General features: G+C 51.4%; 60 protein-coding genes, 1 rRNA gene and 1 riboswitch (2 of these 62 cut by a window edge). Of the genes, 57 read left to right on the forward strand and 4 right to left on the reverse strand.

Going from position 1 to position 57,450, the window contains the following annotated elements; translation table 11 throughout:
• Positions 1–18 (forward strand): 5S ribosomal RNA (gene rrf / locus NST84_RS00075) (it extends 99 nt beyond the left edge of the window).
• Between the two features lie 434 nt (positions 19–452).
• Positions 453–698, forward strand: coding sequence for a hypothetical protein (locus NST84_RS00080; RefSeq protein ID WP_342563686.1), 246 nt, complete (start codon positions 453–455; stop codon positions 696–698).
• Positions 699–803: 105 nt separating this feature from the next.
• On the opposite strand, the gene NST84_RS00085 is transcribed toward NST84_RS00080, so the two are convergent.
• Positions 804–1,328, reverse strand: a complete 525-nt coding sequence (locus tag NST84_RS00085) for a hypothetical protein (RefSeq protein WP_342563687.1) — start codon at positions 1,326–1,328, stop codon at positions 804–806.
• A 208-nt stretch (positions 1,329–1,536) separates the two neighbouring features.
• Here NST84_RS00085 and NST84_RS00090 point away from each other — a divergent pair, with 208 nt between their 5' ends.
• The 10 genes from NST84_RS00090 to rsmI all read left to right on the forward strand — a co-directional run bounded on the left by NST84_RS00090 (position 1,537) and on the right by rsmI (position 9,322).
• On the forward strand, positions 1,537–1,722 hold the full coding sequence (locus NST84_RS00090) for a sigma factor G inhibitor Gin (protein ID WP_342563688.1): 186 nt from the start codon (positions 1,537–1,539) through the stop codon (positions 1,720–1,722).
• A gap of 218 nt (positions 1,723–1,940) precedes the next feature.
• A complete protein-coding gene (locus NST84_RS00095) occupies positions 1,941–3,722 on the forward strand; it encodes an aminotransferase class I/II-fold pyridoxal phosphate-dependent enzyme (RefSeq protein ID WP_342563689.1) in 1,782 nt (593 codons plus the stop codon).
• Positions 3,723–4,364, forward strand: coding sequence for a dTMP kinase (gene tmk, locus NST84_RS00100; RefSeq protein ID WP_342563690.1), 642 nt, complete (start codon positions 3,723–3,725; stop codon positions 4,362–4,364).
• Between the two features lie 75 nt (positions 4,365–4,439).
• Positions 4,440–4,769: a cyclic-di-AMP receptor gene (locus NST84_RS00105; RefSeq protein ID WP_042171809.1), complete on the forward strand. Its 330-nt coding sequence runs from the start codon at positions 4,440–4,442 to the stop codon at positions 4,767–4,769.
• A 24-nt stretch (positions 4,770–4,793) separates the two neighbouring features.
• On the forward strand, positions 4,794–5,237 hold the full coding sequence (locus NST84_RS00110) for a YaaR family protein (RefSeq protein ID WP_342563691.1): 444 nt from the start codon (positions 4,794–4,796) through the stop codon (positions 5,235–5,237).
• 18 nt (positions 5,238–5,255) lie between these two features.
• Complete coding sequence (holB, locus tag NST84_RS00115) at positions 5,256–6,230, forward strand: DNA polymerase III subunit delta' (protein WP_342563692.1); 975 nt, start codon at positions 5,256–5,258, stop codon at positions 6,228–6,230.
• A 143-nt stretch (positions 6,231–6,373) separates the two neighbouring features.
• Positions 6,374–7,174, forward strand: a complete 801-nt coding sequence (locus NST84_RS00120) for a stage 0 sporulation family protein (RefSeq protein WP_039868836.1) — start codon at positions 6,374–6,376, stop codon at positions 7,172–7,174.
• 30 nt (positions 7,175–7,204) lie between these two features.
• Positions 7,205–7,570 (forward strand): DNA replication initiation control protein YabA, encoded by a 366-nt coding sequence (locus NST84_RS00125; RefSeq protein WP_342563693.1) that lies wholly within the window; start codon positions 7,205–7,207, stop codon positions 7,568–7,570.
• 67 nt (positions 7,571–7,637) lie between these two features.
• Positions 7,638–8,414: a tRNA1(Val) (adenine(37)-N6)-methyltransferase gene (locus NST84_RS00130; protein ID WP_342563694.1), complete on the forward strand. Its 777-nt coding sequence runs from the start codon at positions 7,638–7,640 to the stop codon at positions 8,412–8,414.
• On the forward strand, positions 8,411–9,322 hold the full coding sequence (gene rsmI, locus NST84_RS00135; RefSeq protein ID WP_342563695.1) for a 16S rRNA (cytidine(1402)-2'-O)-methyltransferase: 912 nt from the start codon (positions 8,411–8,413) through the stop codon (positions 9,320–9,322). The genes NST84_RS00130 and rsmI overlap by 4 nt, the downstream gene beginning before the upstream one ends.
• Before the next feature lie 681 nt (positions 9,323–10,003).
• On the opposite strand, the gene NST84_RS00140 is transcribed toward rsmI, so the two are convergent.
• Positions 10,004–10,258 (reverse strand): AbrB/MazE/SpoVT family DNA-binding domain-containing protein, encoded by a 255-nt coding sequence (locus tag NST84_RS00140; RefSeq protein ID WP_019914502.1) that lies wholly within the window; start codon positions 10,256–10,258, stop codon positions 10,004–10,006.
• A gap of 307 nt (positions 10,259–10,565) precedes the next feature.
• Here NST84_RS00140 and NST84_RS00145 point away from each other — a divergent pair, with 307 nt between their 5' ends.
• From NST84_RS00145 to NST84_RS00205, 13 genes are all read left to right on the forward strand, one after another.
• Positions 10,566–11,849 (forward strand): HD domain-containing protein, encoded by a 1,284-nt coding sequence (locus NST84_RS00145; protein WP_342563696.1) that lies wholly within the window; start codon positions 10,566–10,568, stop codon positions 11,847–11,849.
• Between the two features lie 54 nt (positions 11,850–11,903).
• Positions 11,904–12,674 (forward strand): TatD family hydrolase, encoded by a 771-nt coding sequence (locus tag NST84_RS00150; RefSeq protein ID WP_342563697.1) that lies wholly within the window; start codon positions 11,904–11,906, stop codon positions 12,672–12,674.
• A gap of 198 nt (positions 12,675–12,872) precedes the next feature.
• Positions 12,873–13,102, forward strand: a riboswitch (cyclic di-AMP (ydaO/yuaA leader).
• A gap of 291 nt (positions 13,103–13,393) precedes the next feature.
• Positions 13,394–14,560, forward strand: a complete 1,167-nt coding sequence (locus NST84_RS00155) for a G5 domain-containing protein (protein ID WP_342563698.1) — start codon at positions 13,394–13,396, stop codon at positions 14,558–14,560.
• A 150-nt stretch (positions 14,561–14,710) separates the two neighbouring features.
• Complete coding sequence (gene rnmV / locus NST84_RS00160) at positions 14,711–15,262, forward strand: ribonuclease M5 (protein ID WP_342563699.1); 552 nt, start codon at positions 14,711–14,713, stop codon at positions 15,260–15,262.
• Positions 15,259–16,143 carry a 16S rRNA (adenine(1518)-N(6)/adenine(1519)-N(6))-dimethyltransferase RsmA gene (gene rsmA / locus NST84_RS00165; RefSeq protein ID WP_342563700.1) on the forward strand — a complete coding sequence of 295 codons (885 nt, stop codon included), beginning with the start codon at positions 15,259–15,261 and terminating at the stop codon, positions 16,141–16,143. The genes rnmV and rsmA overlap by 4 nt, the downstream gene beginning before the upstream one ends.
• Positions 16,144–16,239: 96 nt before the next feature.
• The gene (yabG, locus tag NST84_RS00170) at positions 16,240–17,151 is read left to right on the forward strand and encodes a sporulation peptidase YabG (protein WP_342563701.1); all 912 of its coding nucleotides are present in this window, start codon (positions 16,240–16,242) and stop codon (positions 17,149–17,151) included.
• A gap of 268 nt (positions 17,152–17,419) precedes the next feature.
• Positions 17,420–17,695, forward strand: coding sequence for a Veg family protein (locus NST84_RS00175; RefSeq protein ID WP_342563702.1), 276 nt, complete (start codon positions 17,420–17,422; stop codon positions 17,693–17,695).
• 148 nt (positions 17,696–17,843) lie between these two features.
• A complete protein-coding gene (locus tag NST84_RS00180; RefSeq protein WP_342563703.1) occupies positions 17,844–18,026 on the forward strand; it encodes a small, acid-soluble spore protein, alpha/beta type in 183 nt (60 codons plus the stop codon).
• 165 nt (positions 18,027–18,191) lie between these two features.
• Positions 18,192–19,046 carry a 4-(cytidine 5'-diphospho)-2-C-methyl-D-erythritol kinase gene (ispE, locus tag NST84_RS00185; RefSeq protein WP_342563704.1) on the forward strand — a complete coding sequence of 285 codons (855 nt, stop codon included), beginning with the start codon at positions 18,192–18,194 and terminating at the stop codon, positions 19,044–19,046.
• A 116-nt stretch (positions 19,047–19,162) separates the two neighbouring features.
• The gene (gene purR / locus NST84_RS00190) at positions 19,163–20,008 is read left to right on the forward strand and encodes a pur operon repressor (RefSeq protein WP_342563705.1); all 846 of its coding nucleotides are present in this window, start codon (positions 19,163–19,165) and stop codon (positions 20,006–20,008) included.
• 192 nt (positions 20,009–20,200) lie between these two features.
• Positions 20,201–20,488, forward strand: a complete 288-nt coding sequence (spoVG, locus tag NST84_RS00195) for a septation regulator SpoVG (RefSeq protein WP_020425826.1) — start codon at positions 20,201–20,203, stop codon at positions 20,486–20,488.
• Positions 20,489–20,659: 171 nt separating this feature from the next.
• A complete protein-coding gene (gene glmU / locus NST84_RS00200; protein ID WP_342563706.1) occupies positions 20,660–22,051 on the forward strand; it encodes a bifunctional UDP-N-acetylglucosamine diphosphorylase/glucosamine-1-phosphate N-acetyltransferase GlmU in 1,392 nt (463 codons plus the stop codon).
• A gap of 96 nt (positions 22,052–22,147) precedes the next feature.
• Positions 22,148–23,101 carry a ribose-phosphate diphosphokinase gene (locus NST84_RS00205; protein ID WP_036678796.1) on the forward strand — a complete coding sequence of 318 codons (954 nt, stop codon included), beginning with the start codon at positions 22,148–22,150 and terminating at the stop codon, positions 23,099–23,101.
• 88 nt (positions 23,102–23,189) lie between these two features.
• Here NST84_RS00205 and NST84_RS00210 read toward each other — a convergent pair whose 3' ends face one another.
• Positions 23,190–23,390 (reverse strand): hypothetical protein, encoded by a 201-nt coding sequence (locus NST84_RS00210; protein WP_068728914.1) that lies wholly within the window; start codon positions 23,388–23,390, stop codon positions 23,190–23,192.
• 93 nt (positions 23,391–23,483) lie between these two features.
• On the opposite strand from NST84_RS00210, the gene pth reads away from it, so the two are divergent.
• The 7 genes from pth (at position 23,484) to mazG (ending at position 33,337) form a co-directional block, all read left to right on the forward strand.
• On the forward strand, positions 23,484–24,044 hold the full coding sequence (gene pth, locus NST84_RS00215; RefSeq protein ID WP_342563707.1) for an aminoacyl-tRNA hydrolase: 561 nt from the start codon (positions 23,484–23,486) through the stop codon (positions 24,042–24,044).
• Between the two features lie 93 nt (positions 24,045–24,137).
• The gene (locus NST84_RS00220) at positions 24,138–24,368 is read left to right on the forward strand and encodes an anti-sigma-F factor Fin family protein (RefSeq protein WP_342563708.1); all 231 of its coding nucleotides are present in this window, start codon (positions 24,138–24,140) and stop codon (positions 24,366–24,368) included.
• Positions 24,369–24,504: 136 nt separating this feature from the next.
• Entirely contained in the window at positions 24,505–28,029 is a 3,525-nt protein-coding gene (gene mfd, locus NST84_RS00225; RefSeq protein WP_342563709.1) for a transcription-repair coupling factor, read from the forward strand.
• Positions 28,016–29,077, forward strand: coding sequence for a peptidylprolyl isomerase (locus tag NST84_RS00230; RefSeq protein WP_342563710.1), 1,062 nt, complete (start codon positions 28,016–28,018; stop codon positions 29,075–29,077). Before mfd ends, NST84_RS00230 begins: the two co-directional genes overlap by 14 nt.
• Positions 29,078–29,365: 288 nt before the next feature.
• Positions 29,366–29,908: a stage V sporulation protein T gene (gene spoVT, locus NST84_RS00235; RefSeq protein WP_342563711.1), complete on the forward strand. Its 543-nt coding sequence runs from the start codon at positions 29,366–29,368 to the stop codon at positions 29,906–29,908.
• Positions 29,909–30,046: 138 nt separating this feature from the next.
• The gene (locus tag NST84_RS00240) at positions 30,047–31,714 is read left to right on the forward strand and encodes a polysaccharide biosynthesis protein (RefSeq protein ID WP_342563712.1); all 1,668 of its coding nucleotides are present in this window, start codon (positions 30,047–30,049) and stop codon (positions 31,712–31,714) included.
• Between the two features lie 126 nt (positions 31,715–31,840).
• The gene (gene mazG / locus NST84_RS00245; protein ID WP_342563713.1) at positions 31,841–33,337 is read left to right on the forward strand and encodes a nucleoside triphosphate pyrophosphohydrolase; all 1,497 of its coding nucleotides are present in this window, start codon (positions 31,841–31,843) and stop codon (positions 33,335–33,337) included.
• Positions 33,338–33,445: 108 nt separating this feature from the next.
• Here the strand turns inward: mazG and NST84_RS00250 are convergent, their stop codons facing one another.
• Complete coding sequence (locus tag NST84_RS00250; protein ID WP_342563714.1) at positions 33,446–33,589, reverse strand: hypothetical protein; 144 nt, start codon at positions 33,587–33,589, stop codon at positions 33,446–33,448.
• Between the two features lie 34 nt (positions 33,590–33,623).
• Here NST84_RS00250 and NST84_RS00255 point away from each other — a divergent pair, with 34 nt between their 5' ends.
• The 25 genes from NST84_RS00255 to folK form a co-directional block, all read left to right on the forward strand.
• Positions 33,624–33,896, forward strand: a complete 273-nt coding sequence (locus NST84_RS00255; RefSeq protein ID WP_039868883.1) for an HU family DNA-binding protein — start codon at positions 33,624–33,626, stop codon at positions 33,894–33,896.
• Positions 33,896–34,174 (forward strand): RNA-binding S4 domain-containing protein, encoded by a 279-nt coding sequence (locus NST84_RS00260; RefSeq protein WP_042171862.1) that lies wholly within the window; start codon positions 33,896–33,898, stop codon positions 34,172–34,174. The genes NST84_RS00255 and NST84_RS00260 overlap by 1 nt, the downstream gene beginning before the upstream one ends.
• 135 nt (positions 34,175–34,309) lie before the next feature.
• On the forward strand, positions 34,310–34,594 hold the full coding sequence (gene yabP / locus NST84_RS00265) for a sporulation protein YabP (protein WP_221803634.1): 285 nt from the start codon (positions 34,310–34,312) through the stop codon (positions 34,592–34,594).
• Positions 34,591–35,154 (forward strand): spore cortex biosynthesis protein YabQ, encoded by a 564-nt coding sequence (yabQ, locus tag NST84_RS00270; RefSeq protein ID WP_342563715.1) that lies wholly within the window; start codon positions 34,591–34,593, stop codon positions 35,152–35,154. The genes yabP and yabQ overlap by 4 nt, the downstream gene beginning before the upstream one ends.
• Positions 35,155–35,176: 22 nt before the next feature.
• A complete protein-coding gene (locus NST84_RS00275) occupies positions 35,177–35,512 on the forward strand; it encodes a septum formation initiator family protein (RefSeq protein WP_342563716.1) in 336 nt (111 codons plus the stop codon).
• A gap of 124 nt (positions 35,513–35,636) precedes the next feature.
• The gene (locus NST84_RS00280) at positions 35,637–36,140 is read left to right on the forward strand and encodes a S1 domain-containing RNA-binding protein (RefSeq protein ID WP_342563717.1); all 504 of its coding nucleotides are present in this window, start codon (positions 35,637–35,639) and stop codon (positions 36,138–36,140) included.
• Positions 36,141–36,556: 416 nt separating this feature from the next.
• Positions 36,557–39,067 carry a stage II sporulation protein E gene (spoIIE, locus tag NST84_RS00285; protein ID WP_342563718.1) on the forward strand — a complete coding sequence of 837 codons (2,511 nt, stop codon included), beginning with the start codon at positions 36,557–36,559 and terminating at the stop codon, positions 39,065–39,067.
• A 217-nt stretch (positions 39,068–39,284) separates the two neighbouring features.
• Positions 39,285–40,031: a vWA domain-containing protein gene (locus tag NST84_RS00290; protein WP_342563719.1), complete on the forward strand. Its 747-nt coding sequence runs from the start codon at positions 39,285–39,287 to the stop codon at positions 40,029–40,031.
• Positions 40,021–40,959 carry a serine/threonine protein kinase gene (locus NST84_RS00295; protein WP_342563720.1) on the forward strand — a complete coding sequence of 313 codons (939 nt, stop codon included), beginning with the start codon at positions 40,021–40,023 and terminating at the stop codon, positions 40,957–40,959. The genes NST84_RS00290 and NST84_RS00295 overlap by 11 nt, the downstream gene beginning before the upstream one ends.
• Positions 40,960–41,033: 74 nt before the next feature.
• Positions 41,034–42,476, forward strand: coding sequence for a tRNA lysidine(34) synthetase TilS (tilS, locus tag NST84_RS00300; protein WP_342566304.1), 1,443 nt, complete (start codon positions 41,034–41,036; stop codon positions 42,474–42,476).
• A 45-nt stretch (positions 42,477–42,521) separates the two neighbouring features.
• On the forward strand, positions 42,522–43,061 hold the full coding sequence (gene hpt, locus NST84_RS00305) for a hypoxanthine phosphoribosyltransferase (RefSeq protein ID WP_039868902.1): 540 nt from the start codon (positions 42,522–42,524) through the stop codon (positions 43,059–43,061).
• Positions 43,062–43,171: 110 nt separating this feature from the next.
• Positions 43,172–45,226, forward strand: coding sequence for an ATP-dependent zinc metalloprotease FtsH (ftsH, locus tag NST84_RS00310; RefSeq protein WP_342563721.1), 2,055 nt, complete (start codon positions 43,172–43,174; stop codon positions 45,224–45,226).
• Positions 45,227–45,482: 256 nt separating this feature from the next.
• Positions 45,483–46,421: a quinolinate synthase NadA gene (gene nadA, locus NST84_RS00315; protein ID WP_342563722.1), complete on the forward strand. Its 939-nt coding sequence runs from the start codon at positions 45,483–45,485 to the stop codon at positions 46,419–46,421.
• Between the two features lie 39 nt (positions 46,422–46,460).
• Entirely contained in the window at positions 46,461–48,077 is a 1,617-nt protein-coding gene (gene nadB / locus NST84_RS00320) for an L-aspartate oxidase (protein ID WP_342563723.1), read from the forward strand.
• Positions 48,067–48,942: a carboxylating nicotinate-nucleotide diphosphorylase gene (gene nadC, locus NST84_RS00325; RefSeq protein WP_342563724.1), complete on the forward strand. Its 876-nt coding sequence runs from the start codon at positions 48,067–48,069 to the stop codon at positions 48,940–48,942. The genes nadB and nadC overlap by 11 nt, the downstream gene beginning before the upstream one ends.
• The gene (locus tag NST84_RS00330; protein WP_342563725.1) at positions 48,939–49,706 is read left to right on the forward strand and encodes a type III pantothenate kinase; all 768 of its coding nucleotides are present in this window, start codon (positions 48,939–48,941) and stop codon (positions 49,704–49,706) included. Before nadC ends, NST84_RS00330 begins: the two co-directional genes overlap by 4 nt.
• Before the next feature lie 47 nt (positions 49,707–49,753).
• Positions 49,754–50,638, forward strand: coding sequence for an Hsp33 family molecular chaperone HslO (gene hslO / locus NST84_RS00335; protein ID WP_342563726.1), 885 nt, complete (start codon positions 49,754–49,756; stop codon positions 50,636–50,638).
• Between the two features lie 9 nt (positions 50,639–50,647).
• Positions 50,648–51,592, forward strand: coding sequence for a peptidylprolyl isomerase (locus NST84_RS00340; RefSeq protein ID WP_342563727.1), 945 nt, complete (start codon positions 50,648–50,650; stop codon positions 51,590–51,592).
• Between the two features lie 195 nt (positions 51,593–51,787).
• Entirely contained in the window at positions 51,788–52,726 is a 939-nt protein-coding gene (gene cysK, locus NST84_RS00345; protein ID WP_342563728.1) for a cysteine synthase A, read from the forward strand.
• A 251-nt stretch (positions 52,727–52,977) separates the two neighbouring features.
• Positions 52,978–54,609, forward strand: a complete 1,632-nt coding sequence (locus NST84_RS00350; RefSeq protein WP_342563729.1) for an anthranilate synthase component I family protein — start codon at positions 52,978–52,980, stop codon at positions 54,607–54,609.
• Positions 54,606–55,187, forward strand: coding sequence for an aminodeoxychorismate/anthranilate synthase component II (gene pabA / locus NST84_RS00355; protein WP_342563730.1), 582 nt, complete (start codon positions 54,606–54,608; stop codon positions 55,185–55,187). The genes NST84_RS00350 and pabA overlap by 4 nt, the downstream gene beginning before the upstream one ends.
• Entirely contained in the window at positions 55,184–56,065 is an 882-nt protein-coding gene (gene pabC, locus NST84_RS00360) for an aminodeoxychorismate lyase (protein ID WP_342563731.1), read from the forward strand. The genes pabA and pabC overlap by 4 nt, the downstream gene beginning before the upstream one ends.
• Positions 56,062–56,919: a dihydropteroate synthase gene (folP, locus tag NST84_RS00365; RefSeq protein WP_342563732.1), complete on the forward strand. Its 858-nt coding sequence runs from the start codon at positions 56,062–56,064 to the stop codon at positions 56,917–56,919. Before pabC ends, folP begins: the two co-directional genes overlap by 4 nt.
• Before the next feature lie 49 nt (positions 56,920–56,968).
• A complete protein-coding gene (gene folB / locus NST84_RS00370; protein WP_342566305.1) occupies positions 56,969–57,331 on the forward strand; it encodes a dihydroneopterin aldolase in 363 nt (120 codons plus the stop codon).
• A gap of 9 nt (positions 57,332–57,340) precedes the next feature.
• Positions 57,341–57,450, forward strand: partial view of a 2-amino-4-hydroxy-6-hydroxymethyldihydropteridine diphosphokinase gene (folK, locus tag NST84_RS00375; RefSeq protein ID WP_342563733.1) — the start only. Its footprint extends 442 nt past the window's final position; only the first 110 of its 552 coding nucleotides appear in the window; it begins with the start codon at positions 57,341–57,343; the stop codon falls past the right edge of the window.

Genomic DNA, 57,450 nt, shown 5'->3' on the forward strand with positions numbered 1-57,450 from the left:
AGTAGGACGCCGCCAAGCACACGAAGTCATTGTTGAGCAATCGACAATGACTTTTTTTGTTGTTTTACTAGACAAAAGAAGCAAGGATAAAGAGAATATTTTGTAATGAAACGCTTTCAATTGAGTGACATTTTTGTTACCGACGATATGGTCTATCCAAGTATAATAGTAATGTGCAAATATTAAGCATTGCCCTTAATACGAATGAACTACTGATAAATTCTAACGTAGAATTTTCCTGTGTCTTTTGATGCATGGCGGTTGTAAGGAGGATTTAAGGTATGAAGTTGAACCGGCACTTATGGATATTATTCATTGTTTGTATATTGAGTGTTGCGATGATTGGTTGTAGCTCTAAAGAGCCTAACTGGGATAGCTTTGAAGGAGCTTTAAATGAAAAGAGTTTTCCTGTACCCAAGGAGGCAAGCTCTCCAGACCGGACGACTACAAATGTGGCTATGGACTATGTACGATACTCTTTATCCGGGCTTAGGGAGAAGGAGGGTCTGCCTGATCCATATCTGGAGGCAATAGAGGCCTGGGGCTGGAAGGAACAAAAGGGGGATGAGGATTCCGGTAATTCCCGGGTCTTTCAAAGGGAAGGTCTGATTGTACATCTAACTGTACATGACGGTTATTTTATAGTCATGATTCCCAAGGAAAAAAAGGTAGCCATTAAAGGGCTTAAGAGCAAATAGATAAACGCCGTCCATATTGGACGGCGTTTATTATCTTTTGACAGGTCAATGGCATTTAAGCATGCTCCACTCTGCCGGTGATGTGGTATGTATGGCTGTTTGGAATTACTGAGCATAATAGGAGGCATCTGCAGGGCTGAATTTAAGCATCCCGCTTTTATCGCTGCGGCGAAGCATTAACAGGGTGTATAGGCGGGGCAGAAGCAGCCAGAAATGGCAGACTGCCAGCGAAGCTGTAAAGGCAGCAGGTACCCATACAATAAAGAGCGCAGTAACCGAAAGTCCAATCCATAAGTTGTGCAGCTGTACCTTACGGAAGATATCATAGCTTATATACTGCTCGGGCATATATCCTAACCAGGGGAGGCGGAGGGAAATCTTCCAGCGTTTTGCGATTGGGTGGCCGGTAATAAGCAGGACCGAGCGTGAAATGACATACTGGATCCATAAGATAACAGGGGCAGCAATCAGCATATACAGAAAGCTCCACCAGGAGAGGAATACAGTCTCCAGTACCAGAAATACCAGAGGAAGCAGGTAATATATGCGCAGCTTTGTAATTGTCAGATTTATTTTTTTGATAAGCTTGTATTGATAGAATGTTGCTGCGCCTTTGGTGTTGGATTCCATAGCGAAATTTCAGGCCTCCTCGTAGATACTCATGTTAATAATATCGGATGAATCAGGCATTTTGTTAAATCTGGGCAGCTAATCACCGTTTGGTTTATCACAGAATATATATATTTTGGGCAGGGCAGGATAGGAAAAAACTATGAAAAGGTTTAAAATGATAGAAGGTGTAACATACTGTTCTTAAAAGAGTCAAGGTGGGATGGTAATGGAACAGCAAATCGAACATTCCTGCATTATTTGCGGGCAGCTGAAGCAGGAAGGGATTGTAATTGTCTCGCATTTTATATGTGAGGATTGCGAGAGCGAGATGGTGCGTACCGATGCTGAGGATATCAAGTACCGTTTTTTCATTGGCCGGATGAAAAAAATCGGACTGCAAAAGAACGCATAGACCGGACGGTATAGCTTACAACAACGGCGTAAAAAGAGCGGGCGGTGAAGTTGTGTCGCAGTGGCTGTATATCAGGCAAATCGTATAACGGCTTCCCCGTTCTGTATTGGTGCGGAGGAGCCGTTTTGTTGTGCAGCAGAGGGTTTTCTACGGTTTTATAGGCGTTTGGCCGCATTTGCGTTAAAATAGAGGTAACCCCCAGGGAAGGATATATAAACATGGACAAGTTACAGCCTGGCAGGGCGCCTATATATGAAATGCTGGAACAATATAGACTTAAGGGTAATATATCTTATCACGTGCCCGGCCACAAGAATGGCAACGCTTATAGCACCAGTGGAGGGGCAGGCTATCTTGGTGAAATGATGAGGTACGATGTTACTGAAATTACCGGGACTGATGATCTTCATCATCCTGAGGGTGTTATTCAGGAGGCGCAGGAGCTGGCAGCGGATTGCTTTGGGGCGGAGGAGAGCTTTTTGCTGGTTGGCGGCAGTACAGCCGGTAATCTGGCACTCATTCTGACCGTGTGTCCTGAACCGGGAATGACGCTGATTCTGCAGCGTAATGTCCACAAGTCGGTGGTACACGGGCTGATGCTGGCCGGTGTGAATGCTGTTTTTGTGGAGCCGCAGCTGGATGATGACAGCGGGCTTGCGGTGGCACCGGCGGCTGAGGCGGTTCAGGCTGCTCTCGCAGCCTACCCCGAAGCCGCCGCTGTGCTGGTGACCATGCCGAATTACTACGGCATGGGAACAGACCTGGCACCCCTCGCGCGCATCTGCCATGACCACAGCGTTCCGCTGCTGGTCGACGAGGCGCACGGGGCGCATTACGGGCAGCACCCGGCGCTGCCGGCCGGGGCGCTGGCCTGCGGCGCGGACGGCGTGGTGCAGTCCACGCACAAGATGCTGCCGGCACTGACCATGGGTGCCATGCTGCATGTACAGGGGCCGCGCCTTGACCGCACGCTGCTGCGGCAGCGGCTGGCCATGGTCCAGAGCTCCAGCCCATCGTATCCGCTGATGGCTTCGCTCGATCTGGCCCGGCGGCTGGTGCACACCGGGCGCGCCGGGGCCTTCACGGCAGGGCTTGCCGCCGTGGACGTGCTAAAGCGCGGCCTGGCGGAGCTGCCGCGCTTTAAGCTGCTGCAGCCTGCGGCGCAGCAGCAGACCCCCGGCGGCGCGGGCACAGCCGCCGGAGCAGGCACGCCGCCAGCCAGCGGGGCGGCGTACACGACCCAGGACCCCTTTAAGGCGGTCATTTATGACGCCGCCGGGGTCCTGGGGGGCTTCGAGCTGCAGCGCAGGCTCGAAGAGAAGGGCATCGTGCCGGAGATGAGCGACGACCGGCACGTAGTGCTGGCCTTCAGCCTCGGCTCGAAGGCTGAGGAGGCCGCCGCGCTGCTGGATGTGCTGCGCGGCATAGCTGCCGGGGCACCCGCGGCAGCCCCGCTTGGTCTTGAACAGGCAGAAGCGAAGCCAGCCCAACCCGGCGCTGACCTGGCAAAGGACAAGCCAGCCTTACCAGGTATTGATCTGGCAAAGGACAAGCCAGCCTTACCAGGTATTGATCTGACAGAAGCGAAGCCAGCCCAACCCGGCGCTGACCTGGCAGAAGCCTCACCCATTCATAATCAGGCTGAACCTCCTGTAGATGCCCGCTTCTATACAGCATCTGCTCAGCCGCCGGATATTTCCACGTGGAACATTTTCACGGGTCCGATTTTTTCACAGCCGGTAAGGTTTAGTCTAAAGCCTGTATCAGCAGCAGAAACCGAAAGTATACCTCTCGAATATAGTGTAGGGAGGACAGCGGCGGAGATGGTGATTCCTTATCCGCCTGGAATTCCGCTTTTGTATCCGGGAGAGGTAATAAATGAAGCAGTATACAGGAGGCTGGAGGTGCTCAGAGCGGGCGGAGCCAAGTTTCAGGCCTGCAGTGATCCGGCATTACAGTATATTGCGGTTTACAACAATCAGAAGGGCGGAGAAGTATAAGTGGGACGTGAAGGCTTTTTCATTACTTTGGAGGGAGGCGATGGAGCGGGGAAAACTACGGTACTGGGCAGAGTAGCGGCTTATCTGCAGAATCATTCCATGCCATATATCATTACGAGGGAGCCTGGGGGCATTGAGATTGCCGAAAAGATCCGCTCTATCATCCTCGATCCTGCCCATACAGCGATGGATTCGCGGACGGAAGCGCTGCTGTATGCGGCGGCAAGAAGCCAGCATTTGGCGGAGGTGGTCGAGCCCGCACTCCAGCAGGGACTTACTGTACTTTGTGACCGTTTTGTCGACAGCAGCCTCGTTTATCAGGGGTATGCCAGAGGACTTGGTATCGGAAATGTGCAGAGTATAAATGATTTTGCTACAGGCGGCTTGAAGCCGGACCTTACCTTTTATCTTGATGTAGATCCGGAAGTGGGATTAGCAAGAATTGCTGCCAACCAGGACCGTGAGGTTAACCGGCTTGATCTGGAGAATTTGGCCTTCCACCAGAAGGTTCGCGAGGGCTATCAGCAGGTGGTGCAGTCCGATCCGGAGCGTGTCGTTGTACTTGATGCGAACCGTCCGGTTCATCTGGTCGAGCAGGATATCGTCCGTACGCTGAAAGAGCGTATATTAAAGGATTTTTAAGATAAGTGTCAAATAGTACTGTATGTATACTGCTGCAAAAACAAGTTTTGACCAAACCTTTAGGAGGAATGCGAGATGAATCTAATCATTGCAATTATCCAGGATAAAGACAGCAACCGGCTGTCCAGCGAACTCGTCAAAGCCAATTTCCGCGCCACCAAGCTGGCCAGTACCGGCGGGTTTCTGCGGGCAGGAAATACAACATTCCTGATTGGGGTAGACGACTCCCAGGTAGATGCGGTACTCGGTGTAATCCGCAATAGCTGCAAGGTGCGCGAACAGCTCGTCACTCCGGTCACTCCAATGAGCGGAACAACGGATTCTTATCTGCCGCTACCAGTGGAAGTACAGGTGGGCGGGGCTACTGTGTTTGTCCTTCCGGTCGATCGTTTTGAGCATTATTGAGCATAATAAGGGCGGTAGATACCTTTGAAAATCAATCCGGGCTACAGGCCCCTGAAAAGTGAGATGCCAAATGCTGATGCAGAGCGCAGACCTGTTCAGCAGAAAAGCTTTAATGACGTGTTTCAGCAGCAGGGAGAGCAGAAGACTCTGGATGAGCTGAACCGCCAAATTAAGGATATTCAGCAGCAGGGTGACCGGCTGGCCAAATCCATGACGGTGCGTGAGCTCGCTATATATAAAAATATGATCAAGCGGTTTCTGGAAGAGACGGCGCGGCGCGGTGTCATTCTTAAAGAAACCAAAGGCTGGGACCGGCGGGGCCGGGGGAAACGCTACAAGCTGCTGGAAGAAATCGATGCGGCCCTGCTTAATCTTGCAGATGAACTGCTGGAAAGCGAGCAGGGCCGGGTTGATCTGCTTGGACGGGTCGGAGAGATCCGCGGAATGCTGATTAATCTGTCTTTTTAAAAGAAGTTGGAGGAATTTATGCCTTTTCATGATATATTAGGCCAGGACGATGCAAAGCGCCTGCTTCAAAACGCGCTCCGTAAGGATGCCGTCAGTCATGCCTACCTGTTCACCGGCTCTGCCGGCAGCGGGCAGATGAAGACGGCGCTGATGTTTGCCCAGGCCATATTTTGTACCAAGCTTAAGGACGATGCCTGCGGGGAATGCCTGGAGTGCCGCAAGGTGGAGCATGGAAACCATCCTGATCTTACGCTGCTGAAGCCTGACGGGGCAAGCATTAAGATCGATCAGATCCGTGAACTGCAGCGCGTGTTCTCTTACCGTTCAGAAGGAGTTAACCCGAAGGTTTATATTATAGAAGGAGCAGACAAAATGACGGTGCAAGCCGCCAACAGCCTGCTTAAATTTCTGGAAGAGCCTCCTGCACCGGCAGTGGGCATTCTAATTTCCGATAATAGCAGTTCCCTGCTGCCGACGATACAGTCCAGAACCCAGCGTATTCCGTTCAGCCCGCTGCATCCGGATATCATGCTTCAGGCTTTGGCCGATGAAGGAGTTCCGGTAGCGCTGGCAAGGTGTGCGGTTTCGCTCACTTCCGGACTTGATGGCTGCAGGGAACTTTTGGCACAGAATTGGTTTGCAGAAATGAGAAATCTAGTGTTACAATTAGCAAAGGAGTCTATGGGCAAAGGCAGCACTGCAGTGGCAACTGCCGGGCAGAAGCTGACCAAGACCGGGCTCGGGGAACATTTGGATACTCTGTTCAGCATGTTCCACCTTTGGTTTAAAGATATGCTCTACTTCCTGTACCGCAGACACGAAAGTATCGTTTTCATAGATCAGTTAGACTTTATTTCCAGACATGCCCGCGAGCGGAGCACTGAGCAGTGGGTTGCTTATATGGAATCCGCAGCGGAGAGTAAGCGCAAGCTCCGTTCCAATGCCAACAGTGCTCTCTGTCTGGAGCAGTTTCTAATCCGACTGGAAGGCTAAAGACTTAGTTATAATATAATCCTCCGGATCAACGCTTCAGCCTGGAAGTAAAGGTTTAACGGATGAGGAAGGACAAGCATAGATCACCAGGGAGCGGATTTGCTTAATGGGTTCCTTTTACCGGCAAACAAGGGGGTTAATTTTTGTACAGCGTAGTAGGCGTCCGCTTTAAAAAAGCGGGTAAAATATATTATTTCGATCCGCTGGATTTTCCGATTGAACGTGATCAATGCGTTATTGTGGAGACGGCACGCGGGGTTGAATACGGTAAGGTTGTCGTTGGCAAAAAAGAGGTGCAGGAAGCCGATGTTGTATTGCCTCTCAAAAAGGTCATGCGGATCGCCGGTGAAACCGACGCCCGTGTGGTGGAAGAGAACAAGGGTGCAGCAAAGGATGCTTTTAACACCTGTTTAAATAAAATCCGCGATCATGGCCTGAAAATGAAGCTGGTGGATGTAGAGTTCACATTTGACCGCAATAAGATTATTTTTTATTTTACTGCTGAAGGACGCGTCGACTTCCGTGAATTGGTTAAGGATCTGGCAAGTATCTTCCGGACCCGGATCGAGCTGCGGCAGATTGGTGTACGTGATGAAGCGAAAATGCTGGGCGGACTGGGGCCTTGCGGGCGGGTATTATGCTGCTCCTCCTGGCTGGGTGATTTTGAACCGGTATCGATTAAGATGGCCAAGGATCAGAATCTTTCGCTGAACCCGACGAAGATTTCCGGTTTATGTGGAAGGCTGATGTGCTGCCTGAAGTTTGAGCATGATAATTACGAAAGCACGAAGGAAGAAATGCCGGCAGTAGGCAAGCTTGTCGTAACCTCACTGGGAGAAGGCAAGGTAGTAGGAATTAATGCCGGAAGCCGTACGGTTCATGTACAGCTGTTCGAAGTGGGCAAAGTTAAGGAACTTCCAATGGATGATGTTGTCGTCAAGTAAACCATATAAGGTTACTTTCGGGGTGGAAACTTGGAGAAGATAAATATATTTGCACACATGCAGGAGATGGAAGCGCAGATGGAAACGATGCGCGCTTCTCTCGGAGATTGGAAACAGACGGTTAAGGAATTGATGGAAGCCAATCAAAGGCTCAGTCTGGAAAATGAACAGCTCCGCAAGATACTGAAAAGGGAAGCACCTTTGGATCCGGCCGTGGACACAGCTGAAGCAGAAGCACTACTGGCTGCTGCTGAAGGAGCAGAGGAGGTCGTCGGGGAAGGTTATGATAACCTGGCCCGGTTGTACCATGAAGGCTTTCACATCTGCAATGTCTATTTCGGGCATTTGCGCACAGAGGGTGACTGTCTGTTCTGTCTTTCTTTTCTTAATAAATGAGGATATCCAGCCGTAGGGGATTTACGCCTACGGTTTTTTTTGAATTTAGACACTTTAGGAGATAATGATGACAAATTCCTTTAATAAACAATCTGTTCCCTTGCATTCTTCGGAACGGATCGATGATCTACTGACTCACGACCTGCAGATTATTCAAAGTGATGAGGTATTCAGCTTTTCGATGGATGCTGTATTGCTGGCCAGGTTTGCGGGTATTCCGCCAAGGGGAAGAGTACTGGATCTGTGCACTGGTAACGGTGTTATTCCTATACTAATGACTACACGGACCAATGCTTCTATAGAAGGAATTGAAATTCAGCCCCGGCTGGCGGATATGGCCCGGCGCAGTGTAGCTATGAACGGCCTGCAGGAGCGGGTAACGATTCATGAAGGGGATTTACGTGAACTGCATAACATAGCCGGTTATGGTGTTTATGATGCTATAACGGTCAACCCGCCGTATATGCCGCTTAACGGAAGCGATCTCAAGCTAAATACGCATCAGGCGATGGCCCGGCATGAGATCGGCTGTACACTGGAGGAGGTCATTCAGGCCTGCGTCCGGCTGGTACGTACCGGCGGCAAAGTCAGCATGGTGCATAAACCGCAGCGGCTGGTGGACATCATCAGTTTAATGAGACAAAACAGACTGGAGCCCAAGCTGATCCGTTTTGTTCACCCGCGCGCCCATTTGGAGGCCAATATGGTATTAATTGAAGCGGCACGCGACGGCAAGCCTGAGGTGCGTTTACAACCGCCGCTCATCGTATATAATGATGACAATCAATATTGTCCGGAAATCATGGACATCTATTATGGAAACAAAAAGGATAACAGCCAATGACCATACAATGCCAGAGCAGTTTTCAAAAAAATTCGGAAGCCGGTACTGCTGCGCCTGAAGGAAGCGGATGCCTCTATCTGGTGGCTACACCAATCGGAAATTTGGAGGACATGACCTACCGTGCAGTACGTACGCTTCAGGAATGCGATATTATTGCCGCCGAGGATACGAGACAGACGCGCAAGCTGCTGAGTCATTTTGAAATAACACCCTCTATGCTGTTCAGTTATCATGAGCATAACAAGGCAGCCAGCGGCCCTGAATTAATACGCTATATAATAGAAGGTAAAAATCTGGCACTAGTCAGCGACGCCGGCCTGCCGGCCATATCCGACCCCGGTGCAGACCTGGTTGCACTTGCTGTCAGCCATGGAATTCCGGTCATTCCGATTCCGGGAGCTAACGCTGCGTTGTCAGCTTTAATTGCCTCCGGCCTGCCGACCGCAAGCTTTACCTTCATTGGATTCCTTCCGCGTGAGCGCAAAGATATCCGCACCGTATTAACCGGCCTGCGTACAGAGCAGAGTACTTTGCTCTTCTACGAATCCCCGCACCGGGTAGCCAAGACGCTGGCTCACCTGCAGGAGGCTTTCGGCAACCGCCGTGTCGTCCTGGCCCGCGAGCTGACCAAGCGCTATGAGGAATTTCTGCGCGGTACAATCGAGGAGTGCATCACCTGGCTGTCAGAGCATCCGCCGCTTGGCGAATATGTCATCGTGGTGGAGGGAGAAAGCAAAGAGGAAGCAGAACTAGCCGAATCCTTATGGTGGCGTGAGCTTAGTATAGAGCAGCATGTTGCCCACTACGAAACATCCGGCCTGACCCGTAAGGATGCCATGAAAAAAGCAGCCTCTGACCGCGGTCTGGCTAAACGGGATATTTATAATGCCTTGCTGGAGCAGGAGTGAGAGGGAGCAGAGCGTAAGAGTCCAGTTTAATGCTCTTCTATAATGAAGCTACAAAACTCCAAATATGCTGCTGTGATCAGATTAATTACAGAAATAATTGTATTTTGTACATCTATTCGGCACAAATAGTTCCTTTTATTAGATATAAATGTAATTTATACATTTATAATTAAGGGAATTACTCAATGGTGAGGTTTATTATGGATATAAGTGTATAAAATGCATTTAAAAATATTTACCATTCTATATGGGATAATTTAACTGTTTAGACTACAGCTATTCCACCACAGTAAGCGATTCCCGCAGGGAGAACGCGTGTCTCCTCATCCGTATCACGAGAGCGCCCTGCGCAGCCCTAATAGGCAAATTGCCTATCAGGGAGTCACTCGCATAACAAGGCCCTGAGGGCTTGCCCGAAAGAGGGCCGGGGCCCTTTGGGGCCCTCCCTGTCAGGGAGGGTTTGGGAGGGTAGGAAAAAAATTAACTTTTTTATTCTGGTTTAATCATCTTGGCTTAAAGTTTTAGATGAAGTCAAAATAAAGGGGGATAACGGGGGAAGCCCCCGCCAGGAAGCCCCCGTCATAAACGAAAAAAAATACCTCCCGCATTTACGGGAGGCCAAGGAGATATAAAAAGGTTAGAATTAACAATTGGATTAGTTCTTATTATAACCGATTTGATTTAATTTGTCACAGGGGTAGGGATAGCAGAAATGCATTCGTGACAAACAATTTTTCCTTTGAAGTAAGTAACGTTCTCAGCATTGCCGCAGAAAATGCACGCAGGCTCGTACTTTTTCAGCATGATCCGCTCACCGTCCACGTAAATTTCGAGCGCATCTTTTTCTCCAATGCCCAGAGTACGGCGCAATTCGATCGGAATAACAACCCGTCCAAGCTCGTCTACTTTTCTTACAATTCCTGTTGATTTCATCATTGCAATCTTGCTCCTCTCAAAGTTCCAAAGCGTCATTATTCGACATTGTTCACCGTTTTATGATATTTATAATACCAACCATTCCCAAAACAGTCAACCTTTTTTGAAACTAATTTTAGGGAATATTTTAAAGAAAACTTTTATAACCCCTGCGGTTATCCCGGTTTCACGGAAAAGTGCATAAAAATGGAGTGTCGATTTATGGACGGCTCAAATACCATAATTCGACAAACTATGACATAGTTCTTTATTATAGACGTAATACCAATGAATTACTAATAAAAATTAAGCTAAAGGAGCTGATTCCATGAAACAACTGTTGTCAGAGGAGAAGGTTTTTAAGGACCCGGTTCATAATTATGTCCACGTACAGGAAACCATTATCTGGCGGTTGATTAATACGAAGGAGTTTCAGCGTCTGCGGCGGATCCGCCAGCTCGGCACCTCCTACCTCACTTTCCATGGTGCAGAGCACAGCCGGTTCTCGCACTCGCTGGGGGTATATGAAATTACGCGGCGGATTATTTCGCAATTTGAACGGAGCGGTTATAAGGACTGGATGCCTGAAGAGAATCTGCTGACCCTATGTGCAGCTCTGCTGCATGATGTGGGGCATGGACCGTTCTCCCATTCCATAGAAGAAGCTTTTGAAATGAACCATGAGGACTGGACTTGCCGGATCATTCTGGAGGATACAGAGATTACCGCAATTCTGCGTGAGGTAGCTGAGGATTTTCCCGAGAAGGTCGCTTCTGTCATCTCCAAAACTTATGAGCACGAAATTGTAGTAAATCTGGTGTCGGGACCGCTTGATGCGGACCGGATGGATTATCTGCTCCGTGATGCCCACTATACCGGAGTTAACTACGGTACTATTGATATCGACCGGATCCTCAGAATGCTCCGCCCTTATAATGGCAGGGTTGTGGTCAAAGAATCAGGCATGCATGCTATAGAAGATTATCTGATGTCCCGGTACCAGATGTACTGGCAGGTTTATTTCCATCCGGTGACACGGAGCTCGGAAATTATTTTGCGGCAGATTTTCCGCAGGGCTAAGGAGCTTTTTGAGAGCGGGTACGCATTCGGGTTCATGATTGAGCCTTTAAAGGATTTGTTCAGGGGTGAGGTAACGGTCCAGCAGTATCTACTAATGGATGAAGCTATGATTCAGACGGTCTTTATGCAGTGGACACTGGAGCAGGATGAGCTGCTGAGCGACTTGTGCTGCCGGTTTATACACCGTAAACTGTATAAATATGTAGAGATCGAGAACCTGGACGCGGAGAGAATTGACGAAATCCGCCGCAGCTTTGCCGCAGCCGGGCTGAATGCAGAATACGACCTTGAAATTGATTTTCCGACAGATCTTCCCTATGATGTATTCCGTCCGGGAGATGCTTTCGACAGTAAACAGATTCTGCTGCTGGACCGCCATGACAGGCTGAAGGAAATCTCCGAGGTTTCCGATATTGTACGCTCTATCAGCGGAATTCACCGCGGCAGATACCACTTGTATTTCCCGCAGGACAAGCTGAATAAGGCACTTGCGCAGCTGCCAACGTCAGTGGCCGAGATTTTTGCAAAATAATACAAAAAAAGTTGGCATTCATCATAGAAATGAAGAAAGAAAGGAAGCTGCACTATGCGACTATTTGACACACATACCCATCTGGATGCTCCACAATTTGATGAAGACCGCGAGGAAGTGATCTCCCGGGCAAGGGAGGCCGGAGTAACAAAGATGATCAATATCGGTTTTAACCGGGAAACCATCCCCACAACCATGAAGCTGGCCGAGACCTATGATTATATTTATGCAGCTGTCGGCTGGCATCCGGTTGATGCTATTGACATGATGGAGGGGGATCTGGAATGGATCGCTTCGCTGTGCAGTCATCCGAAGGTGGTTGCCATCGGGGAAATCGGTCTGGATTATTACTGGGATACTTCTCCGAAAGAGGTACAGCATAAAGTACTCCGCAAGCAGATCGGGCTGGCCCGGGAGCTGAACATGCCAATCTGTATTCATAACCGTGATGCCCATGAGGACGTAGTAAGGATTTTGCGGGAAGAGAAGGCAAATGAAGTGGGCGGGGTTATGCACTCTTTCTCAGGCAGCTGGGAAACGGCAAAAATGTGTCTCGACCTGGACTTTCATCTGGGCTTCGGCGGGCCAATCACATTCAAGAACGCCAGGGTGCCCAAAGAGGTGCTGGCGAAGACGCCGCTGGACCGCCTGCTGATCGAAACAGACTCCCCCTATCTGACTCCACACCCCTTCAGAGGCAAGCGGAATGAGAGCAGTTATGTTAAATTAGTTGCAGAAGCAGCGGCGGAAATAAAAGGGATTGATTTACAGGAATTAGCGGAAATTACGTATGCGAACGCACTGGTACGATTTGGGATTGTCTGAAATCGGGAGGAAAACCGGTGAAAAAAGAAGTATAACCGATATATTAAATCATTTTAATCTTAAAATGGACGAATATTACAATATTTTAATCATTTTTTTGCGTAAACGTGGTTGAACCGTCCTTTACAACATGCATCAAAACAGGATATCATCTTTTCAGTGCAGTGAGCTGTTGTTACTGTGACAGTCACTGATTCATGGATCGTCTCGCTGAGTCTCCGTATGGAGAACGGGGGAACCAATATTGCACTGCCGCATGGGCGTACATAGAGTACAACACAAGATGTGCCGCAGACATTATTTGATTTCTTCACGTGGTCTTTGGGGTGAATTTGAGGGCAACCGCCGTGAGCGGGTGACCTGAGATAGGGCGTCTCTCTTATGCCCGAACCCGACAGCTAACCCCGTAAGCGCAAGTAAGAGAGGAAACCTCGTGCATAAACATTCCCGCGTATTCTAACACCCGGAGAAGCCACGAAAGAGTCCTCTATAGAACTCTTTTTGGCTTTTTTTGTTATGAATAATGCGGCTGTCCCCAGCATACTGTTATATAACAGGTTGTGGGAGTTCTTATGCCGGGCAGGCGATCCATGAGCAGGAAACGCTGAAGTTATGCGGGCGTATCCTGTTGCAATCTCAAACCTAGTTTCGTCAGATATGATTCAGTCAACTTTGATATACTATTTGGACGACGGGGCTATGTAAGGAGGATGGAGAGAATGGGCGTATTCCAACCAGAAGTATCCCATGATTCGCAATCATCCAGCAGGTCTTTCGCATTACGGTTAAAGCAGGTGAATCCTCGCGTACTTTCACTTGCAGGTGCGGTATCGATTGTTATCGCGCTGTTAATTCTGCTGTACGTACACGGCCAAGGCAATAAAGTAATTAACTTAGTAATAGACGGAGAAGTGCGTACGCTTGAAACGCGTGAATCGCTGCTCAGCGACGTGCTGGCTAAGGAACAGATTAGCCTTACAGCGCATGACCAAGTATCCATAGGCCTTAGCGATGAAATACAGGACGGCGACCGTGTTACGATTACCCGTGCGCAGAAGCTTACGCTTACTGCAGACGGCGCAACTAAGACGCTGTACACCACCGAGGAATCGCTCGGGGATGCCATATCCAAGCTGGGCTACAGTCTGGATGGCGACGACAAGATTTTCCCTTCGCTAGATACCGCAGTTACATCTGACATGAAAGTCAAGATTGTCCGTATTACCAAACAAACGGTACAGCAGACAGTAAGCTTGCCTTTCAAAGTCATCAAAACCGCAGATCCTTCCCTGTATAAGGGAGACGTAAGAGTTGCACAGGCAGGCAAGCCGGGCGCCATCATCCAGCATTACCAGAAGATCTATCAGGATGGTGAACTGGTCTCCAAGACCATGATCGGCAAGGAAGTGCAGACTGTGACCAAAGACAAGATTATTGCCGTTGGTACCAAGAAGCTTCCGACACCTGTTGTTGCTGCAGCAACAACCCCAACCCAAACCAAAACAACTACCTCCAGCTCTGCTAAAAAAGTAGCAGCAACAACGAACGTCGCGCATAAGGCAGGCGTAGACTTTGAGTACAAGAGAATGATCAAGAATGTTTCGATGACGGCTTACTCTTCAGAAGAGCCCGGTATTGGAACCAAGACGGCTTCTGGAACACGCGTAACTGAAGGCCGTACCATTGCTGTAGATCCGGATGTAATACCTATCGGCTGGTGGGTGTACATTGAGGGATTGGGATTCCGCCGTGCAGAGGATACAGGCGGTGCCATTAAAGGCAACAAGATCGATGTCTACTACGATTCACTAAGCCACGCCCGTAATTTCGGACGGAAGTCCCGGACGGTATACGTCATTGGACCAGTGAAGCCGGAGCTGAATTAAGGCCACGTCTTTTGCAAATTAGCGGTTTATAAGATATAGTGGGGATAGCACTTTATGAACGGGCTAGCTCATCACTTATACATTCTTTAGCCAAAAAGAAGAGGAGCGAATCCTCTTCTTTTTGTGTTGTAAGGGAAGGAGCATATATATATGATCAAGGAATTAATTGTAGTGGAAGGCAAAAGCGATACGGTTGCCGTTAAACGGGCGGTGGAGGCCGATACGATAGAGACGGGCGGTTCAGCAGTGGACCGCAAGGTAATTGCCAAGATTGCGCTGGCAATGGAACGCAGAGGGGTAATCATCCTTACCGATCCCGACCATGCCGGTGAACGGATACGCAAGATTGTCTCGTCCAAGGTGCCGGGCTGCAAGCATGCCTTTATTCCTGAGAAGGATGCAACCCGCAAAGGCGACATTGGCGTGGAAAATGCATCGCCGGAAGCGATCCGGCATGCGCTGGCCAATGTGCATACCTCTTTTGAGGGAGCGCCTGCGCTAATCGGGCTGGACGAGCTTATGGCCGCAGGAATGCTGGTGCATCCCAGAGCGGCTGAGCGGAGAATGGCGCTTGGCAATGCGCTTGGCATCGGCTACTGCAATGGCAAGCAGTTGTACAAGCGGTTGGCGGTGTTTGGGATTACCCGGGAGGAGTTTCAGGCAGCCCTCGCGCAAATTGAACAGGGAGGCATTACGATATGAGCGGACATGATCACATCTCGTCCCCGACACGGACGAAGGAAATTATCCAGCGGTACGGATTTTCGTTTAAAAAAAGCCTGGGGCAGAACTTTCTGATTGACCAGAACATACTCGATAAAATCGTCGAGGCGGCCGGACTGACCGCCTCCTCAGGAGCGCTTGAGATCGGACCGGGAATCGGGGCGCTAACGGAACGGCTTGCCCTGGAGGCAGGCGCTGTCACAGCGGTGGAAATTGACCGCAGGCTGATCCCGATCCTCCGTGATGTACTGGCGGACTATCCGCATGTTAAGGTACGCAATGATGATGTACTCAAGGTTAATCTGCAGGAGCTGTTTGCTGAGGATTTCGCCGCGGTTGACAAGGTAAGTGTTGTAGCTAACCTGCCTTATTATGTGACTACACCGATTCTCATGAAGCTGCTGGAAGAGAAGCTGCCGCTTGATAATATCGTTGTCATGATTCAGAAGGAGGTTGCTGAGCGTATGGCGGCCTCCCCGGGCGGCAAGGAGTACGGCAGCCTGAGCATAGCAGTCCAATACTACAGCGAGCCGGAGCTGGTCTGCATTGTGCCGCGCACAGTGTTTATCCCCCAGCCTAATGTTGAATCTGCGGTCATCCGCCTGAAGGTGCGTGAGCAGCCTCCGGTTGAGGTAGCTGATGAGAAGCATTTCTTTGAGGTGGTCCAGGCTGCCTTTACACAGCGCCGCAAGACTATCGCCAACAATTTGAAAGCCCGTTTTTTCCCTGGCGAAGGGCGTGAACGCCTGGAGGCGCTGCTTGCTGAAGCCGGCATTGAGCCTGTGCGCCGCGGGGAGACGCTGAGCATCGCTGAATATGCGCGGCTGAGCGCGGTATTGCTGGCTGCCGGAGTTAAATAGCAAGGTGAACGGATAAAGTCTCATAAACGAAAATAGGCCGGTTTATGAACCAACCGGGGCCTTTGCCCATACGATGAGGGTAGAGGTGGTGTTGTAATGAATTTAGGAGACTTGGTCGTTCGTAAATCATATGGCGGAGATGTGACTTTCCGGGTAGAAAATATAGTACAGAATGCAGCGGTCATCAAAGGCACAGATTTTCGTCTGCTAGCAGATTCCCCCTTGGAGGATCTGATTCAGGTGCCGCCTACTCGTATCACAGAACGCGGCCAGCAGGCTCAGATTAAAGCTACAGAGTCACTGAGCAAGCTGCGCAGGGACCGGCAGGAACAGAGCCAGCGCAGCGGGGAGACCGCTGCCGGTGCCGCTGCCTGGCCCCAGTCGCCGAAGGAGACAGCCTATTTTGAGGTGCCTGGGAAGGTGCTGCATCTGGACGGAGATCAGCTGTACCTGCGGAAAAGCCTGAATCTTTATGAACAGCTGCGGATTCCGGCTGAAGGGCATCATGTGCATGAATCCAAGATGGCTGAAACGCTTTACCGGCTGCTGCCGCGGGTCCGGCCGGATATTGTGGTTATCACCGGTCATGACGGCGTGCTCAAGCAATCGCATACTTATGATCTTTACAGTCTGAACAGCTACAAAAACTCGCAGAACTTTGTAGCGGCTATTCAGGCTGCCCGGGAGTATGAACGTAATTTTGATGCCCTGACGATTGTGGCGGGAGCATGCCAGTCCCACTTTGAGGCGCTGCTCGGCACAGGAGCCAACTTTGCCAGCTCTCCGGGGAGAATACTGATCCACGCGCTTGATCCGGTTTATATTGCGGCTAAGGCTGCTTTTACCTCGGTCCGTGAGACAGTGAACCTGGGAGATGTGCTGAATCATACTATTAGCGGCAGCAAGGGAATGGGCGGCATTGAGACGCGGGGCAGCTTCAGAATCGGCATGCCGCGGCTGCAGAATCTGTCTACGCTGAAGGTCACGCCTTCAGTCATGCAGCAGTGATTTGCAAAAAGGGAAGAATGATCGGAACCAGTACGGGGAAGGATAAGCCTGAGGCTATCCTTCTTCTTTTTTTATGTCCATAAAAGAAAGATTCCTCTTCAAGTCTAAAACTATTATTGCTTATAACAGTTAAATTATATCAGCACCTTATTCTCTCAAAAAAATTCCTTTGACAACTATTTTGGCATCATTTATAATTAATTATTTGTTTTGACAAAGTTTGTGAAAAGTTGTATAATGGGACAAGGAAAGAGGTGGTCGTCAGGCAATGGCTAATAACGCGCTGTTGGAAATTAAACGCAGTCTCGAAGCTCATGTCGGTCATAAGATTACGTTGCGGGCTAACGGTGGCCGCCGTAAGACCGTTGAACGCACCGGTGTCCTGGAAGAAACGTACCCTTCTGTTTTTATTGTCAAACTGGATCAGGATCAGCAGACCTTTAAGCGCGTATCCTATAGCTATGCTGACATCCTCACTGAATCGGTGGAAATCACCGTCTGTGAAGATGATGGACAGATGCAAATTGTGTATATTAAGGCTTAACGCATTACAGAACAGTCCCTTTGCGGGGCTGTTTTTGTTTGAGGCACTAAAGTAATAGTCCGGGGATTCGGGAATGAGCAGCGCACTGCAGCAGCATACTATAAGGGCAATCTGCTTATTATCCGATATTGTAAGGGAGGACTTACTGATGAGCCGCAGAAGACGGGGTATGATGTCTGAGGAACTGAAGACGGAGCTGGCCAAGGAGCTTGGCTTCTACGACACGGTCGAAAAGGATGGCTGGGGCGGAATCCGGGCCAAGGACGCCGGCAATATGGTGAAGCGCGCGATCCAGCTTGCCGAGCAGGCCGCCCGTAAATCCGATATTTAATCAGCAGCCTGTTTATGTGATCCGGGAAGGGGGAACTGCCTGTACGGCGGGCCCTCTTTTTGGCTTATCGCAAAGGTGAGGACTTTTGATCATGGACTTCATAACAAGTTTCTCATATAATATGTTAAGTTGTTTTACGGGAAAAGTTGAGGGTGGGTGAACGCCTTGAAAATGTATGAGAAAGCACCGGCCAAAATCAATTTGATGCTGGATGTGCTTCGCAAGCGTGCTGACGGGTTTCATGAAGTTGAAATGATTATGACAATGGTTGATCTGGCGGACCGTCTGGAGTTCTCGGAGCTGAAGCGTGATTCCATTATCATCTCTAGCCAGGCCGGATATATACCGCTTGATGAGAAGAACCTCGCCTTTCAGGCAGCAAGGCTTATTAAAGACCGCTACAATGTGAGAAGCGGAGTACATATCCATCTGGACAAAAGAATTCCTGTCGCTGCCGGCCTTGCCGGCGGCAGCAGTGATGCCGCGGCTACGCTGCGCGGCCTGAACCGGCTCTGGCGCCTGAACATCCCGGCGCAGGAGCTGCGGGAGCTTGGCGCAGAGCTTGGCTCAGACGTCCCGTTCTGCGTCACAGGCGGTACGGCTCTGGCCACCGGACGGGGGGAGAAGCTGACGCCGATCCCAAACCCGCCGCAGTGCTGGGTGATTCTGGCCAAGCCTCCGATCAATGTCTCCACAGCCGAAGTATACGGACGCGTGCGGGCTAATCAGATCGAAGTCCATCCTTCGGCCTCACAGATGCAGGCGGCTATTGAAGCCGGGGACTTTGGAGCAGTATGCACAGGGCTGGGCAATGTGCTGGAGGATGTAACCCTGAAGCTGCATCCGGAGGTTCAGCAGCTTAAGGAAGCCATGGTGAAGCTCGGGGCTGACGGGGTGCTGATGTCCGGCAGCGGGCCGACGGTATTTGGACTGGTTTCGAAGCAGTCCAAGGTTGCAAGAATTTATAACGGGTTGCGCGGCTTCTGCAAGGAAGTATACGCTGTACGCTCACTGACTTAACGCTTGGAGAAACGGAACCTTTTCCCAAAAGGGCAGCAGGTCCGTTTTTTCTTGTGTAATTCCGTACAAAAATGATATTATTTTTAATAATATTCGGTTTTGGCGAGGAGTATTCTGTGAAAAAACTTAAAAGAAGCCAACGTTTGGTTGACATGACCCAATTTTTGCTAGAAAAACCGCATGATCTGCTGCCGTTATCCACCTTTGCGGACCGGTATGGTGCGGCGAAGTCATCCATCAGTGAGGACCTGGCTATTATAAAAGAGGTATTTGAAGGAGAGGGAATGGGCGAGCTGCAGACGCTGGCCGGCGCAGCCGGCGGGGTACGCTACATTCCGCGCATGCCGACAGATATGGCGATGTCTTTTGTTAACCGCCTGTGCGGGGAGCTTGAGCAGAGTGACCGGATTCTTCCCGGCGGTTATCTTTATATGTCCGACCTGCTGGGTCTTCCTTCCGTAATGGAGCAGGCAGGCAAAATTATTGCTACCGCCTTTTACGGCGTAGAAATCGATGTCGTGATGACGGTAGAGACCAAAGGAATTCCACTCGCTTATGCTACAGCTGCACAGCTCGGCCTGCCTGTTGTGCTGGTCCGCCGTGACCATCAGGTAACGGAAGGCTCGGCGGTAAGCATTAACTATGTGTCAGGCTCACACAAGAGCATTCATACGATGTCTCTGTCGAGAAGGGCACTGCGCGAGAAATCCCGGGTGCTGATTGTGGATGATTTCATGAAGGCGGGCGGCACCGTACGCGGTATGGTCGACCTGCTCGGCGAATTCAATGCTGAGGTTGCCGGGGTCGGTGTGCTGGTCGAGTCAGGTGCGGTGGAGACGGAAGAACGGCTGCTGCATGACTATGTATCGCTGGTGAAGCTGACCGAGGTGGACTCCCGGGAGCGGAAAATTTCCGCGACTCCCGGGAACTATTTTTCCTCCTGGCAAGACAGAAACACCTGATTTAGCAAATTGCAGTATAGTGTCGAAATCATGAGGAATGATTAGAAAATAGCACGAAATGTGTCGAAAACAATGGTATCGCAAAAATAATCTTCTTTAGTAGTCATTTTTTGGAATCAAAAAGAAGGAATTCGCTTTGCTGTGTGGAATTATACACCAAGTCTCTGATGGAAAAAGGTGGTGAACACACACATGCAAATTACGGATGTCAGACTCCGCCGCGTCAATTCTGAGGGGAGAATGAAGGCAATCGCATCCATTACCATCGATAACGAGTTTGTTGTTCATGACATACGCGTCATCGACGGTAATAACGGGATGTTCGTTGCAATGCCCAGCAAGCGTACGCCGGACGGTGAATTCCGCGATATCGCACACCCGATCTCTTCGGGAACACGCGAGAAGATTCAATCTGCGGTTCTGGCCGAGTACGATCGCGCCGCTACGGAAGAAGAGGAAGTTATCGAAGAGGGAGCTTAGCATTCAGCTGCTGTCTCTGAGGAACGCCTGCCTGTAAGGGGTGGCGTAAGGTCAAGCCGTTTTCAATTGGGGTTCGAAGAAAAGGGAACCATGGCAGCATGGTTCTCTTTTCTTTTTGCCCGGAATGAGATATATTCAGTAGTGAGCTCAAGAAGTAGGAGGTTGGCATTCTTGAAAAGAATGGCTGTTGTACTTGCTGCAGGTCAAGGCAAGCGCATGAAATCTAAATTATATAAGGTACTGCACCCCGTCTGCGGCAAGCCGATGGTTGGGCATGTGCTTGACACCGTAAAGGCGACCGGATGTGAACGCAATATTGTAGTAGTCGGACATGGCGCAGAGGCAGTGAAGGCTTATCTGGGCCAGAATGCGGAATATGTGCTGCAGGAAACCCAGCTGGGGACCGGGCACGCCGTGAAGCAGGCCAAGGAACTTCTTGGCGGTGAAGAAGGCACGACGATTGTCATTTGCGGAGATACTCCGCTGATCACGCCTGAGACGCTGGAAGGACTAATGGCGCTGCATGAAGGACAACAGGCGGCAGCATCAATATTGACTGCTGTAATGGACCAGCCTGCCGGTTACGGACGGATTATCCGCGGTGAAGACGGCGGTGTACTGAAGATTGTTGAACAGAAGGACTGCACGGCGGAAGAGGCGACTGTAAAAGAAATTAATACAGGCACTTACTGCTTCAATAATGCTAAGCTGTTCGCTGCGCTGGAACAGGTGACGAACAACAATAATCAGCAGGAATATTATTTAACCGATTGTATCGGCATACTCCGGGCACAGGGGGATATCGTTCTGGGATATCAGGCTCATGATGCTGCGGAGTCTATTGGCGTTAACGACCGGCTGGCACTGTCTGAAGTAGAAGGACACATGCGCCAGCGGATTAACAAGACACATATGCTTAACGGGGTTACGATTATTGATCCGGCCTCGACCTATATCGGAGCGGATGTTGTGATTGGCGCGGATACCATTCTGCACCCTTCCACACTGCTCAAAGGCAAGACTGTAATCGGTGAGAACTGTGTGATCGGACCCTCAAGCGATATTGAGGATTCTGAAATCAAAGATGGCGCTTCGGTTAAGCATTCTGTGCTGAGCCAGGCTACTGTCGGAGCGCGCGCATCAGTCGGACCTTTCGCTTATCTGCGGCCGGGCGCGGTGCTTGGTGAAGAAGTGAAGATCGGGGATTTTGTTGAAGTTAAGAATGCGACAATCGGCGACGGCTCCAAAGTATCGCACTTAAGCTATATCGGGGACGCCTCTGTCGGCAAGAACGTCAATGTCGGATGCGGGGCTATTACCGTTAACTACGACGGGTATAATAAAGCAAAGACCACCATTGAGGATGACGCCTTTATCGGCAGCAATGTTAATCTGATTGCTCCGGTAACCGTAGGCAAAGGGGCTTTTGTTGTAGCAGGGTCGACAATTACACGCTCTGTTTCGGAGAATGATCTGGCTGTGGCCAGAGCAAGACAAGAGAACAAGCCGGGTTACGCAGACAAGATCCGCGCCCGTGCCAAAGCCAAGAAAGAAAAGTCCTAGTCCATCGTAAGGGCCAAAGCCAAAGCGCCGGACGAAGCACAAGAATCGTCCGGCGCTGCTTGGAAGTTAAATTCCGTCACGGAGGGTTTATATTTTATGACTTATTGCGATTCCAAATTAAAGATCTTTACTTGTAACTCCAATCCTAAGCTGGCCAGCCAGATTGCTGACTATATCGGCATTCCGATGGGGGAGTCACACACTACAAGCTTCAGTGACGGAGAGATCCAGGTTAAGCTTTCGGAAAGTGTCCGGGGCTGCCACGTCTACATTGTCCAGTCCACCTGCGGTCCGGTCAATGATAACCTGATGGAGCTGCTCGTAATGGTGGATGCACTCAAACGCGCTTCAGCCAAGAGCATCAACGTAGTTATTCCTTACTACGGCTATGCGCGTCAGGACCGCAAAGCACGTTCCCGTGATCCGATTACGGCCAAGCTGGTAGCGAACCTGATTGAGAAAGCAGGAGCGCACCGTGTGATTACCATGGACCTTCATGCTATGCAGATTCAGGGCTTCTTCGATATTCCGGTGGATCATCTGCTGGGTGTTCCGATTCTGGCTCAGTATTTCCGCTCTAAACAGATTGAGAATCCGGTTGTTGTATCACCGGACCATGGCGGTGTAGTACGGGCAAGAAAGCTTGCTGACTTCTTGAACGCTCCGCTGGCGATCATTGATAAACGCCGTCCGGAGCCGAATGTCAGTGAAGTTATGAACATTATCGGTAACATTGAAGGCAAGACCGCGATTCTGATCGATGATATTATCGACACAGCCGGTACTATCGTACTGGGGGCTAACGCTCTGATGGAAGGCGGCGTGAAGGAAGTATACGCCTGCTGTACCCACCCTGTACTGTCCGGTCCGGCGCATGAGCGTCTGGAGAATTCGCCAATTAAGGAAATTATCGTGACGGATACCATTCCGATCCGCAGCGCCAATCCGACTTCCAAGCTGAAGGTATTGTCTGTGGCTCCGCTGATGGGTGAAGCTATTATCCGCGTGCATGAGGAATTGTCGATCAGCAAATTGTTCGAGATCGAGTAGGACAAGCCGTTTCGGCCGCCGAATATTAAAAAAAGGGTTACACCTCCGTTACCGGAAGATGTAACCCTTATCGGCGTATGCCGGCCTTCTAGTACCCCGGTCGGGAAACAAAGGTAAAGATGCCGCGGTTGTAAAGGGTACCCTGAAGTTCAACAAAGCCCTCGTCAACGGCCGTTACTACACCGATAGCCACGAACACATCGTCCCTGTAGATCTCGACAGGTACAGCATACTGAATGTGATACTGGAAGTGGCGCTGAAGCGTTAGGATTTCGCCCTGATGTGGCATCGTTCATCACCTGTCTCTGGAGTATATACAGCTTATTGTACCAAAAACAGAACTCTTCTGCTTAAGAGAGGATAGAAAGGATAGGCCCGAATCATGAAATGGATTGTTGGACTCGGAAATCCGGGAACACAGTATGCCAAGACAAGGCACAATGTCGGATTTATGGCGCTCGATGAGCTTGCGTCCAGAAACGGAATAGCCTTTAACCAGAACAAATGCAAATCCGTGATCGGTGAAGGGGTAATTGGCGGAGTCAAGACTGTGCTGATTAAGCCCATGACCTTTATGAACCTGTCCGGGGAAGCGGTTCGCGCATATATGGAATACTATAAAGTGGCCCTTGAGGATCTGATCGTAGTGTATGATGATCTGGATACCGAAATCGGCAAAATCCGGCTGCGCTATCAAGGCAGTGCCGGAGGTCATAACGGCATTAAATCCATTATCCAGCATACCGGCACCCAGAGCTTTAACCGGGTACGGATGGGCATCTCCCGTCCGGAGCCAGGCTATGCTATTGTAGATTATGTGCTCTCTACCTTTCCTAAGAAGGACGGGGAGAAGCTGAACACGATGATTCTGGATACCTGTGATGCACTGGAGTTCAGTCTCCAGCATACCTTTGAGCAGACAATGGCTAAATTCAACGGATGAGAAGCAGCCCTCTTGCCTCTCCCGTGTTCCGGGCTAAATACAGAGGGCACGGGGCATACTGAAGGGTATATACTACCTTCAGGAGGCATATAGATGGCAATACACTACGTGTGCAGGCACTGCCGGACATTTCTGGGAAGCATCAATAGAAGCAGTATTACAGAAATTCAGCTGGGCCTTCACTCCTTAACCCCTGCGGAACGCAGAGACATCATAGCGTATGATTCAGACGGCGAAATCACGGTGAAGGTTACTTGCGATTATTGCAAACAGGCCTTGGATAACAATCCCGAGCTCAGCCTGCTGGCCAGCCCGCTTCAGTAAGATGAATGCGGCTGTCTCTGTTGTCAACCGTAAGCCTTGGCCTTAATGCTAAGGCTTGTTTTCGATTTCAATTATAACGGGTAACGGTGATTAATTGATCTCCGCCAAGCCTGTTTAGTAAGAGAGGTGTCTTTCGTTGTTACACGGTCTTATAGAGGCTTTTTCCAAAGATCCTGATTTCCAATCTGTCACCCGCGGCGTAGCAGCAGGCATGAAAGAGCAGCTGATCTCCGGGCTGTCCGGCTCGGCCAGACAAATTATGCTGGCAGCGCTGCATGAAGAGCTCACACGCCCCCTGCTTGTAGTAACCCATAATATGTTCTCTGCCCAGAAGATGGCCGAGGATTTGCAGGAAGCGCTTTCTCCTGACCGCGTGCTGCTATATCCGGCTAATGAGCTGGTTGCCGCTGAGGCAGCAGTGTCCAGTCCGGAGACGCTAGCCCAGCGAATTGACGTGCTTACCCGGTGTGCACAGGGTTTCCGCGGAGTTGTCGTGGTTCCGTATTCAGGCGTCCGCCGGCTGCTGCCTGCACCGCATGTAATGGCAGAAGCACAGCTGACTGTATCGCAGGAGGGAACCCTCTCGCTCGATGAGTTCCTGATGTCGATGATTGAGATGGGCTATGAGCGGGTAGAACGTGTAGAGAACCGCGGCGAGCTTAGTGTGCGCGGAGGTATTATCGACTTCTATCCGATGACCTCTGCGTTTGCATACCGGGTGGAGCTGTTTGATGATGAGGTCGATTCGATCCGAACCTTTGACCCTGCCGACCAGCGGTCCATCGATAAAGTCCGGAGTGTAAAAATTACCCCGGCAAAAGAAATTATTGCCGACCAGTCCCGCCTTGACTCAGCTGCATCAGCAGCATCGCTGATGCTGGAACACCAGCTGGAGAAGATGACCGACCGCCAGGCCAAGCTGCGCCTGCGTGAGGAAATGGGCCGCGAGCTGGAAATGCTGCGCGAAGGGACTTATTTTCCGGAAATCTATAAATATATCAGTCTCTTATATCCCGAGCGTACTCATCTGTATGACTATATGGCTGAGGATACTCTTTTGGTGCTGGATGAGCCGGCACGCCTGCTGGAGACGGCTAAGCAGCTGGAGCGTGACGAGTCCGAGTGGAATCTTCATCTGCTTCAGAACGGGAAGAATCTGCCGGACCTGCATCTTTCAGTAGATAATGATGCCATTATGTACCGCCGGCCGTTCCAGAGCCTGTTTATGTCCATCTTTTTGCGTCAGGTGCCCCATATTCAGCCTCAGAACATTCTCGGCTTCATCAGCCGGGGAATGCAGGATTTCCATGGACAGATGAATGTGCTGAAATCAGAGATGGAGCGCTGGCAGAAATCAGGCGTGAAGGTTATGATGCTGGCTAGCAGCGAGGAACGGATGGAACGGATCCGCCGGGTGCTAGACGATTACGGCATTGAGGAGCCGACACTGCTTCAGGGTAATCTGGGGTCAGGTTTTGAGCTGCCGTCCATTCATCTTGCTGTCATCACCGAGGGTGAAATGTTCTCCCAGAAGCAGCGCAAAGCGCGTAAGCTGTCTAAGGGAATTGATAATGCTGAACGGATCAAGAGCTACACAGAGCTCAAAATCGGTGATTATGTCGTTCATCAGAATCATGGTATCGGCAAATACATGGGGATTGGAACGCTTGAGGTCAGCGGGATTCACCGTGACTATATGCACATCATGTATGCCGGCGGTGACAAGCTGTCTGTGCCGATTGATCAGATCGATTTGATACAGAAATATGTCGGTTCAGAGGACAAAGAGCCGAAGGTATACAAGCTGGGCGGCAATGAGTGGACGAGAGTCACCAGCAAGGTGCGTTCTTCTGTACAGGATATCGCTGACGACCTGATCAAGCTGTATGCAGAGCGGCAAAGCGCCTTAGGCTACGGGTTTGAAAAGGATACGCAAGAGCAGCGCGAGTTCGAAGAAATGTTCCCGTATGACGAGACCCGGGACCAGCTGCGGGCGATTGAAGAAATTAAAAAGGATATGGAGCAGAACCGTCCGATGGACCGGCTGCTGTGCGGTGATGTAGGCTACGGTAAAACGGAAGTCGCTATCCGTGCTGCGTTCAAATCGGCGATCGAGGGCAAACAGGTAGCTGTACTTGTGCCGACAACGATTTTGGCCCAGCAGCATTATGAAACCTTCCGTGAGCGGTTCGGTAATTATCCGATTAATATTCAGGTACTCAGCCGGTTCCGCAGCCGCAAAGAGCAGAATGAGACCATTAAAGGCGTGAAGCAGGGAACGGTTGATGTAGTCATCGGTACACACCGGCTGCTGTCCCAGGATATGGTCTTTAAGGATCTCGGTCTGCTGATTGTCGATGAGGAGCAAAGATTCGGAGTAACACATAAGGAAAAGCTTAAAAGGCTCAAAACGAATGTCGATGTGCTGACACTTACGGCAACACCAATACCGCGTACACTGCATATGTCCATGCTGGGCGTACGGGATTTGTCGGTTATTGAGACGCCACCAGAGAACCGCTTTCCCGTACAGACGTATGTGGTTGAGCACAGCCATACCCTGACCCGTGAGGCTGTGGAGCGCGAGCTGGCCCGCGGAGGCCAGGTTTACTATCTGTATAACCGGGTGCAGGGAATTCATGAAATGGCGGCGCAGATCTCCATGCTCGTTCCGGAGGCGCGGGTTGGCGTCGGGCACGGGCAGATGTCGGAATCAGAGCTGGAAAAGACAATTCTCGATTTCCTTGACGGGGAATATGATGTGCTCGTCAGCACCAGCATTATCGAAACAGGGGTCGACATCCCGAATGTAAACACACTGATTGTGCATGATGCCGACAAAATGGGCCTGTCCCAGCTCTATCAGCTGCGCGGGCGCGTCGGACGCTCCAACCGGATTGCCTATGCCTATTTTACGTACCAGCGGGATAAGGTTCTGACAGAGGTGGCCGAGAAGCGCCTGCAGTCGATCAAGGAGTTTACAGAGCTCGGTTCCGGTTTCAAAATCGCTATGCGTGACCTTTCCATCCGCGGCGCAGGAAATCTGCTCGGCGCAGAGCAGCACGGCTTCATTGCTTCAGTCGGCTTTGATTTGTATTCACAAATGCTTGCAGAGGAAATCCGCAAACGGAAGGTCACTGTGCTCGGCGAAGAGGATACTTCGCTCAAGCAGGGTAATACAGTCATTGATTTGTCGATTGACGCCTATCTTCCGTCAGAGTATATTTACGACAGCATCCAGAAAATTGAAATCTATAAAAAGGTTGCGGCAGTGGCAGCCTTTGAGGATGCAAGTGAGCTGGAGGATGAGCTGCTTGACCGGTTCGGTGAATTGCCGGAGGCAGTAATCAATCTGCTGTCAGTCGCCAGGCTGAAAGTATACGGCAGGCTGTACGGTATGGAATCCATGGTCCGGCGCGGCGATGAGGTTTCGCTTAATTTCCATGAGGGGGGCGCAGCCGCATTTGATACGGCTAAGCTCGCCAAAGTTGGTAATAGCTTCGAAAGACGTGTACAATTTGATAGAGAGGCCAAGGCCGGCATCCGCATTAAAGCCAAGGATCTCCGTGATAAAGAGCTGCTTGATCTGCTGGAGCAGTTTCTGGCCGCAGCCAAAGAGTCGTTAAAACCGAAGGGAGAACTACACAATGTCAGTAAATAAAACAAAATCATGGAAGGTGCTGCTGGTTTCTTTAGCCGCAGCCGTTTCCTTCTCCATGCTGTCTGCCTGCAGCAGCAATAATAATAACAACGCAGCCGAGGATAACACCCAGGCTGTTGCAACTTACAAGGATGGCACGATTACAGAGAAGGAATTTGATCTGGATACCAAGGTCATGAAGTTCCTTTCCCCGCAGCAGGCTGCGTATCTGGAGATCGACGCCTTTAAGGAATCCATCCTGAAGCAGGAGGTCGCCTTTGAATATCTGGCCGGACAAGCTTCGGACGACGCGAAGAAGCAGGCCGAGAAAGAAGCGGATGTGCAGGTAAGCTCCCTGAAAGAGGCGCTGGGCGACACTTACGAAAGCTCTTTGAAGGATGCAGATCTGACCGAAGCCGAAGTCCGCTCTTACATGGTACGAGTGCTCACCGTGTATCAGGATATGCTGCTGAAAATTACCGACGAGGATCTGAAGGCTGAGTTTGAGGCAACCAAAGGTGACTATACCGTTGCCACATTACGTCATGTGCTGGTCGGTCTGACTGATGCTGACGGTAAGGAACGGACGGATGAAGATGCACTGAAGCGGGCTAACGAGGCTAAGGCTAAGCTGGATGGCGGCGAAGATTTCGCTGCTGTTGCCAAGGAGTACTCTGATGACACTACTTCGGTAGAAAGCGGCGGCGAGTATAAGGACAAGGCGCTGGGTTCCTATGTGGAAGAATTCAAGCAGGCTGCCCAGACCCTGCCGCTTAACACAATCAGTGATCCGGTAAAGACCAGCTTCGGGTATCACATCATCGAAGTGGAATCGCGCACAGAGACCACCTTTGACAAGCTGACTGACGAGCAGAAGGAAACTGCGAAGAGCACGCTGGCCTCGAAGAACCTGGAGACCTTCCTCGATAAGGAGCTTGATTCGCTTAATATCGAGATCAATCTGCCTAAGAGCACTGCGGCAGCCGACGAATCCGGAACAGAAGGCAGCGGAACTGCAGCTACTGCAGCGCCAAGCGCTACCCCGGCAGCGACAGAAGCAGCTCAATAAAGCATATATATACGGACAAGCCATCCTGACGCTTCCAAGCGAGGGATGGCTTTTTTTTGGGGGTATGAAATCATGTATATGAACGGTTAAACCGGCGCATGCTTGGTATGAATACCCGGATAATGTACGGACCTGGTGATTGTGGTTAATTCAGATCCGGATATGTATAAGGAATTGGGAAGAGATGAATACTATGGTCAGATATTACGATAAATCACTGGGATTATCCTTTCCCATATTGGACAGTAGTTGGACCATACTTCTTAAGAAAGCGGGGCAACATGTGAAATGAAAGCTACTGGTATTGTTCGCCGAATTGATGACCTGGGCCGTGTTGTTATTCCTAAAGAGATTAGACGTACACTGCGTATCCGTGAAGGGGATCCGCTGGAAATATTCGTTGATCGCGATGGCGAAGTCATATTGAAAAAATACTCCCCGATCGGGGAGCTGGGCGACTTCGCCAAGGAATATGCGGAATCGCTTTATGAGGGTACCGGACATATTACAATGATTACCGACAGGGACAGCTTCATCGCTCTGGCCGGCGGCTCGAAGAAAGAATATCTGGAAAAGCAGGTAGGAGCGCTGCTGGAGAAGGTTATGGAGAGCCGTAAGACAGCCCTTGAGACAAACAGCGGAAATTATGATATCAGTAAGGATCATTCCGATCTGCTGTCCAGCTATGTGGCGGCCCCTATTATTTCAGGCGGCGACCCGATCGGCTGTGTAGTGCTGATGAACAAGGATGAGTCAGTAAAAATGGCGCAGATGGAAATAAAGATGGCGGAGACAGCCGCCGCCTTCCTGGGCAAGCAGATGGAGCAGTAGAAGATTTGGTGCCGGAGGCCCCGCTTTCCTATTTGATCGCAGATCAAAGGGGGGCGGGGTTTTGTCGTCTGCCCGCTTGCGGTATAATATAGAAATTCATTTCATTATAGCGGTTATTGCTGCAGAAGCAGGTAAATTATGAAACCAGGCACATCAGGCTCCAAATTGCTGCAAGGGGCATTTATTCTCAGTGCGGCAGCGATTGTATCCAAGCTTATCGGTACCCTGCAAAAAATTCCGCTGCAGAACCTGGGCGGCGATGCTGTATTCGGGATTTATAACACCGTTAATCCGCTTTACACGATGCTGATTACAGTAGCCATGCTGGGCCTGCCTTCAGCCATTTCCAAGTTTGTAGCTGAAGCTTCGGCCGGAGGCGATGAAGCGGAGGGACGGAGGGTACTGAGGCTGTCGGCAGTTCTCACTGCGGTCTGCGGGATTGTCATCGGTATCCTTACCTATGCGGGCGCTCCTGTCATTGCCCGTATTGTAGGCAATTCGCACATTATACCGGCCCTGCATACCAGTGCCTTCGGGCTGGCGGCTGTTCCGCTTATGGCGGCTATGCGCGGTTACTTTCAGGGCCTGCATAATATGGTGCCGACGGCTGTCTCACAGGTTGTGGAGCAGTCGGTCCGCGTCATTGTCATGATTGCGCTGCTGCTGTATCTGACCGGGAGGGGGGCCGGGGCAGCCGAGATTGCAGCAGGCGCACTCATTGGCTCGGCAGCAGGCGGAGCAGCCGGGCTGATTGTCATGCTGCTCTTCTGGAGAAGGCACCGCCGGCAGACGGGCGGGCGGCTGGAAGGCAAGGACGGCTCAGCCGTTGTACAACCCCCTCGCGGCTATAATGCCGCACCGGCAGGCAAGACCAAACGGGCGGGCGCCTGGCAGCTGCTGGCCTACGGCCTGCCGGTGATGCTGGGAGCGCTCGCTGTGCCGCTGATCGGGCTTGTCGATGTATTCACCGTCCCGCGGCTGTTATCCTCGGCCTACGGGGAGTCGGCTTCAATGGCCCAGTTCGGCATCTATAACCGCGGTCTGCCGCTCGTGCAGATCGTGACGATGCTGGCGACCTCGCTGTCGGTCGTCTTCATCCCCGCGCTCGCGGAGGCGAAGTACCGCGGCGATGATGCCTTGATCCAGACCCGCTGCAGCCTGTCGCTGCGCTGGTTCTGGCTGCTGGGCCTGGCCGCTTCGGTCGGCCTGGCCGTTCTGGCAGAGCCGGTTAACGTGGCTCTGTACGGCGATGCCGCAGGCAGCGGCACGATGATGTGGCTGGCCTTTACCGCCGCCGGCGGTACCGTCAGCCTCATCTCTGCCGCGCTGCTGCAGGGCCTGGGCGCCGTGCGCGCGCCGGCGCTGCACCTGTTAGCCGCCGCTGCGCTGAAGGCGGCCCTCAACCTGCTGCTGGTGCCGCAGCAGGGCATTGCCGGCGCCGCCATCGCCAGCGTGGCGGCGCATGGGCTTGCAGCAGCGCTGAACGTGCTGCTGCTGCACCGGCAGGGCTATCTGCGGCTGCGCCTCGCAGATGCCCTGCTGAAGCCCGCGCTGCTGCTCGCGGGCCTGGGGCTTGCCGCCGCCGCGGTGAGCAGCGGCGCGGCCCTGGCCGCAGACGCCGCCGGGTTAGGCGGCGGGCGGATGGCCAGCCTGGCGCAGACGCTGCTGGGCGTGCTGGCCGGCTGCGTAGTCTTCGCGCTGGGCGCGGTCAGGCTGCGGCTGCTCGGCGAGAGCGAGCTGCGCCAGCTGCCGGGCTTCGGCCCTAAGCTGGCGGACAAGCTCAAGAAGCTGCGCCTGTTTCCTTAAGTGTGCAGTCAATAACCTGCACGATCCGGTTTTCTCCATAATTGATTCTTTATAACAATATCAAGCAAGATAGGCCTGCCCCCGGTTCAGCCGGCAATGGGATAGACCAAGAAGGAGTGTAACGGCATGAGTGCAAAATTAACAGTGGTTGGCCTGGGTTCAGGCAATCCGGACCGCCTGACGCTGGGTATTATCAAAAAGCTGCAGGCAGCATCAACCGTTTATGTAAGGACTGCAGAACATCCGGTGATGGCAGCCTTGACGGAGCTTGATATCCCGTCACAGTCCTTTGACGGGCTGTATGAGACACTGGATTCTTTTCCCGAGGTGTATGAAGCCATTACTTCCAGATTAATCGAAGAAGCGCTGGCTGCGCCTGACGGGACCGAACTGGTCTATGCGGTTCCGGGTCACCCGATGGTGGCGGAATCGGCCGTTTCCCAGCTGCGCCGCCGCTGTCCTGAAGCAGGGCTTACGCTGGAGATTCTCGGCGGTGAGAGCTTTCTGGATGAGGCATTCGTGCGGCTTGGCTTCGATCCGATCGAAGGCTTTCAGCTGCTGGATGCTTCGGGCATCCGCAGTTCACAGCTCCAGCCTGAGCTGCACACGCTGATCGGGCAGGTCTATGACAGCTTTACAGCATCAGAGACCAAGCTGTGCCTGATGGAGCTATACCCGCCGGAGTATGAAGTGATTGTCGGACATGCGCTTGGCGTGGAGCAGGAGGAGCAGATTCTCCGCGTGCCGCTGTATGAGCTGGACCGGATTGACGGGTACGGCAACCTGTCTCTGATCTATGTGCCGGCTAACCGGGAGGAGAGTGCACGCAGACGTACCTTTGCCCGGCTCCATGAAATTGTCGATACGCTGAGAAGCCCGGAAGGCTGCCCGTGGGACCGTGAGCAGACACACGAGTCGCTGCGCAAAAATCTGATTGAAGAAACCTATGAGGTGCTGGAAACGATCGATGAGGATGATCCGGACCACATGAAGGAGGAGCTGGGCGATCTGCTGCTGCAGATTATGCTCCATTCGCAGATTGAAGAGGAGCTTGGCACATTCAGTGTCTATGATGTTATTGAGGGACTGAATGACAAGCTGATATTCCGCCATCCGCATGTGTTTGGTGATATGAGTGCGGCTGATGCGGAGGAGGCGCTGAAGAACTGGGACGGCATGAAGGCGGAGGAGAAGCGGCTGAAGGGTATCAAACCGGAGGCTGAATCGGCGCTTAGCGGCGTTCCCCGTGATCTGCCGGCGCTTATGAAAGCCTATAAGCTGCAGAAGAAGGCTGCCAAGGTGGGCTTTGACTGGGATAATGTAACCGATGTTCTGGCCAAAATCCGTGAGGAGGCCGATGAGCTGCAGGAGGCCATCGAGAGCGGCGCGGCGGCGGAGGAGCAGATGCTGGAGCTGGGAGATCTGCTGTTCGCGGCAACCAATGCGGCGCGGTTTATCGGTGCAGATCCGGAAGAGGCGTTAACCCGTACCAACCGTAAGTTTGTATCACGGTTTGCTTACATTGAGCAGCAGCTGCTGGCTCAAGGCAAAAGTGTGAAGAACAGCACCCTGGAGGCCATGGAGCAGTTATGGCAGGAAGCCAAGCTGCAGGAGCGGAATTAATTACAGCAGGCTTTTGCATAAACTGTTACGCTAACCGTATAGCTGCGCCAGGAAGCGGCAATGCTGTGAATAAGGCTTCATCCTCTGGTTTCAAATGCCGTATGAGGTTTATAATGTAGTAGTGCTTGGAGCCGCCGCAGGCGTTTTTTCAAAAAAACGACGTTTTCCGGCAGGATTTCCAGGCGGCATCAAGAATATCATAAAGACGAAATGACGATTTGCGGCATATTTTCGCAGCTTATCGCGTTTCATTTATTTTTTTGTATCCTAGGAGGAACTTCAAATTATGAACAAGACAGATCTGGTAAACAACATTTCCGAAAAAAGCGGATTGGCCAAAAAAGATGTAGAAGCCGTACTGAACGGTGTACTTAGCGAAATTACTGATGCATTGTCCAAGGGCGATAAAGTGCAGCTGATCGGCTTCGGCACTTTCGAAACCCGCAAACGTTCCGGCCGCACCGGCCGTAACCCGCAATCGGGCACACCTATTGAAATCCCTGAATCGACTGTACCGGCCTTCAAGGCTGGCAACAAGCTCAAAGAAGCCGTTAACTAATGCGTCTTGACAAGTATTTGAAAGTATCCCGTTTAATCAAGCGCCGTACAGTGGCCAAGGATGTGTCCGAGCAGGGCCGGGTACTGATTAACGGTAAGGAATCGAAGCCAAGCAGCACTGTAAAGATCGGCGACGAGATTACAGTGCAGTTTGGCCAGAAGCTTGTAACAGTCAAAGTGGAAAAGCTGGTTGAAACCACCCGCAAGGATGAGGCAGCCGGGATGTACACGCTGCTCCGCGAGGAGCCTGTTGCCAAGAGCAGCGGACTTGACTGGTAGAAGCAACACGATATAACCCCAAGTACAGCCTTACGTCATGTAAAGCTGTACTTTTTTATATTTTCCGGAGAATCGTCAAGTTCTATAACCCCTCCACTCACCATAGATTAGAATCAAGAAGGAGGGGTACATGCTATGATCGAGCCAGTCAAAGTCAATAAGCAGCATGATCTGCACATGCGCAGCCGCAAGCAGCTGGAGCTGACAGGTGTGCAGAATGTAGAAAGCTTCGACAGCGAGGAGTTTCTGCTCCGTACGGAGCTTGGCCATCTCACCATCCGCGGGAGTCATTTACATATCAAAAACCTTAGCCTGGAGAACGGCATCCTGTCGCTGGAAGGCAATGTCCATTCCCTGATTTATCTCGATCCCGGAACACAGGGGAAAAACAAGGGCATACTGGGCAAGCTGTTTAAATGAATCCAGCCGTTCAATGGATGACCCTGATCTATATGATACTGGCCGGTTCAGCTATGGGAGTGACTTATGACAGCTACCGGGTGCTGTCGCTGAAGCTGAGCTTCCCAAAATGGCTGAATGCGCTGCTGGACCTGCTGTATTGGATATGCGCGGCGCTGCTTGTGTTTCGCATGCTGTATGCCGGAAATCAGGGTCAATTGAGGTTTTATGTCTTTTTAGGGCTCTTCCTAGGCGTATGGATCTATTTTTTGATCTTCAGTGTTACGGTACGGCGTTTTGTGGTAATGTTAATTCAGTCGGTCCAGTATACGTGCAGACTGCTATGGAGAGTCCTGGAAATCTTAATAGGTGTACCGCTGCGCTGGCTTTGGCGGCTTTGTAGAGGAACGCTGCTGCTGTTCGGCCGCATCCTGTTATTTATTTTGAAGCTGCTCTTGCGTCTGACCAAGCCAATTTGGGTATTTCCAGTAAGATGGCTTTCTCCATATACATCCAAGCTCTATGAGTCTGCCTGGATTCAGAGATCTATTGAACGGATAACCGCATGGTGGAAACGCTGACCTTACAATGGGGGTAAGACGCATGAACAGATTTGCTGCGGAAGAGAAGGGAACAGCAAGGAAGGCCTTGGCCGCAGGTGCGAAAAGAAGAAAGTTCATATGGCTTGCGGTAATGACAATATTCATCAGTTGGTCCGGTTACATTTTCTTTGTCCAGAGCGCTTCGATAGCGGACAAGAGTGAGGCGCTTGCCAAGAAGCAGGCAAGTAATGAGAGCGTAACAGCCTCGCTTAATCAGCTGAAATACGAAGTGTCACGGCTTAATGACGATGAGTATATCGGCCAGCTGGCACGGAAATGGTACAATATGTATCTTCCGGGCGAACTGCCGATCCGTACAGAGCAATCAAGGGAATAAAGCAGGCCAAATCAGGCTTTCGCTGTGTTGCCTTGATTTGTTCTTTACTGTATAATCAAATCACCGCAGACTGGATGAAGTTTATATTCGTCTGTATATTTTTAAGGGAGGATCATTTTATTCTATGGCAATTGAAGTGGGCACCAAGTTAGAGGGCAAGGTGACAGGCATCACGCATTTCGGAGCATTTGTGGATCTGTCAGGAGGTGTCACAGGTCTCGTTCACATTTCGGAAATCGCTGATAACTACGTCAAAGATGTTAACGATCATTTGAAGATTGCTGATGTAGTAACCGTCAAGGTGATCAATGTTGACAAGGACGGCAAGATCGGGCTTTCCATTAAGCAGGCTGTCGATAAGCCGGCATCAGAAGTACGTCCCCCAAGAGCTCCAAGACCAGAACGTCCAAGCGGTGGAGACCGTTTTAATGGCGGCGGTGGCGGCAGTGGTGGAGGCGGCGGTGGTTTTAATCGTGAACGGGGTGGGCGTCCATTCAAGCCTGCAGCCGGTAAACCTTCATTCGAGGATAAAATGTCACGCTTCCTGAAAGATAGCGAAGAACGGATATCTTCGATCAAGAAGAACACAGAAGGAAAGCGCGGCGGCCGTGGCGCCAAACGCGTGTAATCCGATACTTGTACAGCATAAATAACCGCAGGGGCATTTGCCTCTGCGGTTTTTTGTTATTATTTTGGGTTCCCCGCAAAGTACCTGAGTCAGGCTGCATGTTAATCTTCCGCTTTGTGCGGTTAATTTGTCGCCGCCCGGGAAATTGCCGACAGCATCCTTGAGGATTTCACATATCTCCGGGGCAATCGCTGACGAATATCCGCCGCCGGCTATTACACCACCTGTCAGCAATAGAGACTGTAAGGATGTCAATCCGGTGACCCGCAAGGGTTAGGCGGCAATTTCCAGATAATGTCGGCCCGGGCTTTTTTGTCGGAAATTTCTTATAAGCTGCTCTCTGTTTCTGACAAACTTTCATAGAATCATCGGCTTATAATGAGAACCATAAATTCTCAAACGGGTGGTGCGAAGGAATGAACAAAAGCAATGTGGTGAATTTGCCGGAGTGGACCAGAGCCGGAAGCAAAGACAAGGGGCAGAAGGAAGAGGCTTGGAGCACGCGAGTAAAGAACTGGACGTTGAAACAGCCGTTTATCCAGCTGATCTCGGTGAGAAAATGGACACTGCTGCTGAGTCTTATGGGCTTTCTGTTAGGACGGGCCATGATTTTGGACGAGCTGTCACCCTTTGCTGCAGCTTTCTTTGCTGTCATTATGTTTATGAGAAAAGACTCCACGCTGCCGGTGGCGGCAGCTGTGATTCTCGGAAGCCTGTTCACACCTTTCCCCGGAGCGCTTGTTGTGGCCTCTGAGCTGATTATCTTTTTCCTGATCTATAAAGGCATGGAAAACTTCCAGCGGATTGACCTTTCCTATGCGCCGCTTATGGTATTTGTCTCTTCGTTTATGGTCGGCCTGTTCCGGGTTGTGATCGGTCCGTCAATTGCCTGGTATCCGCTGATGATGTGTGCGGTTGATGCGCTGCTGGGATTTGTACTGACGCTGGTCTTTTTGCAGGCGCTTCCGCTGTTTACGTTTAAAATGAAAAGCCGGGCGCTGCGCAGTGATGAGATCCTATGCCTGATAATCTTGCTGGCGTCAGTAATGACAGGCCTTGTGGGCTGGACGGTAAGCGGTTTGTCGCTTGAACATATTCTGTCCAGATATCTGATTCTTCTCTTTGCACTCGCCGGAGGCGCACCGCTTGGAGCTGCGGTCGGGGTGGTAACCGGCCTGATTCTCAGTCTTGCCGATATCGGCGCTATCTATCAGATGAGCCTGCTTGCTTTTTCCGGTATGCTGTCCGGTATGATGCAGGCCGGACGCAAGGGAGCTGTATCCATGGGGATGCTGCTCGGTTCAACTATTCTGTCAGTTTACTTTCTCGGGCCCGGCGATGTTATGGCATCCACCTGGGAAACCTGCGCTGCTGTAGTATTATTTCTTCTAACACCGAAAGCAATCATTACGGCTATCGCCAAATACGTGCCGGGCACTGCCGATCACAGCCGTTCCCAGCATGAATATGCGCGGAGAGTCCGGGATATTACAGCTGAACGCGTTACCCAGTTCTCCCAGGTGTTTCAGCAGCTGTCGAGCAGCTTTGGCCAGATCCCCCGCGCTACTGAGGCCGGGAAAAGTGACCGTGAGATGGAGAATTTCATGAGCACCGTAACGGAGGGAGCCTGCGCCGGCTGCATCCGGCGGACACATTGCTGGGACGCGAAATTCTATCAGACTTATAAATATATGACGGATATGATGACTACTGTAGAAGAATGCCCGGATATTATGGCTGCCCAGCTGCCCCCGGAATGGAACCGGATCTGCGGAAAGACCTCGGAGGTGCTGGAAGTGATGAAAGGCCAGTATGAGCTTTACCAGCATGATATGCGCTGGAAACGTCAAATATACGACAGCCGCCAATTTGTTGCCGAGCAGCTGTCCGGTGTTTCCCAGGTCATGGAGGATCTGGCCAGGGAGATTAAGCGTGAGGGACAGGCTATGTACCGTCAGGAAGGCCAGATCCGTGAGGCGCTGGAGAAGCTGGGGCTGTCCATCCACAGTATCGAGATTCTCAGTCTCGATCCCGGACGGGTAGAGATTGAAATTGTCCATGCGTATACAAGGGGGTTCGACGAATGCCGCAAGATGATTGCGCCGCTGCTCTCCGACATACTGGAGGAAAATATTGCGGTTGTCAGCGAAACGGCAGTCCATCCCCGTGAAGGCCTGTCGATGGTTACCTTCGGCTCAGCCAAAGCATATGAGGTCAGCACCGGCGTAGCAGGTGCGGCAAAGGGCGGTGATATGCTCTCGGGTGACAGCTTCAGCACCGTGGAGCTGGGTAACGGTACCTTTGCCGTGTCGATCAGCGACGGCATGGGCAACGGGGAACGCGCCCGCATGGAGAGCAGCGCTGCACTATCCATGCTTGAAAAGCTGCTGCAGTCGGGCATGGATGAGAAGCTGGCAGTTAAGTCTGTCAATTCTATTTTGCTGCTGCGTTCACCGGATGAGTTCTATGCTACGGTCGATATGGCGCTGATTGACCAATATTCTGCGCAAACTACTTTTATGAAGATTGCCTCTGCACCAAGCTTTATCCGGCGGGGCAGCGAGGTGATTCCCATTACCTCCAGCAATCTGCCGATAGGCATCATCAAGGATATTGAGGTAGATCTGATCAGCATGGAGCTGTATCCGGGCGATATTCTCATTATGATGACCGACGGTATTTATGATGCGCCCGGATATGCCGTTAATAAAGAGATATGGATGAAACGGCTGATCCAGGAGCTTGAAGGCGATGACCCGCAGGATATGGCCGATGAGCTGCTGGACAAGGTGATCCGCTACCAGGGCAATGAGATCCATGATGACATGACCATTGTCGTCACCCGCCTGGACCATTACCATCCGCAGTGGTCCAGCGTGCATCTGCCCGGAATCGGCCGGATGGAGCGTCCGCGGACGGTAAGCTGATAGGCAGAGTCAGGTATTCTATCAAAGTATAGTTACCTTTCTTCGGCGGGCCCATTCACTAGACCCGCCCGTATTTGCCCACCTTTATTTCAAATGCCGCAGTTCCCCTAGGTTCGCCTTAATTGTTTTCATCTATTTTGCAGCCTAAGCGGCGTTTGAAATCTCTCAACCTTGGATATGCTAGAAAAGAGACAAGGCAAAGGGGAGTGAACGGGTTATGAGACAAATTCTGCTCATTACTGACGGTTGTTCAAACGTGGGGGAAAGTCCGGTGATGGCTGCGGCGCATGCCCGGCAGGAGGGAATCACCGTAAATGTTGTCGGAGTTGTCGACTATGGGACAATCGGGGAGCTGGGCAGCCGGGAGATTGCCGATATCGCCAAGGCCGGCGGGGGAATAAGCCGGATTGTCGGCACGCCGCAGCTTGCGCAGACCATGCAGATGATGACGCGGAAGACCGTGGTTCAGACCATTCAGCAGGCGGTTAATAAAGAGGTAAAAAAAATTCTGGGTGAAGGCTCGCTGGAGGATTTACCCCCGGCCAAGCGCTCACAGGTTGTAACTGTAGTGGATGAGCTTACTGAAACAACACCACTGAAGATTGCTCTGCTTATTGATGCCAGTGCCAGCATGAAGCCCAAGCTTGCTGCGGTTGAGGAAGCAATCCGTGACCTGGCACTTAGTCTGGAAGCCCGCGAAGGGCGCAGCGAAATTGCCGTGTTTCATTTTCCGGGACGTTCCAGCAGTGAGGATGCCGCACTTGATATGGACTGGAGCAGCGACGTAGCCGGGATTCGCTCGCTTTTCGGCAGAATGAAGATGAGGGGGGCTACTCCGACTGGACCTGCTATTTTCAGAGTGCTTGAGCATTACCGTTATGATAAACTGGATGAACACCGTGAGCGCTTTGAGAGCGAAGAACACGATGAACGAGAAGGGATGATTGGTGGGTATGTCGTCTAATCCACCCTATCCAGTAGGCACAGTAATTACAGGCAAATGGCGGGGCAACCGCTATGTCGTCGAACGGATGCTGGGAAAAGGGGCGAACGGAACCGTATATCTCGTACAGCGGGAAGGCAGACGGGAGAAGTATGCGCTAAAGGTCGGTAACGATACCCTTGAGCTGCAGTCCGAAATCAATGTGCTGACCTCCCTTCAATCCTGCCGCAAGCGCAGCGAGCACCGGGCCCGCCGTGAATCTCCGCTGTCCTCATTCCTGCTGGAATCCGATGATTTTAAAGATGGCGTCAATGAACCGTTTTATGTCATGCGTTATGTAGAGGGACGGCCGCTGCACCGCTTTTTGGCCAAACAAGGAGCCTCCTGGCTGGGACTGGTCGGACTCCGGGTGCTGGAGAAGCTGCAGAAGCTGCACGAATGCGGCTTTGTATTCGGTGACTTGAAGCCGGAAAATGTGATGGTATCGGATTACGGCGAAGCCGAGCTGATCGATTATGGCGGCGCAAGCCCGATGGGACGCAGTGTCAAGCAGTTTACCGAGTGGCATGACCGCGGCTTCTGGAACGCCGGCAGCCGTACCGGGGACGAGAGCTATGATTTGTTTTCCTTTGCTGTATTATGCCTGCGCCTTCTAAATGAAGAAGGGCTCAAGGCATGTGCCCTCCAGCTTCCGCAGACGCGGAACGTGGATGATTTGATGCGCCTGGCCAGAAACCTTCCTGACAAGAAGCTTTCCTCCTGGCTGTGTCTGGCACTGAAGGGCGGATTTCCCGGATCAGCGCAGGCCGCGGCTGTCTGGAAGCAGCATATCTACGGTCAGCGGAAGCAGGAGAAGGAAGTCATGGCTACTCCGCGCTGGCTCAAGAATGCTTTTATGTTATCATTGTTTGTACTGGCCTTTACAATTTACTGGGTGATCCGGTTTTGACATTATACATATGATCCGGGGTCGGCATGAAGCTGAACCACTTGTATATCAACAGGCAGGAAAGGAAGCCGCAGATGGAGCAGATGAATGAACTGGTGCAGTCCGTGATGGAGTCCGCGGCTGAGCATGAGCTGTGGGCGCCCCATGACACTCTCGTAGTCGCAGTTTCCGGAGGGCCGGACTCTGTGGCTCTTTTGCGTATCCTGCATGAAATATCCCGGAAATGGACACCGCTAAAGCTGATATGCGCCCATGTAAACCACGGGTTCCGGGAAGAGTCGCATGAAGAGGCCGAATTTGTCCGTGCACTTTCTGCTGAGCTCGGTTTACCGTTTGAGCTGGCCGAATTCGATATTCCTTCGCTGGCAAAGAGCAGCGGGCTCGGACCGGAGGGGACCGCCAGGGAGAAAAGATACGGGTTTTTAATAGAAACAGCCCTGCGACACGGGGCGCGTGCGGTCGCGCTGGCACATCATGCGGATGATCAGGCGGAAACAGTGCTGATGCGGATGCTGCGCGGAAGCGGTCCTTCAGGACTCGCCGGAATGCGCTGGAAAAGAACCGAAAAAAAGGTGGAACTCATCCGCCCCTTCCTGCGTATTAACAAAACAGCTCTTACCGGCCTATGCCGGGAGAGGGGTTACGAATACGTGCTGGATGCCAGCAATCTGCTCACGCATTACAAGCGGAATGCAGTCCGGCTGGAGCTGCTGCCCATGCTGGAGAAATATAATCCCAGGGTGAAGCAGTCACTCCTGCAGCTGGCCGAAATAACCGGGGCGGAAGACGAGTTTATGGAGGCGAATGCGCTAAAATGCTTCGAAGAGCTGGTTTTGGTGAAGCATGGAAAATACACCTTGCAAAGAGCTGCATTCGCGGCCGTGCCGTCCGCTTTACAACGGCGTTTGATTAAACTAATATTAAATTATCTGTCGGCGGATGCTGTATCACCTGATTTTTTCAAGATTGAAGCAGTACGCCGGGGAACGCTGCAGGAGCAGCCCACCGTATGGACTCTGGACTTGGGTGGGAAGCTGATCTGTGAGCGGCAGTATGATACCATTGTATTCTCGTCCAAGCCTCAGCAGCGGCAGGTTAGCTATACATATCGGTTGTCCTTGCCCCATTCCCGCCTTGAAATCGGAGAGATTGGAAAAGCAATGGCAATGACGGTGCTGGAGAGGGAAAGCTTTGCTTTACAGGGGGAGGATTCAGGGAAGACATCAGCCTGGTTTGACAGCACGGAGCTGGCTATGCCGCTGACTGTCCGTTCCCGGTTGCCTGGAGATACCATAAGGGTTATGGGATTAAACGGAAGCAAAAAGGTAAAAGATATTTACATTGATGATAAAATACCTGCTTCCGAACGTTCCAGAATTCCCCTCGTTTGTGATGCTGCAGGCAATATCGTCTGGATTCCGGGCGTTAGACGCTCGATGCATGCCGCAGTAGGGCGGCACACGGCCTCGGTTCTGCTTATAACTCTGGAGGATCTGGAGAAAAGCGAAGAAGCGTAATGGTCGAAGTAAGTCTTTCATAGTATAACTTAGGAGGTTCGCAAGTTGCAGAATGATATTCAGGAAATCTTGATCAGCGAAGAGGAAATTCAACAAAGAATCAGGGAGCTTGGCGCCCAGCTGAGCGAAGAATACGCAGGACGCACGCCTTTAGTGATTTGTGTACTCAAAGGTGCGTTTATCTTTATGGCAGATCTGGTTAAAGTGATTACAGTACCTGTCGAAATGGACTTCATGGCTGTATCCAGCTATGGCGGTACAACCAAGTCATCCGGCATAGTCAAGATCATCAAGGATCTGGACACTTCGGTCGAAGGCCGCGATGTTCTGATTGTAGAGGACATTATCGACAGTGGCCTCACGCTCAGCTATCTGATTGACATGCTGCAGGGCCGCAATGCTGCTTCCATTAAAGTAGTAACCCTGTTTGACAAGCCGTCAGGCCGCGCAGTTACTCTTGAGGCCGAGTATACCGGTTTCGTGATTCCTGATGCTTTCCTGGTTGGCTATGGTCTGGACTATGCCGAGCTGTACCGGAACCTCCCTTATGTCGGTGTGCTGAAGCCTGAAATTTACACCAAATAAACTAGTCGACAGCCTTAGATCCACGGATCAGATTCCCGGGCCTGATGTTATTTGAGGACTCCGGGCAGGCTATGGTACAATAACTTGAGCGTTGTGAGAGGAGGTAGGGGATGAATCGGTTCATCCGGAATTCTGGTTTTTATTTGATTTTATTTTTAGTCGTGGTGGGCATTGTCCAGTTTGTCAGCAATGGAAATGAATCCGCCGATTTCCCTAGATACGATGAGTTACGACAGGAGATCAAAGCCAACAATGTGAAAAGTATGACGATTCAGTTTGAAGGTAACGCTTTTCTGGTTACCGGCGAATACAAAAATTTGCCGACTGATACCAAATCGAAAAACTTCTCCACATATGTACCTCCTACAGATGCAGCGATTAATGAGCTCATTGCCGCCAGTGATTCCAATGGCGTTGAATTGACTCAGAAGAAAATGGAAGGTGACAGCATCTGGCTGACATTCCTTTCTTCCATTATCCCGCTGGTTATTATGTTCATCCTGTTCTTCTTCCTGTTCAATAATGCGCAGGGCGGCGGCGGCAAAGTAATGAACTTTGGCAAGAGCAAAGCCCGCCTGTACAACGAAGAGAAGAAGAAAATCAGCTTCGAAGACGTTGCCGGTGCTGATGAAGAGAAACAGGAGCTCGTTGAAGTCGTTGAATTCCTGAAGGACCCGCGCAAGTTTGCTGCAGTGGGTGCCCGTATTCCGAAAGGGGTACTGCTGGTCGGCCCTCCAGGTACAGGTAAAACCTTGCTGGCCCGTGCAGTTGCCGGTGAAGCAGGCGTTCCATTCTTCAGTATTTCCGGTTCTGACTTTGTAGAAATGTTTGTCGGTGTCGGTGCTTCCCGTGTACGTGACTTGTTCGAGAATGCCAAGAAGAACGCTCCATGTATCATCTTCATTGATGAAATTGATGCAGTGGGCCGTCAGCGCGGCGCCGGACTCGGCGGCGGACATGATGAGCGCGAACAGACACTCAACCAATTGCTCGTTGAAATGGACGGCTTTGGCGGCAACGAAGGCATTATCATTGTCGCGGCAACTAACCGCGCAGACATACTTGACCCGGCACTGCTACGTCCGGGACGTTTCGACCGTCAGATTACGGTTGACCGCCCTGATGTGAAAGGCCGTGAAGCTGTACTGAAGGTTCACTCCCGTAACAAACCGCTTACGAAGGATGTAAGACTGGATGTTATCGCTAAGCGTACTACCGGCTTTACCGGTGCGGATCTTGAGAACCTGCTCAATGAAGCAGCACTCCTCGCCGCACGCCGTAACCGCAAGGATATCGGTATGCGCGAAGTGGATGAAGCGATCGACCGCGTTATCGTTGGTACTGAGAAACGCAGCCGCGTTATCAGCGACCGTGAGAAACGCATCGTTGCTTACCACGAAGCAGGCCATACCATTGCAGGTTATTTCCTGGAACATGCGGACATGGTCCACAAGGTTACCATTATTCCGCGCGGACGCGCCGGCGGATATGTCATTATGCTTCCTAAGGAAGACAGCATGCTTGTTACCAAGAATGAATTGCTTGATCGGGTAACCGGACTTCTCGGCGGACGCGTTGCTGAAGAATTGTTCATCGGCGAGATCGGTACAGGAGCCTACAGCGACTTCCAGCAGGCCACAAGCATTGTACGCAGCATGATTATGCAGTACGGTATGAGTGATAAGCTGGGACCTATGCAGTTCGGTACTTCCCAGGGTCAGGTATTCCTGGGCCGCGATATCGGGCATGAGCAGAACTACAGTGATTCCATTGCTTACGAAATTGATCAGGAAATGCAGAGCTTTATCAATAGCTGCTACGAGCGCTGCCGTGAGCTGTTGACCAAGTACTCCAAGGAAATGCACCTGATTGCGAACACCCTCCTTGAGAAGGAAACACTGGAGCTTGATCAGATCAAAGAACTGATTGAGCAGGGTTACCTGAGCGAGGATGGCAAACCGGCTGAAGTACCGGGCGTGTCCCATGAAGCCGGTGAACCCGTTATTGATTCAATCGGTGATGTGCGTGTCCGCATCCAAGGCAAAAATGATGAAACGCCATCAACTTTGCCGGATCTGACCAAGGACATTCCGAACAAGCCGGATTCCGGAGACGGAAATGATCCGAACGGCGGTAATAAAGACGGAGGCGGCAACCTCGTCTAATCTATAATGTAAGCCGGAAAGAACGGCGTACCGGAGAACCTGATGGTTCTCCGGTTTTTTTATGGAATAATAGGCCGCGGGCCTGCCTGACCATTAATTGTCATTCCGACTGTTTATTGTCCCGCAAGCAGGCAGAATCACGTTCGTTACATTGACAGTGGGGATTACGTTGTGTACATTAGTGATTAACTATTAAAATATAAATAATCCATGAAATAGGCATAGCAGCCATTAGACTTAAGGGGGAAACTTAACCGTGGAAGCTCTGGCGCTTGAGCGCAAACAGGAACAAAACCGCGAACTTCGTGGGCGCCTCGAACAGCTTAAGAAGGAACGTAATGCAATTATTCTGGCTCATTATTATCAGCGTGATGAAATTCAAGAGGTAGCTGATTTCCGGGGCGACTCTTTTTTGCTTGCTCAAAAGGCGGCAGAGACTGATGCGGAAGTTATTGTTTTTTGCGGTGTTCACTTTATGGGAGAAAGCGCTAAAATTCTGGCTCCGAACAAAACCGTTATTATTCCTGATGAACGCGCAGGCTGCCCGATGGCTGACATGGTTAATGTGGATGGACTCCGCAGACTCAAGGCCCAGCATCCGAATGCCAAGGTTGTTACTTATATTAACTCATCCGCCGAAATCAAAGCAGAGACGGATATTTGCTGTACCTCGGCGAATGCAGTCAGAGTTATAGAATCGCTTGATGCCGAAGAAATCATCTGGGTGCCTGATAAGAACCTGGGACATTATGTTCAGGAAAAGACCGGGAAGAAGCTGATTATCTGGGAAGGCTACTGCAACACCCACGATATGCTTACGGTTAAAGATGTAATCGAAATGAAGGCCAAATATCCGGAGGCTGAATTTGTGGTACACCCGGAATGCCGGCCTGAGGTTGTTGCCATGGGCGATTATGTAGGAAGTACCACCTCTATCATTGATTATTGCCGGAAATCGGACCGCCGGCAGTTCATCGTTGGAACAGAGGACGGTACAGGATACCAGCTGCGGCTGGATAGCCCTGATAAGGAATTCCATTTTGCCACAAAGTTCCTGGTTTGCCCTAATATGAAGGTCAATAATCTAAAGAAGCTGGTTAAATGCCTGGAGACGATGAAGCCGCAGATATACGTACCGCCCGCTGTCGCCGACAAAGCCAGAACCTCCCTAGAGCGCATGCTACAAGTCCGGTAGCATGCGCTACTCTTTCGTTGAAACAGGTGAATAGCGGTCATGATTCCACAATATTTAGTAGATTTCGATGTTCGCGGGCTTCCGGCAGTTAGAACAGACGTTGTTGTAATCGGTTCAGGCATTGCAGGCCTGTTTACTGCCATCAAAGCGGCTGAAGACCGTAAGGTTATCGTGCTTACCAAGAAATCGTTGATGGAGAGCAATACCCGGTATGCACAGGGCGGGATTGCTGCGGTTTTCTCGGCAGAAGACTCTCCGGTGTATCACCGGCAGGACACGCTGCTGGCAGGTGCCGGTCTCAATTCATCGGCTGCAGTGGATGTATTAGTTCATGAAGGACCGGAGGGCGTACGTGAGCTGATCCGGCTGGGCACTATATTTGATGAGGAGAACGGTGTGCCGGCTCTGACTAAAGAAGGAGCTCATAGCCACCGTCGTATTTTGCATGCCAATGGTGACGCAACCGGATATGAAATTGTACGGGCGCTAATTGAGCAGGTGAAGCAGGATAACAATATTGAGGTCTGGGATGATCATTTTGTCATTGATCTGATTACGGAAGACGGGGAATGCGCCGGGGCGCTGGTCCAGCGTCCTAATGGTGAAAGGCTGTTCCTGCAGGCAGATGCTACGGTTCTCTGTTCGGGGGGAGCGGGACAATTGTACCGCTACACCACAAATCCTGAGGTGGCCACCGGTGACGGGGTGGCCATTGCCTACCGGGCAGGAGCCCATATACGGGATATGGAATTCATCCAGTTCCATCCGACAGCACTCAGTTACCCCGGGGCACCGCGGTTTCTGATCTCCGAAGCGCTCCGGGGAGAAGGGGCCGTACTGCGCAATATTCATGGGGAACGCTTCATGGAACGGTATCATGAGCTGCTTGAGCTCGCGCCCCGTGATATTGTGGCCCGGGCTATAGTTAGCGAGATGGAGCTTACCAAATCGACCTTTGTCTTTCTTGATATCACCCATGAGCCGGCGGATATGGTGAAGCATCGCTTTCCTACGATATATGAGACCTGTATGAGTTACGGACTCGATATTACAAGTGACTGGATTCCAGTGGCCCCTGCTGCGCATTATATGATGGGGGGCATCAAAACCGATTTAAACGGAGAAAGCAATATCGCCCGGCTGTTTGCCTGCGGGGAAGTGTCTTCAACCGGAGTACAGGGGGCTAACCGTCTGGCAAGTAACTCTCTGTCTGAAGCCATTGTATTTGGACGGCGGATTACGGAGCGTATCCGTGAGCTTGCTCCTGCCGACTGGACCAGCCTGTCAGCCGGTTCTGATAAAGGGCGTACAGAATCGCCGATCCAGGCTATTGTGGAACGGCGGCTGAAGCTGCAGAAGGTAATGGTCCGTTATGCCGGTCTGCGGCGCAATGAAGGAATGCTTAACAAAGGACTGGATGAGTTGAAGCGGCAGCTGCCGATATTTAATGCTGCACTTACCAAGCGTGAAGAATATGAGTTTGCCAATATGCTTACCTGTTCCCTGCTGATCACTGAGTCGGCACTCTCACGGCAGGAAAGCCGCGGAGCCCATTACCGGGAGGATTATCCGCTGCGCGATGATGCGAAGTGGCAGAAACATCTGCTTCAGATCCGTGATCTGGGCATAGTGGAGGAATTTAGTGATGATGTTTAATGGATATAACGAAGAACTGGTACAGCTGATCAAAAACTGGCTGCAGGAAGATGTAGGCTCCGGTGATATTACAACCCGGACCACCATACCGGCCGGACATGAATCCAAAGGTATTATTCATGCAAAGGAGGCCGGGATAATCTGCGGTCTGCCTGTAGCAAAGCTGGTATTTGAAGTCGTTGATCCGTCTCTCGTGTTTACACCGCTGGTTCAAGAGGGGCAGGAGGTGTCCAAAGGAACGGTAATTGCCGAAGTGGAAGGAAGCACTCATGCCATTTTGACGGGCGAGCGGCTTGCGCTTAATCTGATGCAGCGGCTGTCGGGAGTCGCTTCACGGACTGCTTCCTTTATAAAGATTCTGGACGGTCTGCCGACACGGCTGGTTGATACACGCAAGACAACACCCGGTCACCGGATGCTGGAGAAATATGCTGTGCGTGTCGGAGGCGGAGCGAATCACCGGTTCGGCTTATATGATGCTGTGATGATAAAGGATAATCATATCAAAGGTGCCGGCGGTATTCTTCAGGCTGTCGGGCGGGCCCGGGCGAACATCCCGCATACCATGATGATTGAAGTGGAAACAGAGAGTCTGGAGCAGGTAGAAGAGGCTCTTAAGGCCGGAGCGGATATCATCATGCTGGATAACATGGATCCTGAGCTGATGAAGGAAGCTGTCAGAAGAATCAAGACCAAGTCACCCCATGTCAAGACGGAAGCCTCCGGCAATGTATCTCTGGAGACAGTGCGCCGGATCGCGGAATCCGGTGTAGATGTGATTTCAGTGGGCCGGCTGACGTATTCCTTTGAAAGTCTGGATATCAGCCTCGACCTGAATGCCCGGAAGGAGGGTCCGCTGTCATGATGCTTGCAGTTGATATCGGGAATACTAACATTGTGCTGGGCATATACCGGAAGCGCGAGCTGCTGCATCATTTCAGGCTCAGTACGGCCCGCCAGTCCACAGTTGATGAATACGGGGTATTGATTCATAATCTGTTTCAAATGTCGAATATGTCCTTCAAGGATGTGGAGGGAGTCATTATCTCCTCTGTTGTGCCTCCGCTCGTTCAGGTCATTGTTGAAATGTGTGTAAAATATATCGGTAAAGATCCGCTGCTTGTAGGTCCCGGTATCAAAACCGGCCTTAATCTACGGTATGAAAATCCCCGCGAAGTCGGAGCTGACCGGATTGTTAATGCAGTTGCTGCTATTGAACAGTATAAATGTCCGCTTGTAGTTGTTGATTTCGGGACTGCAACGACCTTTGACTGCATCGATGCTGGCGCCAACTACCTGGGCGGAGCGATCGTTCCGGGGCTCGGTATTTCAACTGAAGCCTTATATCAGCGTGCCTCAAAGCTGCCGCGGATTGAGCTGGAGAAGCCCAAAAAAGTAATTGGGCGCAATACCGTGCATGCCATGCAGGCCGGGATTATTTTCGGATATGCGGGGCAGGTTGAGGGGATTGTACGCAGAATCAAGCAGGAGATGAATGCACCGGTGCTGAAGGTTATTGCTACAGGCGGTCTGGCTACACTGATTGCCGGAGAAACAGACTGCATAGATGAAGTGAATCCGATGCTTACCCTGGAAGGCCTGCGCATTATTTATGACCGTAACCAATAAAGATAAAGAAGCCTGAATCAGGCTCAGAGACAGGAGGGTATGACCCAATGGAAAAGAAACAGGACCGGCTGGTCCGCGGAACTGCACTGCACGGCAGAGTCCGGGCATTTGCTGTGCGGACGACAGAGCTTGTTGATGAATTGCGGCGCAGACATGATACTTACCCGACGGCTACGGCTGCACTGGGCCGTACAGTAACTGCTGCAGCTATGATGGGTGCTATGCTCAAGGGTGAAGAGAAGCTTACAGTGATGGTTAAAGGGAATGGACCAATCGGCCAGATTACTGCAGAATCCAATGCCCGCGGAGAAGTCCGCGGCTATGTAACCAACCCGCATGTTCATCTGCCGAGCAACAGTCTTGGTAAACTGGATGTGGCGGGCGCCGTAGGAACGGAAGGCTTTATCGACGTCAGCAAGGATTTGGGGCTCAAGGAGCCTTACCGCGGCAGCGTCCCGATTGTATCGGGCGAGCTGGGCGATGATTTTACGTATTACTTTGCGATTTCTGAACAGACGCCGGCGGCAGTCGGGCTTGGTGTGCTGGTTGAGACGGACAACTCGGTACGCGTGGCCGGCGGATTCATTATCCAGCTGCTTCCCGGTCTTACCGATGCCGAAATCAGCGAAATTGAGCAGACACTGAGCACAATGCCTTCGGTTACAGCACTGCTGGATCAGGGGCTTGAGCCGGAGGAGATGCTGACCTATCTTTTGCCGGACGCAGTTATCCTTGATGGACTGGATATTGTGTTTAAATGCCAATGCTCGCGTGAACGGGTTGAGCAGACACTGATCAGCCTGGGCGAGCACGAACTGGAACGCTTAATAGAAGAAGATGATCAGGCCGAAGTTGTATGTCATTTCTGCAACGAAGCCTATGTATTTAATAAGGATGAATTGCAGGTAATCCTGGATCAAGCAAGATCGTAGGCTTATGCGATGATGACTAGACAGGAGCGTGCACTGCGCAATACAGTTGTTATCCTGGCAGTCGGCATCATGGTGCTCGGCGGATTGCTGTTCTGGAGCCTGCGGGCTATGGCTATTCTCAAGGGAGATGCTGTAGACGGAGAGACGACAGATGTCGCCGCTGCAGGCGGACAGCCGGTAACGGACCGGGAATGGATGGATGAGCTCAAAAAAAAGCACGGGGATGAAGTGCTGCTGGCTATGCTGAATCATATCGTAGTCGATAAGGAAGCCAAAGCGCTTGGCATTATTGTAACGGATGCGGATATTGAGGAGGAGCTTAAGCGTACTATGGCCGGATATAGCTCCGAAGAGCAGTATTACGCACAAATGCAGTCGGAGCTCGGACTATCCCGACAGGAGGTTCGTGAAGAGGCCGTTTACCGGCTTACCCTGCAGGCGGTGGCCACACAGGGAATCACAATCACCGATGCAGACATTGATGAATTTCTGGCAGTCAATGCTGAGCGCTTCGCTCCCAAGAAGCAGATGCAGTTATCTATAATTAGAGTTAATACTTACGAAGAAGCGGATGCTGTAATGGACCGGCTGGAGCAGGGTGAGGATTTTATCGCTATGGCCAAAGAAGTTTCGACTGACGCCGAAAGCAGAGAGAATGGCGGAAACATTGGAATGGTGGAGGAAGATGACCCCTTCTGGCCGTCTGAGCTGCTGCGGAGGGCGGCAGGGCTTGAAGCCGGTGATATCGCCGGCCCTTTGCCGGTCGGTGAGGACTATGCTGTAATCCGCCTTGACAACATCATCGATCCTCCCGAAACGGATGAGACGGAAATCAGGGCAGAGGTGCGGCGGGAGCTGGCACTGGAACAGGCTGCCCCGTTACAGCAGGTGGAAAGCGACCTCCGCGCCAAATATGAGACAGCGATATATGTTGACAATGGCCGGCAAGATTGATAATATGAGGATAAATGTAAAACCTACTGTTTTAGTCGGGAATGATTGGCGGCAGATGATCGAAGAGAGCCGCTATACAGCGTTTTAACTTGGCGCTGCGGTATTGAGATCCTGGTGCAGGAATTATATGCTGAAGACATCCGTCACAAGTTACATACTCATATATCATTTACTATTCCAAGGAGGTTTTTGCTCATGGCTAAAGTCGTTAACAGTGTAACAGATCTGATCGGTGGCACACCGCTTGTCCGTTTGAACCGTATTGCTCCGGAAGGTTCTGCTGAGATCTATCTGAAGCTGGAATATCAGAACCCGGGCTCCAGTGTTAAAGACCGCATCGCCCTCAGCATCGTTGAAGAGGCTGAGAAGGAAGGTCTTCTTAAGCCGGGCGGAACGATTGTAGAAGCTACAAGTGGTAACACGGGTATCGGACTTGCGCTGGTGGCAGCTGCCAAGGGTTATAAGGCCATTATTGTTATGCCTGAGACGATGAGCCTTGAGCGCCGGAACCTGCTTCGCGCCTATGGTGCTGAACTCGTACTTACCCCGGGTTCCGAGGGTATGAACGGTGCAGTTAAGAAGGCTGAGCAGATTCTGTCCGAGAATCCGGACTACTTCCTTGCTGATCAGTTTAAGAACAAAGCCAATCTCAAGATTCACCTGGAAACCACAGGTCCTGAGATTGTTGAAGCTATCGAATCCATCGGCGGACCGCTTGATGCTTTCGTTGCAGGCATTGGTACAGGCGGAACAATCTCCGGCGCCGGTGAAGTGCTCAAGAAGCAATATCCTGATGTGAAGGTATATGCTGTTGAACCTGCAGCTTCTCCGATTCTGGCCGGCGGCAAACCAGGCCCGCACAAAATCCAGGGGATTGGTGCAAACTTCATTCCTGAGATTCTGAACCAGAATGTTTATGATGAGATCATTCATGTTGAGAACGACGAAGCCTTCGAAACGGCTCGCCGTGTAGCCAAAGAAGAAGGCGTACTGTCCGGTATCTCCTCCGGTGCAGCTGTGTTTGCAGCTCTCAAAGTAGCCAAAGAGCTTGGTGCAGGTAAAAAAGTGGTTGTGGTTATTCCAAGTAACGGCGAACGTTACCTGAGCACACCGCTCTACAACTTCGAAGTTTAATACTTGACTAACGTTTACCGGAGCCTTCCTATCTGCTTGTACAGGGATAGCGGAGGCTCTTTTTGGTATATCCTTTAGGAGAGAATAAAGGTTCATTTTTATTACGGGAATGTTTTTACACGAAAATCTGCTTTAATTTACTGAAATCAGCAGCAAGGGGTTTCAAAGCAGCCGGAAGTACAGTATACTGACAGGCAATAAACGATGAAATGACTGGAGAACAGGCTAATAATACTTTTAGGAGGACCGCTTTGGAGATATTAACAGCGTATCAGGATTGGGAGCATTGGAATGCTGGAAACAGCTGGAGCCTACTCCCCTTAATTATAAAATCACCGCAGGGCTTGCCGGGTCTGCCAGCCTTATGGAAGGCGGCGTGGAAACAGGCCTCCCCTTACTCTGTAGTGCTGGAGAGCGGAAAGGGCGGCCGGTATACCTATCTGGGGCTGCAGCCGGTTTCTGTGCTGGAGGGCAAGGATGGCCGGGCTGAAGTGATCCGGCTGCCGCAGGAAGCAGCAGATGGCTCTGCCGGGGCCAGCCGGCCGGAACCTGCAAAGCTGCAGGGCAATCCGCTGGATGTGCTCCAGAGCTGGATGCAGGCGTTTACTTCACCGCGCGCAGAATTATCCGGACTGCCTCCGTTCGCTGGCGGCTGTATCGGTTATCTCAGCTATGATGTAGTCCGCTCGCTTGAGCTGCTGCCTTCACTGGCTGAGGACCATCCGGGATTTCCCGATTATCTGTTTATGCGCTTCGAGGAGCTCTGGATCTATGACAGTCAGGAAGAACGGCTTTATTGCAGTGTCCATACTCCATTAACGGAGGCGGCCAGAACAAATTCGTCTGTCCTGCAGGAGCTTTACTCCGGGGCAGTGGCACGTGCTGAAGGCATGCTAAAGCAATGGGAGCTGCTCTTTATTGCTTCTGTACCTGAGGAGCATTCACTGACAGAAGCCGGAGACATTGTTGCTGCTATTGAGGAGAATGCTGAGCTTACCGGACAATGGCCGGGCATGCAGTCAGCCTTCTCTTCCGAGCAGTTCCAGAAGGCCGTGCTGGAGGTCCAGGAATACATCCGCCAGGGCGATGTATTCCAGGTAAACCTTTCGCTGCGCCAGGAGGCGCAGCTGAAGTCCCCGCCGGAGGATGTTTACGAATGGCTGCGCAGGCTCAACCCGTCCCCGTACATGGGGCTGCTCCGCTCGCCCGGCTTCGCGCTCTCCAGCGCTTCGCCGGAGCTGCTCGTCAAGCTGCACGGGGACAAGGTCTCTGCCCGCCCCATTGCCGGGACCCGGCGCCGGGGCCTTACTCCCGCGGAGGATGCCGCCATGGAGGCGGAGCTGCGCGGGAGCGAGAAGGAGATCGCCGAGCATATCATGCTTGTCGATCTGGAGCGCAACGACATCGGACGTGTCGCTGCGTACGGGTCGGTCAGCGTGCCGGAGCTGCTGACCGTCGAGCGATACTCGCATGTAATGCATCTCGTCTCGCAGGTGGAGGGGCGCATCGCCTCCGGCAAGGATGCTTATGACGTCATGGCCGCCTTGTTCCCCGGCGGTACCATTACCGGCGCGCCCAAGGTGCGCACGATGGAGATCATCGAGGAGCTGGAGCCGGTCCGCCGCGGACCTTATACAGGCTCGATGGGCTGGATTGACTATAACGGAAATATGGAATTAAATATTATAATAAGAACACTGGCAGTGAAGGATGGAACAGGCTATATCCAGACAGGGGCAGGGATCGTAATTGATTCCGATCCGTACCGGGAATACCGGGAATGCCATAACAAAGCCAAAGCAGTGGTAAAGGCGGTTCTCTGCAGCGAGCTGCAGTACGAATCCCGGGCCGCGAGCGTAGCCAAAGGGGGAGCAGCATTATGATCTTGGTTATCGATAACTATGATTCCTTTACCTATAACCTGGTGCAGTATTTAGGCGAGCTGGGGGAAGAAGTAAAGGTACACCGCAATGATGAAATTACAATCGGGGAGATTGAAGCAATGGCGCCCGATCATATTCTGATTTCGCCGGGACCGTGCACGCCGAATGAAGCAGGCATCAGTCTTGAGCTGCTGCAGCATTTCAAAGGCGTAATCCCTATTTTTGGCGTATGTCTGGGCCATCAGGCTATTGGACAGGCATTTGGCGGCAATGTCATCCGTGCAGAGCGTCTGATGCACGGCAAAACCTCACCAATCTATCATAACGGCACATCGGTCTTTGAAGGTCTGGAGTCACCGTTTACAGCTACGAGATACCACTCGCTGATTGTAGAACGCGAAAGCCTGCCGGACTGCCTGGAGATTACCGCCGAGACAGCGGAAGGTGAGATTATGGCGCTGCGTCATAAGGAATATCCGATTGAAGGCGTGCAGTTCCATCCGGAATCGATCATAACCGATCATGGACATACGATGCTCCGCAACTTCCTGAAACGGAGAGCCGGCGAACCGGCATGAAATATATAGGATTGAACCATATTGTAGTTGAGGCCAAAGACGCCGTGGTGTCCGCTCTGGATCACGGCTTTTTGTACGGCATGGGCCTGTTTGAAACCTTTCGCACCTATAATGGGGTTCCTTTTCTGCTGCAGCGGCATCTGGACAGGCTGGCTGACGGCTGCAGGCAATTGGGTATACCGTTTACTGCAGATGAAGCTTCCTTACTCGGATGGATCAAGCAGGTAATGGACGCTAATGAGCTGCAGGAGGCCTATATCCGGTATACCGTTACTGCAGGTGAGGATATTCTGGGGCTTCCGGCGGGAGAGTACCGCCAGCCTAACCATCTGCTGTATATCAAGGAGCTGCCAAAGCTGAATCCGGCGCTGTACGTGGAAGGCAAGGGGCTGCAATTACTGAATACACCGCGCAATACCCCGGAAGGGCCGGTGAGGCTGAAGTCGCTGCATTATATGAATAACATTCTGGCTAAGCGCGAGCTTGCCGGATACCCCTCAGGCGCCGGCGGAGCGGAAGGTCTGATGTTGACCGGGCAAGGCTTTGTTGCCGAAGGGATAGTCAGCAATATCTTTTATATCAAGGATGACGTTCTCTATACCCCTGATATCAGAGCAGGTATTCTGCCGGGAATTACCCGGGAAATGGTGCTCAGGCTGGCTCCGGAAGCCGGTCTGCAGACAGAGCAGGGCTTCTACCGCTGGGAGCAGCTGCTGGCGGCCGATGAGATTTTTTTGACGAATTCCATACAGGAGATTGTTCCGGTAACTTTGCTATGGCAGGGTAACGAGCCTTTTCAAGCAGGTAAAGGCTATTGCGGAAGGAACACAGCCGAGCTGATCAGGTTATACAGAGAAAGGACGGAAGCGCTGAGATGAAACCTGTTATTTATAAGCGGACCTATCGTTTCCCGGATAGTACGCTGACCCTGGGCAACCGGACATTAATTATGGGCATCCTGAATGTAACGCCGGATTCCTTTTCAGACGGAGGATTGTGGGCTGATCCCGACCGGGCAGTGGAGCATGCGCTGCAGATGGCTGCAGAAGGAGCCGATATTATTGATATAGGCGGAGAATCGACGCGGCCGGGGCATGAGCCTGTGAGTATGCAGGAGGAGCTGGACCGGGTGCTGCCGGTAATTAAAAGCATTCACCGCGCCGCGCCGCACCTGATCCTTTCTATAGATACGTATAAGGCAGAGGTTGCCCGTCAGGCAATCCTTGCGGGAGCACACATCATTAACGATGTATGGGGAGCTAAGGCAGACCCGGCTATGGCACGGGTAGCTGCTGAAGCGGGATGTCCAATTATTCTGATGCATAACCGTAATGACCGTAACTATCGCGATTTACAGGCAGATATGTCTGCTGATCTTACAGAAAGCATCCATTTAGCGCTGGCAGCCGGAGTCAAGCCGGAGAATATTATTCTTGACCCTGGAATTGGCTTTGCCAAGGACTTTTCTGAGAATCTGCAGGCAATGATGGCACTCGACAGTCTCTCCGCAATGGGTTATCCGGTGCTGCTGGCGACCTCGCGCAAAAAATTCATCCGTACCGTGCTGGATCTTCCGGCTGATGATGTAATTGAGGGAACCGCTGCGACTGTAGCTTTCGGAATTGCCCAAGGCTGTCAGATCGTGCGCGTGCACGATGTGGCGAATATCAGACGTACCGTGCAAATGTGTGATGCAATGCTCTACTCCTCCTCTCCTCAAATGCGGGAATAACCCGGATGACGGCTGCGGATTATTTTAAATGAAAAGGCAGGTGCTTTATATGGACAAAATGAAGCTGCACCGCATGGAATATTACGGATATCACGGGGTGTTTGAAGAGGAACGCAAGCTTGGCCAGCGCTTCTATGTGGATCTGGAGCTGGATATTGATCTTCAGGCGGCCGGACAGAATGATGACCTCACACAGACCGTAAATTATGCAGAAGTGCATTACACGGTTAAAAATATTGTCGAAACGAAGTCCTTTAAATTAATTGAAGCTTTGGCAGAATATATTGCATCGGCGTTACTCGACACTTATACTATTATCAATGCTGTAACGGTTAAAGTAACCAAGCCGCATCCGCCGTTCGACATTCACTTTCAGGGAGTGACTGTAGAGCTGTACAGAACGAGAAAGTGAGACAGGTCCATGACTATACATTCCACCTCTGAGGCATCAGAGGCTTATATTGCTTTGGGGGCTAATTTGGGTAACCGCGAGGAGACCCTGAAGGAAGCTTTGCACAGGCTTGATCACCA

This window comes from Paenibacillus sp. FSL R7-0345 (genome assembly GCF_038595055.1).
In the GTDB taxonomy this organism is placed as follows: Bacteria; Bacillota; Bacilli; order Paenibacillales; family Paenibacillaceae; genus Paenibacillus_AQ.

What these genes read in the sequence shown, in the direction of transcription:
- rsmI (WP_342563695.1), top strand. Translation starts at nt 8,411, where the DNA reads ATGACCATACAATGCCAGAGCAGTTTTCAAAAAAATTCGGAAGCCGGT.
- NST84_RS00280 (WP_342563717.1), top strand. Translation starts at nt 35,637, where the DNA reads ATGGCAATTGAAGTGGGCACCAAGTTAGAGGGCAAGGTGACAGGCATC.
- NST84_RS00340 (WP_342563727.1), top strand. Translation starts at nt 50,648, where the DNA reads ATGATGACTAGACAGGAGCGTGCACTGCGCAATACAGTTGTTATCCTG.
- NST84_RS00250 (WP_342563714.1), bottom strand. Translation starts at nt 33,589, where the DNA reads ATGAAACGCGATAAGCTGCGAAAATATGCCGCAAATCGTCATTTCGTC.
- NST84_RS00090 (WP_342563688.1), top strand. Translation starts at nt 1,537, where the DNA reads ATGGAACAGCAAATCGAACATTCCTGCATTATTTGCGGGCAGCTGAAG.
- yabQ (WP_342563715.1), top strand. Translation starts at nt 34,591, where the DNA reads ATGAATCCAGCCGTTCAATGGATGACCCTGATCTATATGATACTGGCC.
- NST84_RS00295 (WP_342563720.1), top strand. Translation starts at nt 40,021, where the DNA reads ATGTCGTCTAATCCACCCTATCCAGTAGGCACAGTAATTACAGGCAAA.
- NST84_RS00175 (WP_342563702.1), top strand. Translation starts at nt 17,420, where the DNA reads ATGGCTAATAACGCGCTGTTGGAAATTAAACGCAGTCTCGAAGCTCAT.
- spoIIE (WP_342563718.1), top strand. Translation starts at nt 36,557, where the DNA reads ATGAACAAAAGCAATGTGGTGAATTTGCCGGAGTGGACCAGAGCCGGA.
- NST84_RS00095 (WP_342563689.1), top strand. Translation starts at nt 1,941, where the DNA reads ATGGACAAGTTACAGCCTGGCAGGGCGCCTATATATGAAATGCTGGAA.
- NST84_RS00330 (WP_342563725.1), top strand. Translation starts at nt 48,939, where the DNA reads ATGATGCTTGCAGTTGATATCGGGAATACTAACATTGTGCTGGGCATA.
- yabP (WP_221803634.1), top strand. Translation starts at nt 34,310, where the DNA reads ATGATCGAGCCAGTCAAAGTCAATAAGCAGCATGATCTGCACATGCGC.
- nadB (WP_342563723.1), top strand. Translation starts at nt 46,461, where the DNA reads ATGATTCCACAATATTTAGTAGATTTCGATGTTCGCGGGCTTCCGGCA.
- NST84_RS00145 (WP_342563696.1), top strand. Translation starts at nt 10,566, where the DNA reads ATGAAACAACTGTTGTCAGAGGAGAAGGTTTTTAAGGACCCGGTTCAT.
- NST84_RS00240 (WP_342563712.1), top strand. Translation starts at nt 30,047, where the DNA reads ATGAAACCAGGCACATCAGGCTCCAAATTGCTGCAAGGGGCATTTATT.
- NST84_RS00275 (WP_342563716.1), top strand. Translation starts at nt 35,177, where the DNA reads ATGAACAGATTTGCTGCGGAAGAGAAGGGAACAGCAAGGAAGGCCTTG.
- spoVG (WP_020425826.1), top strand. Translation starts at nt 20,201, where the DNA reads ATGCAAATTACGGATGTCAGACTCCGCCGCGTCAATTCTGAGGGGAGA.
- pabC (WP_342563731.1), top strand. Translation starts at nt 55,184, where the DNA reads ATGAAATATATAGGATTGAACCATATTGTAGTTGAGGCCAAAGACGCC.
- NST84_RS00205 (WP_036678796.1), top strand. Translation starts at nt 22,148, where the DNA reads ATGACTTATTGCGATTCCAAATTAAAGATCTTTACTTGTAACTCCAAT.
- pth (WP_342563707.1), top strand. Translation starts at nt 23,484, where the DNA reads ATGAAATGGATTGTTGGACTCGGAAATCCGGGAACACAGTATGCCAAG.
- cysK (WP_342563728.1), top strand. Translation starts at nt 51,788, where the DNA reads ATGGCTAAAGTCGTTAACAGTGTAACAGATCTGATCGGTGGCACACCG.
- ftsH (WP_342563721.1), top strand. Translation starts at nt 43,172, where the DNA reads ATGAATCGGTTCATCCGGAATTCTGGTTTTTATTTGATTTTATTTTTA.
- nadC (WP_342563724.1), top strand. Translation starts at nt 48,067, where the DNA reads ATGATGTTTAATGGATATAACGAAGAACTGGTACAGCTGATCAAAAAC.
- NST84_RS00155 (WP_342563698.1), top strand. Translation starts at nt 13,394, where the DNA reads ATGGGCGTATTCCAACCAGAAGTATCCCATGATTCGCAATCATCCAGC.
- NST84_RS00150 (WP_342563697.1), top strand. Translation starts at nt 11,904, where the DNA reads ATGCGACTATTTGACACACATACCCATCTGGATGCTCCACAATTTGAT.
- hslO (WP_342563726.1), top strand. Translation starts at nt 49,754, where the DNA reads ATGGAAAAGAAACAGGACCGGCTGGTCCGCGGAACTGCACTGCACGGC.
- folP (WP_342563732.1), top strand. Translation starts at nt 56,062, where the DNA reads ATGAAACCTGTTATTTATAAGCGGACCTATCGTTTCCCGGATAGTACG.
- NST84_RS00085 (WP_342563687.1), bottom strand. Translation starts at nt 1,328, where the DNA reads ATGGAATCCAACACCAAAGGCGCAGCAACATTCTATCAATACAAGCTT.
- NST84_RS00220 (WP_342563708.1), top strand. Translation starts at nt 24,138, where the DNA reads ATGGCAATACACTACGTGTGCAGGCACTGCCGGACATTTCTGGGAAGC.
- rnmV (WP_342563699.1), top strand. Translation starts at nt 14,711, where the DNA reads ATGATCAAGGAATTAATTGTAGTGGAAGGCAAAAGCGATACGGTTGCC.
- spoVT (WP_342563711.1), top strand. Translation starts at nt 29,366, where the DNA reads ATGAAAGCTACTGGTATTGTTCGCCGAATTGATGACCTGGGCCGTGTT.
- rsmA (WP_342563700.1), top strand. Translation starts at nt 15,259, where the DNA reads ATGAGCGGACATGATCACATCTCGTCCCCGACACGGACGAAGGAAATT.
- NST84_RS00230 (WP_342563710.1), top strand. Translation starts at nt 28,016, where the DNA reads ATGTCAGTAAATAAAACAAAATCATGGAAGGTGCTGCTGGTTTCTTTA.
- NST84_RS00255 (WP_039868883.1), top strand. Translation starts at nt 33,624, where the DNA reads ATGAACAAGACAGATCTGGTAAACAACATTTCCGAAAAAAGCGGATTG.
- NST84_RS00260 (WP_042171862.1), top strand. Translation starts at nt 33,896, where the DNA reads ATGCGTCTTGACAAGTATTTGAAAGTATCCCGTTTAATCAAGCGCCGT.
- yabG (WP_342563701.1), top strand. Translation starts at nt 16,240, where the DNA reads ATGAATTTAGGAGACTTGGTCGTTCGTAAATCATATGGCGGAGATGTG.
- NST84_RS00140 (WP_019914502.1), bottom strand. Translation starts at nt 10,258, where the DNA reads ATGATGAAATCAACAGGAATTGTAAGAAAAGTAGACGAGCTTGGACGG.
- NST84_RS00105 (WP_042171809.1), top strand. Translation starts at nt 4,440, where the DNA reads ATGAATCTAATCATTGCAATTATCCAGGATAAAGACAGCAACCGGCTG.
- holB (WP_342563692.1), top strand. Translation starts at nt 5,256, where the DNA reads ATGCCTTTTCATGATATATTAGGCCAGGACGATGCAAAGCGCCTGCTT.
- folB (WP_342566305.1), top strand. Translation starts at nt 56,969, where the DNA reads ATGGACAAAATGAAGCTGCACCGCATGGAATATTACGGATATCACGGG.
- NST84_RS00130 (WP_342563694.1), top strand. Translation starts at nt 7,638, where the DNA reads ATGACAAATTCCTTTAATAAACAATCTGTTCCCTTGCATTCTTCGGAA.
- NST84_RS00180 (WP_342563703.1), top strand. Translation starts at nt 17,844, where the DNA reads ATGAGCCGCAGAAGACGGGGTATGATGTCTGAGGAACTGAAGACGGAG.
- tilS (WP_342566304.1), top strand. Translation starts at nt 41,034, where the DNA reads ATGGAGCAGATGAATGAACTGGTGCAGTCCGTGATGGAGTCCGCGGCT.
- mazG (WP_342563713.1), top strand. Translation starts at nt 31,841, where the DNA reads ATGAGTGCAAAATTAACAGTGGTTGGCCTGGGTTCAGGCAATCCGGAC.
- NST84_RS00290 (WP_342563719.1), top strand. Translation starts at nt 39,285, where the DNA reads ATGAGACAAATTCTGCTCATTACTGACGGTTGTTCAAACGTGGGGGAA.
- pabA (WP_342563730.1), top strand. Translation starts at nt 54,606, where the DNA reads ATGATCTTGGTTATCGATAACTATGATTCCTTTACCTATAACCTGGTG.
- NST84_RS00210 (WP_068728914.1), bottom strand. Translation starts at nt 23,390, where the DNA reads ATGCCACATCAGGGCGAAATCCTAACGCTTCAGCGCCACTTCCAGTAT.